Origin of the sequence: Streptomyces sp. NPDC059247, from assembly GCF_042754005.1 — a bacterium.
GTDB lineage: Bacteria > Actinomycetota > Actinomycetes > Streptomycetales > Streptomycetaceae > Streptomyces.
Genome location: NZ_JBHYZW010000004.1, coordinates 57672 through 115342, shown reverse-complemented (window position 1 = coordinate 115342; position 57671 = coordinate 57672). Strand labels below are relative to the sequence as shown.

The 57671-nt window shown below is 73.5% G+C and carries 48 protein-coding genes and 1 riboswitch (2 of these 49 cut by a window edge); of the genes, 34 read left to right on the top strand and 14 right to left on the bottom strand.

Annotated features, from left to right (window positions below):
* From ACFXGN_RS10470 to ACFXGN_RS10460, 3 genes are all read left to right on the top strand, one after another.
* On the top strand, positions 1-329 hold the 3' end of the coding sequence (locus tag ACFXGN_RS10470) for an ABC transporter permease (protein WP_384856155.1). 436 nt of this gene lie to the left of the window's left edge; only the last 329 of its 765 coding nucleotides appear in the window; its start codon lies beyond the left edge, outside the window; the stop codon is at positions 327-329.
* 98 nt (positions 330-427) lie between these two features.
* Entirely contained in the window at positions 428-1726 is a 1299-nt protein-coding gene (locus tag ACFXGN_RS10465) for a sensor histidine kinase (protein ID WP_384856153.1), read from the top strand.
* Entirely contained in the window at positions 1723-2367 is a 645-nt protein-coding gene (locus tag ACFXGN_RS10460) for a response regulator (protein ID WP_384856150.1), read from the top strand. Before ACFXGN_RS10465 ends, ACFXGN_RS10460 begins: the two co-directional genes overlap by 4 nt.
* A gap of 325 nt (positions 2368-2692) precedes the next feature.
* Here ACFXGN_RS10460 and glgX read toward each other — a convergent pair whose 3' ends face one another.
* Positions 2693-4894, bottom strand: a complete 2202-nt coding sequence (gene glgX, locus ACFXGN_RS10455) for a glycogen debranching protein GlgX (protein ID WP_384856148.1) — start codon at positions 4892-4894, stop codon at positions 2693-2695.
* A gap of 143 nt (positions 4895-5037) precedes the next feature.
* On the opposite strand from glgX, the gene ACFXGN_RS10450 reads away from it, so the two are divergent.
* The 9 genes from ACFXGN_RS10450 (at position 5038) to ACFXGN_RS10410 (ending at position 13735) form a co-directional block, all read left to right on the top strand.
* Complete coding sequence (locus ACFXGN_RS10450; RefSeq protein WP_384856145.1) at positions 5038-6276, top strand: Ig-like domain-containing protein; 1239 nt, start codon at positions 5038-5040, stop codon at positions 6274-6276.
* Between the two features lie 195 nt (positions 6277-6471).
* Complete coding sequence (locus ACFXGN_RS10445; RefSeq protein ID WP_384856142.1) at positions 6472-7716, top strand: Ig-like domain-containing protein; 1245 nt, start codon at positions 6472-6474, stop codon at positions 7714-7716.
* A gap of 120 nt (positions 7717-7836) precedes the next feature.
* Complete coding sequence (locus tag ACFXGN_RS10440; protein WP_384856139.1) at positions 7837-8604, top strand: enoyl-CoA hydratase/isomerase family protein; 768 nt, start codon at positions 7837-7839, stop codon at positions 8602-8604.
* Between the two features lie 71 nt (positions 8605-8675).
* Positions 8676-9182 (top strand): ATP-binding protein, encoded by a 507-nt coding sequence (locus tag ACFXGN_RS10435; RefSeq protein ID WP_366442220.1) that lies wholly within the window; start codon positions 8676-8678, stop codon positions 9180-9182.
* 640 nt (positions 9183-9822) lie between these two features.
* Positions 9823-10596 carry a polysaccharide deacetylase family protein gene (locus ACFXGN_RS10430; RefSeq protein ID WP_384856136.1) on the top strand — a complete coding sequence of 258 codons (774 nt, stop codon included), beginning with the start codon at positions 9823-9825 and terminating at the stop codon, positions 10594-10596.
* Positions 10596-11792, top strand: a complete 1197-nt coding sequence (locus ACFXGN_RS10425; protein ID WP_384856133.1) for a YncE family protein — start codon at positions 10596-10598, stop codon at positions 11790-11792. The genes ACFXGN_RS10430 and ACFXGN_RS10425 overlap by 1 nt, the downstream gene beginning before the upstream one ends.
* Positions 11793-11941: 149 nt before the next feature.
* Complete coding sequence (locus ACFXGN_RS10420) at positions 11942-12157, top strand: EF-hand domain-containing protein (RefSeq protein ID WP_366442217.1); 216 nt, start codon at positions 11942-11944, stop codon at positions 12155-12157.
* A 68-nt stretch (positions 12158-12225) separates the two neighbouring features.
* On the top strand, positions 12226-13131 hold the full coding sequence (locus ACFXGN_RS10415) for a copper resistance D family protein (RefSeq protein ID WP_384856130.1): 906 nt from the start codon (positions 12226-12228) through the stop codon (positions 13129-13131).
* A 352-nt stretch (positions 13132-13483) separates the two neighbouring features.
* Positions 13484-13735 carry a hypothetical protein gene (locus ACFXGN_RS10410; protein ID WP_384856129.1) on the top strand — a complete coding sequence of 84 codons (252 nt, stop codon included), beginning with the start codon at positions 13484-13486 and terminating at the stop codon, positions 13733-13735.
* A 43-nt stretch (positions 13736-13778) separates the two neighbouring features.
* Here the strand turns inward: ACFXGN_RS10410 and ACFXGN_RS10405 are convergent, their stop codons facing one another.
* Positions 13779-14762, bottom strand: coding sequence for a LuxR C-terminal-related transcriptional regulator (locus ACFXGN_RS10405; RefSeq protein WP_384856126.1), 984 nt, complete (start codon positions 14760-14762; stop codon positions 13779-13781).
* 154 nt (positions 14763-14916) lie between these two features.
* Here ACFXGN_RS10405 and ACFXGN_RS10400 point away from each other — a divergent pair, with 154 nt between their 5' ends.
* On the top strand, positions 14917-15558 hold the full coding sequence (locus ACFXGN_RS10400) for a hypothetical protein (RefSeq protein WP_384856123.1): 642 nt from the start codon (positions 14917-14919) through the stop codon (positions 15556-15558).
* Complete coding sequence (locus tag ACFXGN_RS10395) at positions 15492-16100, top strand: LuxR C-terminal-related transcriptional regulator (protein ID WP_384856121.1); 609 nt, start codon at positions 15492-15494, stop codon at positions 16098-16100. The genes ACFXGN_RS10400 and ACFXGN_RS10395 overlap by 67 nt, the downstream gene beginning before the upstream one ends.
* Before the next feature lie 104 nt (positions 16101-16204).
* On the opposite strand, the gene ACFXGN_RS10390 is transcribed toward ACFXGN_RS10395, so the two are convergent.
* From ACFXGN_RS10390 to ACFXGN_RS10375, 4 genes are all read right to left on the bottom strand, one after another.
* Positions 16205-17320 (bottom strand): 3-dehydroquinate synthase II family protein, encoded by a 1116-nt coding sequence (locus ACFXGN_RS10390; RefSeq protein WP_384856118.1) that lies wholly within the window; start codon positions 17318-17320, stop codon positions 16205-16207.
* Positions 17292-18251, bottom strand: a complete 960-nt coding sequence (locus ACFXGN_RS10385; RefSeq protein ID WP_384856115.1) for a 2-amino-3,7-dideoxy-D-threo-hept-6-ulosonate synthase — start codon at positions 18249-18251, stop codon at positions 17292-17294. The genes ACFXGN_RS10390 and ACFXGN_RS10385 overlap by 29 nt, the downstream gene beginning before the upstream one ends.
* A complete protein-coding gene (locus ACFXGN_RS10380; protein WP_384856113.1) occupies positions 18248-19903 on the bottom strand; it encodes a class I adenylate-forming enzyme family protein in 1656 nt (551 codons plus the stop codon). The genes ACFXGN_RS10385 and ACFXGN_RS10380 overlap by 4 nt, the downstream gene beginning before the upstream one ends.
* A gap of 94 nt (positions 19904-19997) precedes the next feature.
* On the bottom strand, positions 19998-21458 hold the full coding sequence (locus tag ACFXGN_RS10375) for a multicopper oxidase family protein (RefSeq protein WP_384856111.1): 1461 nt from the start codon (positions 21456-21458) through the stop codon (positions 19998-20000).
* A gap of 798 nt (positions 21459-22256) precedes the next feature.
* Here ACFXGN_RS10375 and ACFXGN_RS10370 point away from each other — a divergent pair.
* From ACFXGN_RS10370 to ACFXGN_RS10360, 3 genes are all read left to right on the top strand, one after another.
* Complete coding sequence (locus ACFXGN_RS10370) at positions 22257-23729, top strand: SagB family peptide dehydrogenase (protein WP_384856108.1); 1473 nt, start codon at positions 22257-22259, stop codon at positions 23727-23729.
* Between the two features lie 141 nt (positions 23730-23870).
* Complete coding sequence (locus ACFXGN_RS10365; protein WP_073912617.1) at positions 23871-24047, top strand: thiazolylpeptide-type bacteriocin; 177 nt, start codon at positions 23871-23873, stop codon at positions 24045-24047.
* A gap of 37 nt (positions 24048-24084) precedes the next feature.
* On the top strand, positions 24085-24255 hold the full coding sequence (locus tag ACFXGN_RS10360; protein ID WP_015036315.1) for a thiazolylpeptide-type bacteriocin: 171 nt from the start codon (positions 24085-24087) through the stop codon (positions 24253-24255).
* 173 nt (positions 24256-24428) lie between these two features.
* Here ACFXGN_RS10360 and ACFXGN_RS10355 read toward each other — a convergent pair whose 3' ends face one another.
* Positions 24429-24992, bottom strand: coding sequence for a hypothetical protein (locus ACFXGN_RS10355; RefSeq protein ID WP_384856105.1), 564 nt, complete (start codon positions 24990-24992; stop codon positions 24429-24431).
* 250 nt (positions 24993-25242) lie between these two features.
* Here ACFXGN_RS10355 and ACFXGN_RS10350 point away from each other — a divergent pair, with 250 nt between their 5' ends.
* The 6 genes from ACFXGN_RS10350 to ACFXGN_RS10325 all read left to right on the top strand — a co-directional run bounded on the left by ACFXGN_RS10350 (position 25243) and on the right by ACFXGN_RS10325 (position 36501).
* Positions 25243-26505: a hypothetical protein gene (locus ACFXGN_RS10350; RefSeq protein WP_384856102.1), complete on the top strand. Its 1263-nt coding sequence runs from the start codon at positions 25243-25245 to the stop codon at positions 26503-26505.
* Positions 26502-29219, top strand: a complete 2718-nt coding sequence (locus ACFXGN_RS10345) for a lantibiotic dehydratase (RefSeq protein ID WP_384856099.1) — start codon at positions 26502-26504, stop codon at positions 29217-29219. Before ACFXGN_RS10350 ends, ACFXGN_RS10345 begins: the two co-directional genes overlap by 4 nt.
* 2 nt (positions 29220-29221) lie before the next feature.
* On the top strand, positions 29222-31297 hold the full coding sequence (locus tag ACFXGN_RS10340; protein WP_384856096.1) for a hypothetical protein: 2076 nt from the start codon (positions 29222-29224) through the stop codon (positions 31295-31297).
* Positions 31287-33230, top strand: coding sequence for a TOMM precursor leader peptide-binding protein (locus ACFXGN_RS10335; RefSeq protein ID WP_384856093.1), 1944 nt, complete (start codon positions 31287-31289; stop codon positions 33228-33230). Before ACFXGN_RS10340 ends, ACFXGN_RS10335 begins: the two co-directional genes overlap by 11 nt.
* A gap of 524 nt (positions 33231-33754) precedes the next feature.
* Positions 33755-35515, top strand: a complete 1761-nt coding sequence (locus ACFXGN_RS10330) for a hypothetical protein (protein WP_384856091.1) — start codon at positions 33755-33757, stop codon at positions 35513-35515.
* An 11-nt stretch (positions 35516-35526) separates the two neighbouring features.
* Positions 35527-36501, top strand: coding sequence for a thiopeptide-type bacteriocin biosynthesis protein (locus ACFXGN_RS10325; protein ID WP_384856088.1), 975 nt, complete (start codon positions 35527-35529; stop codon positions 36499-36501).
* Positions 36502-36582: 81 nt separating this feature from the next.
* On the opposite strand, the gene ACFXGN_RS10320 is transcribed toward ACFXGN_RS10325, so the two are convergent.
* Both ACFXGN_RS10320 and ACFXGN_RS10315 read right to left on the bottom strand, forming a co-directional pair.
* Positions 36583-37413, bottom strand: a complete 831-nt coding sequence (locus tag ACFXGN_RS10320; RefSeq protein ID WP_384856085.1) for an ABC transporter permease — start codon at positions 37411-37413, stop codon at positions 36583-36585.
* Positions 37410-38399, bottom strand: a complete 990-nt coding sequence (locus tag ACFXGN_RS10315; protein WP_384856082.1) for an ABC transporter ATP-binding protein — start codon at positions 38397-38399, stop codon at positions 37410-37412. Before ACFXGN_RS10315 ends, ACFXGN_RS10320 begins: the two co-directional genes overlap by 4 nt.
* Positions 38400-38618: 219 nt before the next feature.
* Here ACFXGN_RS10315 and ACFXGN_RS10310 point away from each other — a divergent pair, with 219 nt between their 5' ends.
* Both ACFXGN_RS10310 and ACFXGN_RS10305 read left to right on the top strand, forming a co-directional pair.
* Positions 38619-39941 carry an FAD-dependent monooxygenase gene (locus ACFXGN_RS10310; protein ID WP_384856079.1) on the top strand — a complete coding sequence of 441 codons (1323 nt, stop codon included), beginning with the start codon at positions 38619-38621 and terminating at the stop codon, positions 39939-39941.
* 276 nt (positions 39942-40217) lie between these two features.
* The gene (locus ACFXGN_RS10305; protein WP_384856077.1) at positions 40218-40457 is read left to right on the top strand and encodes a hypothetical protein; all 240 of its coding nucleotides are present in this window, start codon (positions 40218-40220) and stop codon (positions 40455-40457) included.
* 152 nt (positions 40458-40609) lie between these two features.
* On the opposite strand, the gene ACFXGN_RS10300 is transcribed toward ACFXGN_RS10305, so the two are convergent.
* The 5 genes from ACFXGN_RS10300 to gcvT all read right to left on the bottom strand — a co-directional run bounded on the left by ACFXGN_RS10300 (position 40610) and on the right by gcvT (position 46764).
* The gene (locus ACFXGN_RS10300) at positions 40610-42025 is read right to left on the bottom strand and encodes a beta-propeller fold lactonase family protein (RefSeq protein ID WP_384856074.1); all 1416 of its coding nucleotides are present in this window, start codon (positions 42023-42025) and stop codon (positions 40610-40612) included.
* Positions 42026-42344: 319 nt separating this feature from the next.
* Positions 42345-43715 (bottom strand): L-serine ammonia-lyase, encoded by a 1371-nt coding sequence (locus tag ACFXGN_RS10295; protein ID WP_384856072.1) that lies wholly within the window; start codon positions 43713-43715, stop codon positions 42345-42347.
* A gap of 156 nt (positions 43716-43871) precedes the next feature.
* Positions 43872-45140 (bottom strand): serine hydroxymethyltransferase, encoded by a 1269-nt coding sequence (gene glyA, locus ACFXGN_RS10290; RefSeq protein WP_384856069.1) that lies wholly within the window; start codon positions 45138-45140, stop codon positions 43872-43874.
* Between the two features lie 32 nt (positions 45141-45172).
* The gene (gcvH, locus tag ACFXGN_RS10285; protein WP_351788512.1) at positions 45173-45553 is read right to left on the bottom strand and encodes a glycine cleavage system protein GcvH; all 381 of its coding nucleotides are present in this window, start codon (positions 45551-45553) and stop codon (positions 45173-45175) included.
* Between the two features lie 77 nt (positions 45554-45630).
* Positions 45631-46764, bottom strand: coding sequence for a glycine cleavage system aminomethyltransferase GcvT (gene gcvT, locus ACFXGN_RS10280; protein ID WP_384856066.1), 1134 nt, complete (start codon positions 46762-46764; stop codon positions 45631-45633).
* A 172-nt stretch (positions 46765-46936) separates the two neighbouring features.
* Positions 46937-47034, bottom strand: a riboswitch (glycine riboswitch).
* Positions 47035-47204: 170 nt separating this feature from the next.
* Here gcvT and ACFXGN_RS10275 point away from each other — a divergent pair.
* From ACFXGN_RS10275 to ACFXGN_RS10235, 9 genes are all read left to right on the top strand, one after another.
* Complete coding sequence (locus tag ACFXGN_RS10275; protein ID WP_384856064.1) at positions 47205-47864, top strand: AAA family ATPase; 660 nt, start codon at positions 47205-47207, stop codon at positions 47862-47864.
* A 437-nt stretch (positions 47865-48301) separates the two neighbouring features.
* Positions 48302-49042 carry an enhanced serine sensitivity protein SseB gene (locus tag ACFXGN_RS10270; protein WP_384856061.1) on the top strand — a complete coding sequence of 247 codons (741 nt, stop codon included), beginning with the start codon at positions 48302-48304 and terminating at the stop codon, positions 49040-49042.
* Between the two features lie 139 nt (positions 49043-49181).
* Positions 49182-49973 carry an enhanced serine sensitivity protein SseB C-terminal domain-containing protein gene (locus tag ACFXGN_RS10265; protein ID WP_384856060.1) on the top strand — a complete coding sequence of 264 codons (792 nt, stop codon included), beginning with the start codon at positions 49182-49184 and terminating at the stop codon, positions 49971-49973.
* Positions 49974-50337: 364 nt separating this feature from the next.
* Positions 50338-51333 (top strand): ABC transporter permease, encoded by a 996-nt coding sequence (locus tag ACFXGN_RS10260; RefSeq protein WP_384856057.1) that lies wholly within the window; start codon positions 50338-50340, stop codon positions 51331-51333.
* A gap of 110 nt (positions 51334-51443) precedes the next feature.
* Entirely contained in the window at positions 51444-53216 is a 1773-nt protein-coding gene (locus tag ACFXGN_RS10255; RefSeq protein ID WP_384856054.1) for an ABC transporter substrate-binding protein, read from the top strand.
* A gap of 113 nt (positions 53217-53329) precedes the next feature.
* Positions 53330-54328, top strand: a complete 999-nt coding sequence (locus ACFXGN_RS10250) for an ABC transporter permease (protein ID WP_384856052.1) — start codon at positions 53330-53332, stop codon at positions 54326-54328.
* Positions 54325-55428, top strand: coding sequence for an ABC transporter ATP-binding protein (locus ACFXGN_RS10245; protein ID WP_384856050.1), 1104 nt, complete (start codon positions 54325-54327; stop codon positions 55426-55428). The genes ACFXGN_RS10250 and ACFXGN_RS10245 overlap by 4 nt, the downstream gene beginning before the upstream one ends.
* Positions 55429-55436: 8 nt before the next feature.
* Positions 55437-56648: an ABC transporter ATP-binding protein gene (locus tag ACFXGN_RS10240; RefSeq protein WP_384856824.1), complete on the top strand. Its 1212-nt coding sequence runs from the start codon at positions 55437-55439 to the stop codon at positions 56646-56648.
* A gap of 821 nt (positions 56649-57469) precedes the next feature.
* On the top strand, positions 57470-57671 hold the 5' end (the start) of the coding sequence (locus ACFXGN_RS10235) for a trimeric intracellular cation channel family protein (protein WP_384856047.1). It continues 473 nt past the right edge of the window; the window shows 202 of its 675 coding nt (coding positions 1-202); its start codon is at positions 57470-57472; its stop codon lies beyond the right edge, outside the window.

The window sequence follows — 57671 nt, the reverse complement described above, 5'->3', positions numbered from 1 at the left end:
GCTACGCCCTCGCCCTGCTCCTCGCGGTCGCGGTCGGACTGGCCCTCGGCTCCGCCGTGTGCGCGGTCTCCCGCACCCAGAAGACCGCCACCGCCGTCGGCACGCTCGTCTTCTTCCCCACCATGTTCACGGCCGGAGTGTGGGTGCCGGTCCAGGCCATGCCCGATACCCTCCAGCAGATCGTCCGGTTCAGCCCGTACGGCGCCGCGTCCGAGGCCCTGGACGCCGCCGCGTCGGGCGGCTGGCCCGGCCTCGCGGCGCTCGCCGTGATGCTGGTGTGGACGGCGGTGCTGACCGGCGCCTCGGTGCGCTGGTTCCGCTGGCAGTGACCGCGTGCGCGGCGCGCGCGGAAGGAACGGCGGCGCGCCCCGCGGGTCCCGCCGGGACCGCGCGGCGGACACCGCCCGGGACGAGGGGGACCGCCACCGTGCCGACCGACACCGTGGGCCTCTGGCTGCGGTTCTTCCGCTGGGGGCCGTACGCGCTCCTCGCCGTCGCCGCCGCCATCGCCACGGCGACCGCGCCGCTCCTCGGCGGCGGCCCGGGACCCGCCCTGACCGGACCGCTGGTCGCGGTGGCCGTCCTGCTCCAACTGCTCTGGGGCCTGCACACGCGCCGGACGGCCGCCCGGCGCGGGGCCGGGACCCCGGGCGACCGGGTCAGACTGCCCGCCGCCGCGCCCGGCGCCACCGGCTACTTCCTGCTGCGGACCGCCCTCGCCTTCGTCCTCACCTGGTGCAACCCGTTCTTCGCGATCTACGCCTGCCTCGGCTACTTCGACGCCATGCACCTGCTGCCCCGGCGGCTCGGCCACGCCGGGCTCCTGGTCACCGCCGTCACCATGGCCGGTTCGCAGTCCGGCGGGCTGCCGCCCGGCTCCCCGGTCCAATGGGTCGCCTTCGGCGGCCTGTTCGGGCTGAACGCCTGCCTCGTCGTGGTCTTCGCCCACCTCAGCGAGAAGGAGGACGAGAAGGCGGCCGAGCGGATCGCGACCATCGACGCCCTCGCCCTCGCCAACGGGCGGCTCGAACAGGCCCTCGCCGAGAACGCGGCCCTCCAGGCCCAGCTCCTCCTCCAGGCCCGGGAGGCCGGGATCGCCGACGAGCGGCGCAGGCTCGCCGCCGAGATCCACGACACCCTCGCCCAGGGCCTCACCGGGATCGTCACCCAGCTCCAGGCCGCCCAGGCCACCTCGGGGCCGGAGGCCGCCGAGGTCCACCTCCGGCGGGCCGCCGACCTCGCCCGGCACAGCCTGGGGGAGGCCCGCCGCTCCGTGCAGAACCTGAGCCCGGCCGCCCTGGAACACGACACCCTGCCCGACGCGCTGCGCAAGACGGTCGCCGACTGGTCCGAACGGACCGGTGTCCGGACCCGGTTCACCGTCACCGGCACCGAACTCCCGCTGCACGAGGAGGTCGCCGCCACCCTGCTGCGGATCGCGCAGGAAGCCCTGTCCAACGCGGCCCGGCACTCCGGCGCCGCCCGCGCCGGAGTCACCCTCTCCTACATGGACGACGAGATCACCCTCGACGTACGGGACGACGGCCGGGGCTTCGACCCCGACGCCGGACCCGGACGCACCGGCCCCGGCGGCCGGTGCGGCGGCGGCTTCGGGCTCGACGGCATGAGGGCCAGGGCCCTGCGGCTCGCGGGCTCCGTCACCGTCGAGGCCGCCCCCGGCGAGGGCACCGCGATCTCCGCCCGCGTACCGTTGGCCCTGCCATGACGGACATCACCCTGCTGATCGTCGACGACCACCCCGTCGTACGGGACGGGCTGCGCGGCATGTTCGCCGCGCCCGGCTCCGGCTTCCGGGTCCTCGGCGAGGCCGCCGACGGCGTCGAGGGCGTCGCGCTCGCCCTGGCCCTCGACCCGGACGTGGTCCTCATGGACCTGCGGATGCCGGGCGGCGGCGGTGTCGACGCCATCGCCGAACTGGGCCGCCGGGGCGCCAGATCCCGGGTCCTCGTCCTCACCACGTACGACACGGACACCGACACGCTCCCGGCGATCGAGGCGGGCGCCACCGGCTACCTCCTCAAGGACGCCCCGCGCGAGGAGCTGTTCGGGGCCGTACGCGCCGCCGCCGAAGGCCGTACCGTCCTCTCCCCGGCCGTCGCCTCCCGGCTGGTGACCGCCGTCCGGACGCCCGCCGCCCCGAAGGGCACCGCGCTCTCCGCCCGCGAGCGCGAGATCCTCGCCCTCGTCGCCCGGGGCACCGCCAACCGGGCCATCGCCGCCGAGCTGTTCATCAGCGAGGCCACCGTGAAGACCCATCTCACCCACATCTACGGCAAGTTGGGAGTGAAGGACCGGGCCGCCGCGGTGGCCGCCGGATACGACCGGGGCATCCTGGGAGGCTCCTGACCCCCGGCCGCCACCCGCTTCCCCGGCCGCCACCCGCTTCCCCGGCCGCCACCCGCTTCCCCCGGCCGCCACCCGCTCCCCCGGCCCGCCCCCGCGCTCCCCGCCCGTCCGCCGTGACCCCGCACGGAGAGTCAAGGAGTCGTGCGCCGTGGGTCAAGGACAGGGCCGGGGGCGCGGACCGACACTGTTCGCACACGCGGGACCGCCGCACGGGGGTGTCAGGGCGGCCCGCGGCACGGGTGCCCGTGCGGACCGCGCCCCGGCCCGCAGGGGACGACACCCGCCCCGTCCGGCCACCGCCGTCGCGCCGCGGTGGCCGGACGGGCTAGTCCTCGACCCGCAGCAGCACCACCGACCGCGCCCCCACCGCCAGGACCGAGCCGCCCGCGTGACGGGTGCCCGGCTCCCCGGACTGGTCCTCCCGCCCGGTGTCCACGACCAGCGCGTACGTCCGCGCCCACGGCGCTCCCGGCAGCCGGAAGTCCAGCGGGCCGGGGCCCGCGTGGAGGACGGCGAGGAAACTGTCGTCGATCACCTGCTCGCCCCGCTCGTCCCGGCCCGGTATGTCCCGGCCCGACAGGTACAGGCCGAGCGTCGCGGTGGGCGCGTACCAGTCGGCGTCGGTCATCTCGGTGCCCCCGGCGGTGAACCAGGCCAGGTCCCGCAGCCCGTCCGCGCCCTGCCGACGGCCGGAGAAGAAGGCCCGGCGGCGCAGCACCGGATGCCGGTGGCGCAGGGCGAGGAGCCGCCGCGCGAGGGCCAGGAGCTGGGCCCGCCCGGGGTCCCCGGGGAGGGTCCAGTCGACCCAGCCGGTCTCGTTGTCCTGGCAGTACGCGTTGTTGTTGCCGCCCTGGGTGCGGCCCATCTCGTCCCCGGCGACCAGCATCGGGACCCCGGTGGAGAGCAGCAGGGTGGTGAGCAGGTTGCGCTGCTGCCGCAGCCGCAGCGCGTTGATCCCGGGATCGTCGGTCTCGCCCTCCGTGCCGCAGTTCCAGGACCGGTTGTCGTGGGTGCCGTCCCGGTTGCCCTCGCCGTTGGCCTCGTTGTGCTTGCGCTCGTACGTGACGAGGTCCCGCAGCGTGAAGCCGTCGTGCGCGGTGACGAAGTTGACGGAGGCGTACGGGCGCCGCCCGCCCCAGGCGTACAGGTCGCTGGAGCCGGAGAGCCGGTAGCCGAGGTCCCGCACATCGGGCAGCGCACCCCGCCAGAAGTCCCGTACGGCGTCCCGGTAGCGGTCGTTCCACTCAGTCCACAGCGGGGGGAAGGCCCCGACCTGGTAGCCGCCGCTGCCGACGTCCCACGGCTCGGCGATCAGCTTGACCCGGCGGAGCACCGGGTCCTGCGCGACGACCGCGAGGAACGGGGAGAGCATGTCCACGTCGTGCATGGAGCGGGCGAGCGCCGCCGCCAGGTCGAAGCGGAAGCCGTCGACGCCCATCTCGGTCACCCAGTACCGCAGGGAGTCGGTGATGAGCCGGAGCACCTGCGGGCGCACCACGTGCAGGGTGTTCCCGCAGCCGGTGTAGTCGGCGTACCGGCGGGCGTCGTCCTGGAGCCGGTAGTAGCCCCGGTTGTCGACGCCCTTGAGGGAGAGGGTGGGGCCCAGCTCGCCCGCCTCCGCCGTGTGGTTGTAGACGACGTCGAGGATCACCTCGATCCCGGCGGCGTGCAGCGCCCGCACCATCCGCTTGAACTCGCCGACCTGCTGCCCGCCGGTCCCGGACGACGAGTAGCCCGCGTGCGGGGCGAAGTAGCCGATCGAGTTGTAGCCCCAGTGGTTGCGCAGCCCGCGCCGCAGCAGATGGTCCTCGTGGGCGAACTGGTGCACCGGGAGCAGTTCCACCGCCGTCACCCCGAGCCGGACGAGGTGCTCGACCGCCGCCGGGTGGGCCAGCCCCGCGTAGCTGCCCCGCAGATGCTCGGGGACGCCGGGGTGGAGCCGGGTGAAGCCCTTGACGTGCAGTTCGTAGATGACGGAGTCCTGCCAGGGCGTCTTGGGCCTGCGGTCGTCGGACCAGTCGTCGTCGTCATGGACGACGATCCCCTTGGGGACGTACGGCGCCGAGTCCCGCTCGTCGCGGACGGTGTCGGCGACGTGCTGCTGCGGCCAGTCCCTGACGTGCCCGTACACCTCGGGCGGCAGCGCGAAGTCGCCGTCGACGGCCCGCGCGTACGGGTCGAGGAGCAGTTTCGCCGGGTTCCAGCGGGCGCCGGTCCACGGGTCCCAGCGGCCGTGCACCCGGTAGCCGTACCGCTGCCCGGCACCGGCCCCCGGCACGAAGCCGTGCCAGATCTCATGGGTCAGTTCGGTCAGCGGCAGCCGCCGCTCGGTGCCGTCCGGGTCGAACAGACACAGCTCGACGGCCTCCGCGCCGCCCGCCCACAGGGCGAAGTTGGTGCCGGGGACGCCGTCGGGTCCGGTCCGGCAGCGGGCCCCGAGCGGGGTCGGCGCCCCCGGCCACACCGGTGGCGCGGGCCGCTCCCCGGCCCGCCCCCGTACCGCTTCCTGCTCGGCTGCGCTCGCCACCGTCCGGCCTCCCGCGGCTCGTCGGGCCCGCGTCCGGGGGAGCGGCGGCGTCCCGGCCGCCGCCCCCCTCGGGCGGTCCTCCCCCTGTTCTGCCCGCAGGGCCGTCCTCCCAACATGACCCGTACGGACGTTTCCCCCGGAGGGTGGCGGTCGTTGGGCCGCACGTGACATGTCTATGGAAGCGGGCGGGGCGCGCCCTCGCGGTGGCGGGACTGGTGGCGGGCCTCGCGGGCTGTACGGGGGCGGACGGCGGCGGCGGCTTCGGCATCGGTCTGCCGGGCGCCCAGCGGGACCCCGGCGACGTCATCCGGGTGAGCCCGGACGACGGCGGGCGGGGGGTGCCGGCCGAGGGCCCGGTGGAGGTGCGGATCGACAGCGGGCGGCTCGAACGGGTGAAGGTCGCGCAGGTCGAGGACGGGCTGCGGGCCGAGGTCGCCGGGGAGATCTCCGCCGACGGGCTGCGCTGGCGGCCCCGGCCGGACACCCGGCTCGCGCTGGCCGCCAAGTACAGCGTGGACGCGGTCGCGCTGGACGCGCACGGACGGCGCTCCGCCCGCCACACCACCTTCACGACGGTGGTGCCCGAGAGCCGTTTCATCGGCTACTTCAAGCCGGAGAACCGGTCCACGGTGGGCACCGGCATGATCGTCTCCTTCGGTTTCAGCCTGCCGATCGTGAACCGGGCCGAGGTCGAGCGGGCCGTCCGGATCACCTCGGACCCGCCGGTGGAGGTCGTCGGCCACTGGTTCGGCAAGGAGCGGCTGGACTTCCGGCCCGCCACGTACTGGCGGCCCGGCACCCGGGTCACCGTCGAGCTGGGACTCCGGGACGTCGAGGGGGCGCCCGGGGTGTACGGCATCCAGCGCAAGACGGTCGGCTTCACCGTCGGCCGCTCCCAGGTGTCCCTGGTGGACGCCGCCGCGCACACCATGGAGGTCCGGCGGGACGGCGAGGTCCTGGCGACCCTGCCGATCACGGCGGGCGCCCCGAAGACCACCACGTACAACGGGAAGATGGTGGTCACCGAGCTGTACGACGTGACGCGGATGGACGGGCGGACGGTCGGTTTCGGCGGCGAGTACGACATCAAGGACGTGCCGCACGCGATGCGGCTCACCGATTCGGGGACCTTCCTGCACGGCAACTACTGGGCCTCGGCGGACACCTTCGGCTCGGCCAACGTCAGCCACGGCTGTGTGGGGCTGCGCGACGAGAAGGGCGGCAGCCCGGACGCCCCCGGGGGCTGGTTCTTCGACCGGACGCTCATCGGGGACGTGGTGGAGGTGGTCAACTCGCGGGACCGGACGGTCGCCGCGGACAACGGCCTCGGCGGCTGGAACATGGAGTGGAAGGCCTGGCGGGCGGGGTCCGCGCTGCGCTGACCACGCCTCCCCCTCGCACCGCCCGCACCCCCCGGCACGGGCGGCCCTCCGTACCGGTCGATCGGGACGGAACGGTGACATTCACGAGGATCTTTCGTGTCCTGCGGTGTGATTGTCTAGCGCCGGGTGCGCGGGTCGAGCGCACCGGGGGTGGGCCCGTGACGTGACCGGGCCCTGCGAGGGGAGACAACCACAGTGAACGGGCAGCCGATATCGGGGGCATCGGTGGGGGCGGGACGACGCGGGGGCGTCCGTCTGCGGGCCCTGACGGCGGGGGCGCTGCTGGTGCTGCTCACCGCCTGCGGCGGCGGGGGGACGGCCGGCGGCGACGGCGGCAAGGCCCCGGCGGCGAGCGGCGGGCAGCAGGAGAACACGGCCTCGGAGGCGGTGGTGACGATCCTGCCGAAGGACGGCGCCGACTCGGTCGCCACCAGCGGGGTCCTGAAGGTCACCGCGGCCCAGGGCAAGCTGAGCACGGTCACGGTCGCCGACTCCAAGGGCACCGAGATCGAGGGCAGGATCGCCGCGGACGGCGCGAGCTGGTCGCCGGTCGCGCATCTGTCGGGCGGCACCCAGTACAAGGTCCACGCCGTGGCGAAGGACACCGCGGGCCGTGAGTCCGCGAAGGACACCACCTTCACCACCCTGGTCCCGAAGAACACCTTCATCGGCCACTACACGCCGGAGGACGGTTCGACCGTCGGCGTCGGGATGCCGGTCTCCATCAACTTCACCCGGGGCATCACCGACCCGGAGGCCGTGGAGAAGGCCATCAAGGTGACGGCCGTCCCCTCGGTGCCGATCGAGGGCCACTGGTTCGGCAACGACCGGCTCGACTTCCGCCCCGAGCAGTACTGGGCCGCGGGCACCAAGGTGACCGTGCACCTGAACCTGGACGGTGTCGAGGGCCGCCCCGGCGTCTACGGCAAGCAGAAGAAGACGGTCACCTTCACCGTCGGCCGCCGTCAGGTCTCCACGGTCGACGCGAGCGCCAAGACGATGAAGGTCGAGCGCGACGGCAAGGTGATCAGGACGATCCCGATCACCGCGGGCGCCCCGTCCACGACCACGTACAACGGTCAGATGGTCATCAGCGAGAAGTACAAGGTGACCCGGATGAACGGCGCCACGGTCGGTTTCGGCGGCGAGTACGACATCAAGGACGTGCCGCACGCGATGCGCCTGTCCACCTCGGGCACCTTCGTGCACGGCAACTACTGGGCCCCGGCGGGCACCTTCGGCTCCTCCAACGTGAGCCACGGCTGCGTCGGCCTCCGGGACGCCCGGGGCGCGGGCGACGGGTCGATGCCCGCCGCCTGGTTCTACGACCGCTCGCTCATCGGTGACGTGATCGTCGTGAAGAACTCCAAGGACAAGCAGATCCAGCCGGACAACGGCCTCAACGGCTGGAACATGCCGTGGTCGGAGTGGATCGCGTAGCGCCGTCGCGCGAAGCGGTCCCGCGAGGCGATTCGCGCGGGGCGCGCGCCCGACGGGGGCCCGGTGCTGTGAGCAACAGCACCGGGCCCCCGGCCGTTAACGGCCACTAACCTTCCTCCCATGACTGTGAACCTCGAAGTCGCCGAAGGCGTCGGCACGATCCGGCTCGCCCGCCCCCCGATGAACGCCCTGGACGTCGCCACCCAGGACCGGCTGCGCGAGCTGGCCCAGGAGGCGACCGACCGCGACGACGTGCGCGCGGTGGTCCTGTACGGCGGGGAGAAGGTGTTCGCGGCGGGCGCGGACATCAAGGAGATGCAGGTCATGGACCATGTGGCCATGGTCAAGCGGTCCCGCGCCCTCCAGGACGCGTTCACCGCCGTCGCCCGCATCCCCAAGCCGGTCGTCGCCGCCGTCACCGGCTACGCCCTGGGCGGCGGCTGCGAGCTGGCGCTCTGCGCGGACTACCGGATCGCCGCCGACGACGCCAAGCTGGGCCAGCCGGAGATCCTGCTCGGCCTGATCCCGGGCGCGGGCGGCACCCAGCGGCTCTCCCGGCTGATCGGCCCCTCCCGGGCGAAGGACCTCATCTTCACCGGCCGGATGGTCAGGGCGGACGAGGCGCTGACGCTCGGTCTGGTCGACCGGGTCGTCCCGGCGGCCGAGGTGTACGAGCAGGCGCACGCGTGGGCCGCCCGGCTCGCCCGGGGTCCCGCGGTCGCGCTGCGCGCCGCGAAGGAGGCGGTCGACCAGGGTCTGGAGGCCGACATCGACACCGGTCTCGCCATCGAGCGGACCTGGTTCGCCGCGCTGTTCGCGACCGAGGACCGGGAGCGCGGGATGCGCAGCTTCGTCGAGGAGGGCCCGGGGAAGGCGAAGTTCGTCTGACAGGCCGGTTCGGGGGGCCGATTCCACGGGAACGGCCCCCGCGGACGCGCCGGTACGGCCATGATGGGGGCATGGCGGGCCTGGAGGGCAGGGAACAACCGTGGCAGCGCGCGAGCGCCGCCGCAGCGCGGTGGTCATCGGCCGCGGACGACGAACAGGCCGCTCACGTAGTGGAGTTGTACGGTAACCCGGCCGACGAGGACGTGCGTCTCCCGTCCCGTCCGGAGTCCGCGTGGGTGGCCCGGCGGCTCACCCGGCACGTGGTGCTGCGGGAGTGGTCGCTGGGTCCGCAGATCGCGGAGCACGCGGTGCTGCTCGTCTCCGAGCTGGTGGGGAACGCGGTGCGGCACACCGGCGCCCGGGTCTTCGCGTTACGGCTCCAGCGGCGGCGCGGCTGGATCAGGGTGGAGGTGCGCGACCCCTCGCGCGGACTGCCCTGTCTGATGCCGGTGCACGAACTGGACACCAGCGGGCGGGGTCTCTTCCTGGTGGACAAGCTCTCGGACCGCTGGGGCGTGGACCTGGCGCCCCGGGGCAAGACGACCTGGTTCGAGATGAGGGTCGCCGACCGGCCCTGAGCGGGCATCCCTGACCGGCATCCCTGAGCGCCCCCCTGAGTGGCATCTCTGAGCGGCAACCTTGAGCGGCCCCCTGAGTGGGCATCCCTGACTGGCCCCGCTTGAGCGGGCATCCCTTCCTTGAGCGGGCATCCCTGACCGGCCGCCCTTGAACGGCCGACCTTGGGCCGACGGGTCACCCTTCCGAGGCGGGTCACCCCTCCGAGGCGGGCCACTCCCCTGGGACAGCTGGGGCAGGTCACGTTCCTGGACGGACCCGACCGCCCCCGCACGCACGGAAGCCCCCGTGCGCCATGGTGAGGCAGTAGGGGGCTTCCGTGTGATGCGCCGTGGACGGGGGGGTGTATCCACGGCCGCTCTGTCGACCTGGCCCGGGTCAAGGGGGTCGTTGCTCCGACTATGACAGACAAGGGGTCACCTCGCCAAAAGTCTTTAGTGGGGCAAAATGGGCAAAACCGGGATAGTTAGACGGTGAATCGTTGGTGACGTGCGGCACCTGCCTTGCAAACAATGAATGACTATGCGGTTCATCGATTGTTTCCCGGTCTTGTCCGCATAGTGGACGCCTCTTCTGGACTCGTAAACGTCCTTAATTGGCCTAATCTTCACCAAACGGTCGCTCCCGCCTTTAAATGGTCGAGTGAAGCCGACCGACCGCCGAGGAGTCCTCAGGGCGGGAGTGGCCGCCGCCCTCGCGGGAGCCCTCGCCACCGCCTGCGGCACGGACCCCCGCCCCGCCGCGCCCGCCGCCGTCCGGCGCCCCGCTCCCGAAGCCGTCCGCCCCGCCGCCCCCGCGCCCCGGCGCCTCCCCGGACAGCCCGTCGAGATCGCCCACGGCCCCCGCGACCGGCCCCGCGTCGCCCTCACCTTCCACGGCCAGGGCGACCCCGCCCTCGCCCGCACCCTCCTCGCCCAGGCCGAGAAGGCCGGAGCCCGCGTCACCGTCCTCGCCGTCGGCGGCTGGCTCGACGACCACCCCGAACTGGCCCGCCGCGTCCTCGACGGCGGCCACGACCTCGGCAACCACACCCAGCACCACATCGACATCAACGACATGACCGAGGACCAGGCCCATGCCGAGATCGCCGCCTGCGCCGACCGGCTGCGCCGCCTCACCGGCTCCGTCGGCACCTGGTTCCGGCCCTCCCGCACCCAGCACGCCGCCCCCGCCGTGGTGCGCGCCGCCCGCCGGGCCGGATACCCGCACGTCCTCTCGTACGACGTCGACTCGCTCGACTTCACCTCGCCCGGCGCCGCCGCCGTCGTCCGCAACGTCACCGGGACGGTCCGCGCCGGGTCCGTCGTCAGCCTGCACTTCGGCTATCCCGACACCGCCGCCGCGCTGCCCCTCCTCCTCGCCGACCTCGACCGCCGCGGACTGCGCGCGGTCACCACCACGGAGCTGCTGACCTGATGGCACACCCCACGCGGAGACACCTCGCACGGCGGACCGGGACCCTCCTCACCGCCGTCCTCCTCACCGCCCTCGCGGGCTGCGGCGGCGGCGACACCGGCAACGGCGCCGCCCCCGTCAAGCGGGCCGAAGCGCCCACCGCGCGGCGGCCCGCCGTCACCCCGCCGGGACTGCCGGGGATGCCCCCGCTCCTGGACCCCGAGGACGTCTACGCCGCCGACCGGCCCGACCGGCTCTCCCCGGTCGTCAAGGGCTTCCCCTCCCGGGTGTACGTCCCCAACACCAACTCCAACACCGTCTCCGTCATCGACCCGGCCACCTACCAGGTCGTCGAGACCATCCCCGTCGGCAGACAGCCCCAGCACGTCGTGCCCTCCTGGGACATGAAGACCCTCTGGGTCAACAACAACCGGGGCCACACCCTCACCCCCATCGACCCCGCCACCGGCAAGGCGGGCAAGCCCGTCGAGGTCCACGACCCGTACAACCTCTACTTCACGCCCAACGGGCGGTACGCGATCGTGATGGCCAGCATGGACCGCGAACTCGTCTTCCGCGACCCGCACACCATGGAACGGAAGAAGACCGTCCCGGTCAGCTGCTACGGCGTCAACCACGCCGACTTCTCCGCCGACGGCCGCTACTTCATCGTCTCCTGCGAGTTCTCCGGCGAACTCCTCAAGGTCGACACCGAGAAGATGGAGGTCGTCGGCCAGCAGAAGCTGCCCTTCCAGGGCGCCATGCCGCAGGACGTGAAGATCTCCCCGGACGGCAGGACCTTCTACGTCGCCGACATGATGGCCAACGGCATGTGGGTCCTCGACGGCGAGAAGTTCACCACCCCCGCCCTGCTGCCCACCGGCAAGGGCTGCCACGGCCTCTACGTCGGCCGGGACTCCCGCGAGATGTACGTCTCCAACCGGGGCGAGGGCTCCGTCTCCGTCTTCGACTTCACCAGGAACAAGCTCACCAAGAAGTGGCGGCTGCCCGACGGCGGCTCCCCCGACATGGGCGGCGTCTCCGCCGACGGCAAGGTCCTGTGGCTCTCCGGCCGCTACGACTCCGAGGTGTACGCCATCGACACCACCAGCGGCAGGCAACTGGCCCGCATCCCCGTCGGGAGCGGCCCCCACGGACTCGCCGTCTACCCGCAGCCGGGCCGCTACTCGCTCGGCCACACCGGGATCTTCCGCTGACCGGACCCGACCGGCGCGGGCGAGCGGGCGAGTGAGCGGGCGGGCGAGCGGGCGGGGGTGGGTCCGCAGCGGCCCCACCCCCCTCATCCGGCCCCGACCGGCCCGTTAATCTGACCCCGTCAGAGAAGCACCAAGAAGGGGCGGAAGCAGTGGCGGACATCGAGTCGGCACGCACGGCATTCAACCGGTACGACGTGGACGGGGACGGCTACATCACCGCCGCGGAGTACAAGAGCGTCATGGCGCAGCTGGGCGACTTCCACGTCACCGAGACGGTCGCCGAGGCCCTCATCAAGCAGCGTGACGGCAACGGCGACGGCAGGCTCTCCTGGGACGAGTTCTGGGGCAGCCTCGACAAGGCCTGACCCCACCGCCCCGGCGGGCGGCGCGGCGCTGAGTTGCCGCCCGTCCGGGGCTCGGTGACGATCGTCCGGTGACGCTTCCCGGACCCCTCGGCACCCCGAGCCGGCTGACCGCAGCGGCGCTCGCCGCAGCCGCCGTCCTGGCCGTCGCCCTGCTGGGCGCCGGACTCGCCCAGTACGGCACCGGCGAACTCGGCACCCCGGCGGCCGGCACCACCACCCTGCTGCGGCTCCTGCTGCTCACCGGTCTGGCCGTGCCCGTCGGAGAGATCACCGGACGCCGCTTCGCGGGCGAGGGCGCCCGGCCCAGGGCCCTGGCCGTCCCCGCCGCCCTCCTCGCCGCCGCCGCCTCCGCCGGACTCCTGCTGCTCTTCGTCGCCGTCAGCGGCCTCAGCCCGAGCGTCGTGTACGGACTCCGGGAGGGCCGCCTCCTGCTCGTCACGGCCAACGGCTGCGTCCTCGCCGCCCTCTGCGCCTCCTCCCGGCGCCCCGGACTCGCCGCCCTGCCGCTCGCCGTCGCCATCGGCGCCGAGGCGCTGCGCGCCCACCCCGAGGGCGCCCCCTTCCTCGGCACCTGCCTCACCCTCGTGCACCTCACCGCCGCCTGCCTCTGGACCGGCACGCTGTTCTACGTCCTGCGCGTGATGCGGCTGCGCGGCGGCGGCCGGGAGGTCCTCGCCCGGTACGCCCGGATGGCCGCCTGGGTGTACACGGCCCTCGCCGTCACCGGCACCGTCTCCACCCTGCGCAAGCTGCCCCTCGACGCCGTCCTGAGCACCGCCTACGGGCGTGTCCTGCTGGTGAAACTGGCCCTGTTCGGCGGTGCGAGCCTGCTGGCGCTCGCCGCCCGGAGCCGTATGACCTCGGGCGCGAACGCGCAGGGGCCCGCCCGGGCGGAGGTCTCCGTCCTGGTGGCGATCCTGGTCGTCTCGGCGCTGCTGACGGTGGTCCCCGACCCGCCCGGGACCACCCCCTGAGCGTCCCCCGGCCGCAGTCCGACGTCCGCCGGGCCGTCACCCTGCCGCCGTAGCCCCGCCGATGGCCGGATCGACCCCCGGCGCACGGCAGATCGTCGCGCGCCCCTCACCTGGGCTTTTGGCCGGAACCTGAGGGTCCGATCGGACTAGACCAATGCTTTTTCCGCAGGTCGTGAGGCAGCTCTTTGCCAGGCAGCTTCCTGGCATGTCCGGAAGCGGACACCGGGGCCCCCACAGTGATTTCCTCTGGGTGTGCGGCCGGGACGGCTGAAAAGCCACCGGCCGCCGAGGAAGTCACGACACGCGAGTACGTCGCACCCGTACCGCACCCGGACCTGGAACGGAGATCCACATGTTCTGTCGCTCCCGTCGCTCCCGCATCGTCCTCGCCGCCGTCGCCACCGCCGTCCTCGGAGGGTTCCTCACCGCCGCCCCGGCCCAGGCGGCGCCCACCGCGCCGACGAAGGTGACGCTCGGCGGGGACGACTTCGTCTGGCCCGTGCCGCCCAAGCCCGTACTGCCCTGCCTGCCGGGCGTCGGCCTGCCGTGCCGCGTCGTCGACCTCCCGGACGACTTCGTCTGGCCGATCGCCCCGAGGAACTGACCGCCATGCGCGCCACGACCGCCGCCACCGCCGCAGCCCCGCTTCAGAGCCACTCCCTGCGGGTCGCCTGCACCCCCGCCTCGAACCGGCTGGACGCCCCGAGCCGCTCCATGAGGTCCGCCACGATCCGCCGCTCCGTCCGCACCCCGATGCCCAGCGCACGCGCCACGGCATCGTCGGTCAGACCGCTCGCCAGGAGCTGGAGCAGCTTGCGCTCCTGGGGCGTGAGCCCACCCGGGAGGGCGTCACCGGGGCCGTCCAGCAGGCAGGCGTGCTCCCAGTAGGCCTCGAACAGGGCCCGCATGGCCAGGACCACCGGCTGACTGCTGAAGAGCAGCGCGGACGGCTGGGCCTGGCCGGGCAGCCCGGCGACCACCGCCGCCGAGGTGTCCACGATGAGCAGCCGCATCGGCAGCGTCGGCGAGGTGCGGATCTCACTGCCCCGCTCCGCCATCCACTGGGCGTGCGCCCGGGTGACCCGGTCGCCCGCGACGCTGTCCAGATAGATCGTGCGGAACCGCACGCCCCGCTCCATCGCCCGCTCGTTCAGCGGGCGGCCCGCCTCGACGGACTCCTGGGTCAGCGCCTTGCCGGGATGGAAGGCCAGCGACTCGTACGTACAGGACTCGGCCAGGGCCTCCAGCCGGGTGCGGATGTCGTCGACGTTGTCGAGGTGCTCCGCGCCGTCCAGACCGCCCGACCGGCCCGAGGCCGTGTACTCGGCCGCGAGGGCGGCCAGCGCCGCCCGGTTCTGCTCGATCCGCTGCTGCCGGGAGGCCAGCTCGCGCTCCTCCCGCTGGAGCAGCACCTTCAGACCGAGCGAGGGGTTCACCGCGCGCATCCGGCCCGGGGCGTCCCGGGAGGGCGCGAGCAGGGAGAGGCGCGTCAGCAGTTCGAGCGCTTCCTCCACCTTCTCGTACGTGCAGTCGAGGAGTTCCGCCAGGCGTCGCGGATCGAGCTCCTTGTGGAACAGGATCGCGCGGTACACCCCCAGGGTGTGCTGATCGAGCGACGAGACCTCGTCCACGTGCTGCCCCCAACAGTGATGCGGCCTCCGGCCCGTGGCGGGACGGAGGCTCCGAACCGGGGCCCTCCCGCCCCATTGCCGAAGCTGACCCGATTCAGCCATTCGTTCGAAGATCACGCTACCCGCTCGACGATCTCCTCGAAAGGGAGTTCACGTGCTTAAGACCGGTTCCGTCCCGCCGCGACTCGACGGTCTCGTCGTCCTCGTCGTCGACGCCACCACGGGCGTCGGCCGGGAACTCACGACCCGCCTGTGCGCGGCGGGGGCCGTCGTCGCCGTCGTCGGCGCCGGTCATCCGGACCGTGTCGACGACGCCGCCACCAACGCGGCCTTCCTCTGCAAGGCCCTCACCGACGCCGGACTCGTGGCCCTGCCGTACCGGATCGACATCGGCGACCCCGCCGAGGCCGCCCGGCTGCCCGGCCAGATCGCCGCCGACGTCGGCCCGCTGGACGCCGCCGTCGTCCTCCTGCCGCCGCCGGGCACCGGCGCGGGACCGCACGGCGCCTTCCGCGCCTTCTCGGCCGCCCTCGCCGCCGCCCTGCCGGCCGCCGCCCGCCATGTCGAGGGCACCTCGTCCGGCGCCACCGGACCGGACACGACGACGGCCGGGGACCGCATCTGGGTCCGCTCCGTCGTCGACGGCCTGGCCGCCGACGCGGCACGGCGAACAGTCGCTGACCGGCGGCCCCCGAGGGCCGCCGCCACAGAAGTACCACGGGGAGAGACATGTCCATCCGAGTCGTCGTGGCAGGGGACCACCAACTGGTCCTGGAGGCCTTCGCCGAGACCCTGAACGGCACCAACGGCCTGGACGTCGTGGGACTCGCCACGACCTTCGAAGCCGTACTGCCCGCCGTACAGCGGCACCGTCCCACCGTCCTGCTGCTCGGCGAGAGCACCATGGGGGGCAAGGCGCTGCACGCGGCGACCGAGGTCCGCTCGCACCATCCGACCTGCGGGGTCGCCCTGATGGTCGGCGCGGCCACCCCGTCCGTCGTCGACCGGGCGGTGGCCGCCGGGGCCCTCGGCGTCGTCCCCAAGACGGCCCGGCTGCCCCAGCTGATCACCACCCTCGTCGGGGTGGCCGGGGGCTGTCTCACCGTCGATCCCGGACTGCTGCGGCCCCCGGCGGCCGGGGACGCGCTGCTGCTCAGCGTCCGCGAGACGGACGTGCTGCGGCTCACGGCGGGCGGCGCGACGGTGAAGGAGATCGCGGGCGAGCTGTACCTCGCGGCCGGGACGGTACGGAACCTGACCTCGGCGGCGATCAAGAAACTGGGGGGCCGCAACCGCTTCGACGCGGCCCGCATCGCGACCGAGTGCGGACTGCTGTGAGGACCCCGCCGGGCGGGGGACGGCCCGGACGCGCGCCGGCCCCGGCACGAGGCGTGCCGGGGCGGGGCTTCACGACGTGGTGGAGCGGGGCGCTCCGGACGTACCTACTTCTCCAGGCAGAACTCGTTGATCGGGTAGCCCACGTGACGGTCCGCCGTCGGCAGGTGCCCCAGGATGCGGTCGCCCGGCTTCAGCTCGGTGCTGTTGAGCACCGCGGCGCCGGGACCCAGGACCCGCACGTGCCAGTCGTCCTGGAGGATCAGGTTGACGGTCTGCCCGCTGGGCGCGACCGCGTCGATCGAGATCAGCGGACGGGTCTCGATCTTCACCCGGCCGACGCTGACCGGGCGGGTGCGCCCGTCGACGTCGACCGCCAGGACCGAACTGCCGGCGTGCAGCTCGCTCAGGTAGTGGGTGCGGCCGTTCTGCCCCACGGTGTACGAGTGGAGGGCGCCCGCGTTCACCCGGAACGGACGGGTCGGCATGTACGGCAGCGGGTGGGTCTCGCTGACGCACAGGACCATGCCCTTGGAGTGGGAGCCCACCAGGATGCCCTCGTCCTTGCGGAAGTGGGTCGTGGTGTCGACGCAGGCGCGCTCGCCCATGCCGATGTGGGTGGTCGCCGTGACCGTCAGTTCGACCAGGGAGATCTCCCCGCCCTGCGCGGTGGCCGCCGTCCGCAGCGCCGTCGCGTCGCCGACCTTGCGGCCCCGCATCAGGACCCCGTCCGAACCGTGCTCCAGGACGCCGTACAGGATCTCGGCCTCCTCGGTGTCGGCGGCGGTCGTCACGATCGAGCCGGACGCCCCCGAAGCGGCGGCGATGACGATCTCCAGCGGGATCTTCGTCGGGTCGCGGAAGTCGAGGACGCTCCAGGCCTCCAGCCGCGCCGCCAGGCAGGCGTCCTCCAGGCTGTCGGCGTCGACGATCTCCACGTACCGGCCGAAACTCACGTCCGGGTGGGCGGCCTCCAGCGCGGCGCGGGCGTCGCGCGGGCCGGGGACGACCACGAGGTCGACCCCGCCGAGGTCGGCCGGGAGCTCCGGGGCGCCGCCCTCGAAGAGCAGGACCTTGCGGACGGTCGGCGGGAGACCGGCGAAGACCGCCGGGTCGGCGGCCACGATGCCGTCGATCTTCTGGTGCAGGGCCTCTTCGAGGACGGCGGCGGTGGCGTCGCCGGCCTCGCGGATGTCAAGCCAGCACAGTTTGGCGTCCGTCATGGTGCGGACCTCCTGTCAGTTCGTCGAGGTGGGAGTGGTCGAGCGGTGGGTCGTCGAGCGGCGTTCCGTCGAGGTGGTCGGGGGTGAGGCGTTCGCTGGAAAGCCGCTCCCGGCCGCCCGACTCGCTGAACGGGCCCGTGGTGAAGTGCTGTTCGGGGAAGTGGTGCACGATCCGGGCGACCTTGGCCGCCAGCGCGCGCGGGTCCTTGGCCTGGAAGATGTTGCGGCCCATGGCCACCCCGCCCGCCCCTCCGGCGATGGCGTCCCTGACATAGGCCAGGACGTCCTCCTCCTTCTCCAGGGCGGGTCCGCCGGCGACGAGCACCGGCACCGGGCAGGCGGCGGTCAGGTCGAGCATCTCCGCGGTGGATCCGAGGAAGACGGTCTTGACCAGGTCCGCGCCGAGGTCGGCGGCGATCGTCACGGCGTGCGCGACGACCGCCGGGTCCCGGGGGTCGTCGATCCTCGGCCCGCGCGGGTACACCATGGCGAGCAGCGGCAGGTTCCAGCGGTCGCAGGCGTCGGCGATCCGTCCGAGGTCCCCGATCTGCTGCCGCTCGTCGTCGGAGCCGAGGTTGACGTGGACGCTGACCGCGTCCGCGCCGAGGCGCAGGGCCTCCTCGACGCCCGCGACGACGTACTTGGCGTGCGGGTCGAGCGCCTGGCTGGTGCTCGCGTTGAGATGGATGATCAGCGACATCGCGGCGAACCGCTCCGGGCTGATGTGCCGGACGCTGCCCTTGTGCACGACGACGGCGTCGGCGCCGCCCGCCGCGATCCGGGCCGCGAGCTGGTCGAGCGTGGTGCCCTTCGGCACCACGGGACCGTCGTGGATCGAGTGGTCGAGAGGGGTGATCATCAAGCCGGCCGTGCTGTGGCGGTAGAGCCGCCGTAGCCGCAGCGACCGGGCGAAGTGGCCGAATCCGGTCATGGGACGCCCTTTCTGGTTCGCGAGGAGGCGTGATCGGGCTGGTGACCCGGGCCGCGCGCGCGGACGGGGTCGGCCCGCGCGGTGGCTCCGCGCGGGGAGCTGAGGGCCGGGCCGTCCGTGCCGGAGGCGTCCGGGGCGTCGGGGTCCGGTGGCGACACGGAGCGCAGATAGGCGCGGTCCGGTTTGCCCGAGGGGGTGAGCGGGAGCTTCGGCCAGACCGAGACCCGGACCGGGGTGTGTTCCGGGGTCAGCGTCGAGGCCACGTATCCGCGCAGGTCGCAGGAGGTGCTCCCGGCCCCCGAGTACAGCTCGACGGCCGCGTGCACCTGCTCCACCCAGTCGCGGTCGCGGACCCCGAACACGGTGGCCTGGCGCACCTGCGGATGGCGCATCAGCACCTCCTCGATGGCCGCCGGGTCCAGCTTCAGACCGCCGTGCTTGATCACGTCGCCCACCCGGCCGTCGAGCCGGAGGTAGCCGTACCGGTCCCGGTGTCCCAGGTCGCCGGTGCACAGCCAGCCGTCGCGGAACACCGTGTGGGTGCGCTCCTCGTCGCCGAGGTACCCGGCGGTGACCGTGGGCGAGCTGATCCAGATCTCGCCCGTCACCCCCCGCTCCACCTGCGGACCGCCGCCGGGGCCCCGGATCTCCACCCGTACCCAGGGGAACGGGCGGCCCGCCGAGCCGAGCAGTTCCGGCTCGCGGTGGTCCAGCGGGTTGAGGCTGCTGATGCCGCCCGCCTCCGTCGTCCCGTACACCTGGATGAGGACGTCGCCGAAGAGCTCGACGGCCCGTGCCACCCGCGCCGGGGCCGCCGGGGTGCCGCTGTACGTGATGCGGCGCAGCGACGACAGGTCGGTGAGCGGGGCGGCGGGGTGGTCCAGGAGCCGGTAGAGGTGCGGGACGGCCAGGTAGACGTCGGTCACCCGGTGCCGTTCGAAGGCGTCCAGGACGTCGCCCGCGTCGAACTCGTCGTGCAGGACGACCCGTCCGCCGCTCGCGAGGACCGCGTCGGCCATCGGCGCGGTGGTGTGGCTGATCGGTGTGACGGACAGCAGCGTCGCGGGTCCCCGGGGATCGAGGCCATGGGCGAGCCGCCTGACGAGTTCCTCGCGCGTGTCGTACCGCTGGGCCACCATCTTCGGGCGGCCGGTGCTGCCGCTGGTGAACTCGACGGTCGCCAGGTCCCCGGGTCGGGGTTCGGGCAGCCGGTCGGGCAGGTCCCGGGGGGCCGCGTCCCGCCAGGGGAGGGGCAGCACGGTCACGGCGGGGACGCGGCGGGCGAGCCAGGCGCCGCGCTCGGCGCTCTCGTCGTCGACGAGCAGCACCGACGCCCCCAGGTCCGCCAGGAGCCGGGCCTGGGTGGCGACCGAGAAGGTCTCCGTGTCGGTGCGCGGGTTCATCGACCGGACGTACACGGAGGTGGCGCCCAGGAGGTGGACGGCGTACCGGGCGCCGAGCATCGAAGGCCGGTTGGGGCCGGTCAGCACGGCGACGGTGTCTCCGGGGCGGACGCCGCGGGAGTGCAGCAGGGCGGTGAGGGCCCGTACCGAACCGGCGAGCCGCCCCGCGGTGACGGCCTCGGCGGCGTGGTGGACGACGACGCGCCCGGGGTCCTTCCCCAGTGCGTCGAGAATGCGGCGTACGTACATGGTTCCTCCTTTCCGGAAAGAGGGATTGGTGGTGTGCGGGCCCCGTGGCTTTCTTGTGCGGGAACGGGGTTGCGTGAAAGGGGATCTCCCGTGGTCAGGAGACGCGCAGTTGCGCCATCATTCCCATCGCGCTGTGGTCGATCATGTGGCAGTGGTAGGGGAACACGCCTCGGTGCGTGTCGAAGGTCAACTGGAGTTTCGCGGTCTGGCCGGGAAAGAGGAGGACGGTGTCCTTGAGGCCCGCCTCGGCCGGATAGACCGGCATTCCGTCCCGTTCGAGGATGCGGAACTGGACCAGGTGCGTATGGAAGTTGTGCGGGACGGTCGTGCTGGTGTTCTTGACCGTCCACACCTCGGTGGTGCCCCAGGCGACCTCGGTGTCGATCCGGTCGTGGTCGAAGGTCTTCTCGTTGATGTACGCCTGGTGGCCGGTGCCCGGCTCGTCCATCCGCAGCTCGAAGGTGCGCTCCACGGTGGGCGCGGGCAGCGCGGGCAGGGTGGTGAGGACGTCCGGCACCCGGCTGGTGTCGGGCACCTTCTCCTCCACGTCGAACCGCATGATCTGCCCGACGAGTTCGGTCGGTCCCGGGCCCAGCATGTTCGCCAGCGTGACCTGGGTGCCCGGCGCGTACCGCGAGAAGTCGATGACGAAGTCGGCCCGTTCGCCGGGGGAGAGGACGATCACCGGCGACGGCGCGGGCGCCGGGAGCAGCCCGCCGTCCGAGCCGACGTGGATGATGGGGCTCCCGTCGGAGAGCGCCATCACGAAGATCCGCAGGTTGCAGGAGTTGACCATCCGGAAGCGGTACTTGCGGGCCTTCACCTTCAGGTGCGGCCACGGGGCGCCGTTGACCAGGATGGTGGTGCGGTTGAGGGCGTCGTCCATCGTGTAGACCATCCGCCCCGCCGCGTCGAAGTGCGCGTCCCGCAGGATCAGCGGCACCTCGTACGGCCCCGACGGCAGTCCGAGCGCGTCCTCGGCGTCGTCGCCGAGGAGGTAGAGCCCGGACAGGCCCCGGTAGACGTGCTCGGACTCCATGTGGTGGGCGTGGTCGTGCGTCCACAGGGTGGCGCCCACCTGCCGGTTGGCGTACACGTACGTCTTCGACGCGCCCGGCTGGATGAGGTCCATCATCCCGCCGTCGTACTCCTGCGGGTTGTTCCCGCCGTGCAGATGGACCGAGGTCGGCATCGACAGGCCGTTGATCTGCCGCACCACGGCGGTGCGTCCGCTGCGGGCGCGGATCGTCGGGCCGGGGAAGGTGCCGTCGTACGTCAGGACCTCGGTCCGGAGGCCCGGCAGGATCTCCACCCGCGCCTTGCGCATGGTGACCGCGTAGTAGTCGGCCGACCGGGTCCGCCGGTAGGGAGCGAGGACGCGCGGCCGGGGCAGCGGGACGGAGAACGGGGTGACCTGCGGCGGGCCCGCCGGGGGTTCGGCGGCCACCGCCGGAGTGCCGGAGGTGAGGCTCTGGAACACCCCGCCGGCCGCGCCGACGGCACCGACGGCACCGGCGGTGAGTCCGAGTCGTACCGCATGGCGGCGAGAGAACACGGCGGATTCCTAACGTGACGGTTTTCCGGGAACGGTGGTGAATTCGTTCTCCGAGCATGTGGGCGACCGGCCCGAACGCCGAGGGAGTTCGCGTCGGCGCTTGCATGTGTCACGCGATCGATGACCTCGGTCATTCCGGCCGGTCGGCGCGGGAACGGGGGCCTCCGGAAATGACGGCCGTCACGGGGGAATGGCGGGTGTCACGGCGGGGAATGGCGCGCGTCACGGTCGGGAATGGCGTGCGTCACGGTGAGGAGGGGTGTGGGTCACGGCGGGGAATGGCGTGCGTCACGGTGAGGGGCGCGGTCCGTCACGTACCGCCCGGGAAATGTCACCGGTTCCGGCGGGGACCGGCCTGGGCCGGGTTCCGCGCACGAGAGTGTTTTCCGGCGTCTGCCCCGCCTGCGGCGCCTTTCCGTCCGCCGGCCACCGGGCCGTACGGCCCCGGCGCCGGACCGTCATCCACGCGCACCCGGAGGCACCGTGCCGACCACGCAGACCCCACAGTCCCGCCCCGCTCCTGCCGGGACCGGCCGTACCGCCGGGACCGGCCGTACCGCAGGCCCGGCCGATGGCACGGGCCCTTCCGGCTCCACGGGTCCCACTGGCCCGACCGGCTCCACGGACCCGACCGGCCCCACTGGCCCGACCAGCGCCACGGGCACGACCGGCATGGTCAGTCCCACGGGCACGACTGGTCCGACCGACCCCACCAGTCCTACGGGCGTGACCGGCCCCACCAGTCCCACAGGCACGGCCGCCCCAGCCGATCCCGCGCGGCCCCCGGCCGCTCCCGTCGTGCCCGCGTTCATCGGTGGTACGCGGGTCCTCTTCTCCGACGGGGACGTCGCCACCCTCGCCGGGCCCGTCACCTCCCTCGCCCTCCGGCCCGTCCGAGGCGGCGTCCGTACCGCCCTGGAGCGTCTCGCCGCCGGGCCCGTACCCGCCGAGGAGCTGTACGAGGGCCTCCGGCCCGCCGAGCGCGCCCAGTTCGGGAAGGTCCTCGACCGGGCCCGGCACCTGTTGGCCCACGCCGTCCTCGCCCCGGACGACGGCCGCGAGCTGCTGCGCCTCGAACCGGTCGCCCGGGACTCCGCGTACCGCCCGGCCGTCGTGCCCGCCGACGCGACCGTCCGTCTCTCCCGCTTCGCCTTCTGCCGGACCCGCGCGGGCGCCCTCGTCCTGGAGTCGCCGCTCGTCAAGTTCCGCGCGGTCCTCGCCGACCCCGCCGTCCGCGCCCTCGCCGCCGCCCTCGGCGAGCCCGGCACCCCCGCCCGGCTCGGCGCGGACGCCGGTCTCGACGGGCCCGCCACCACCGGCCTCCTGGGCCACCTCGTCGGCGCCGGATTCGCCGAACTCGCCGACGGGAACGGCTCCTTCGGCTCCGACGACGAGCCCGTGCTGCGGCAGTGGGACTTCCACGACCTCCTCTTCCACTCGCGCGTCCGCTCCGGCCGGTACGACGACGTCTTCGGCGCCGTCTACCCGCACCGGGGGGCCGTCGAGCCCCGGCCGGCCGTCCGCCCGGTCCCCGAAGGGCCCGCCGTCGCCCTCCACCGGCCGACCCGCGAGGAGATCGCGGCGCACGACCCCTCCCTCACCACCGCCATCGAGACCCGCCGCTCCATCCGGGGCTACGGCGACCAGGAGATGACCGCCCGCCAGCTCGGCGAGTTCCTCTACCGGGTGGCCCGGGTCCGCGCCCACTACACGCCGGAACCCGGCGGCGACCGCGACGAGGTGGTCTCCCGCCCCTACCCGAGCGGCGGCCAGGGGTACGAGCTGGAGCTGTACGTCACCGTGCGCCGCTGCGCGGGACTGGCCCCCGGCGTCTACTACTACGACCCCGTCGGCCACCGCCTGGTGCTGCGCAACGGGGACGAGGCGGCCAGGGAGTCCCTCTTCCACGTCGCCTCCCGCGCCACCGGGATGGAGGCGCGCCCCGACGTCCTCGTCACGGTCACCGCCCGCTTCCAGCGCATGTCGTGGAAGTACCGGGCCATCGCCTACGCGACCACGCTCCGGCACACCGGCGTGCTCTACCAGACGATGTACCTGGTGGCGACGGCCCTCGGGCTCGCCCCCTGCGCCCTCGGCAACGGCGACGCGGACATGTCCGCCGAGCTGCTGGGCCTGGACTACCTCCAGGAGTCCTCCGTGGGCGACTTCCTGCTCGGCAGCAGGCGCCCGGACGACTCCGTCGCAGGTGAGCCGGGGGAGGGCTGGCAGATGCTCAACAGCCCCGAGTGGTCCCTTCCCGGGAATCCCTGAGCACTCCGCAGTGACGCCGGTTATTCCGGGCGTGATAAACGTCAGGTGGTACCGGGAAAGGCTGGTGCGGGAGAGGGCGGGTCAGCATTATTGGTGTTGCAGCCGAACGGTTGCGGAGAAGAATTCGGAAAGGAATTCAGAATGAGCATCGACGACATCAAGCAGGGCCAGGACGCGGACAAGGCGTTCGAGAACTTCGACGTCGACGAGCTGGAGACCCTCGAGGTCGCCCAGGGCGTGGCCCTCCCGGAGATGGGTGCCTCCAGCGGCTCGATCGGTACCTCCTCCTCCTCGTCCTCCACCTGCTCCGCCTGCTGAACCTCCCCCTCACCGAAACGCCGAAAGGAAACACACCATGAGCATCGACGACATCAAGAACGGCGACGACGCGGCCTTCGACAACTTCGACGTCGCCGAGCTGGAGACCCTTGAGGTCGCCCAGGGCGTGGCCCTCCCGGAGATGGGTGCCTCCAGCGGCTCGATCGGCACCTCGTCGTCGTCCTCCTCCACCTGCTCGGCCTGCTGACCGAGCGACAGAGGCTGAACGCACGACGCACGAAGGATGCGACCGCCCGGCTCCGGCCGGGTGGCGCATCCTCGCGTGCGTTTCTCCGTATGACGAATGACGTGTGACGGCGAATGCCGTGCGGCGACGTGGGACGGGTGATCGGCGGGCGGACCCCGCCGAGGGGAACGGTTTCAGCCGCGCAGGGCCACATGGAACGACGAGGCCCACAGCACGGCCGCCGCGCCGAGGCCCACCACCGCGCGGATCGTCTCCGCGCTGGTGCCGGCCGCCAGGACGACCAGGCCCACCACGGCGACCGCTGTCAGGAGGACCGCCGTCCACCGGTACTGCCCCTGGTCGAAGAGCCGGGCCAGCGGGAAGAAGTGCACCCCCACGACCAGGCAGATCCCGACCGGGATGAACTCCGGGTGCCCCGAGGCGTTCGACGCCGCGATCACCGCGAAGATCGCCACCACCTCGGCCGCGTTGACCATGCCGACGCCCCGGTTCCACTTCTCCGGCAGCCGCACCAGACGGGTCACCGGGCCCGCGGTGCCCCGGAAGGCCAGTACGACCGCCGCCACGGTGACGGCCGCCGCGACGATCCCGACGGCCACCGACACGGGCGCCGCCGCTATCCCCGAACCGCCCGCGAAGGCCCATACGAGGGCGAAGACGGCGAGGACGATCGCGCCGCGACGGCGCAGATCACGCGTGAGCGCCAGGCACTCGGCGTCGGTGGATTCCGTAGTCATGGCGCGGACACTACAACGATCATCAGAGCGGCTTGTCTGTTTTCAGCCAGTCCGACCGGCGGGTAGCCGGCCCGGCCCCGGCCCGCGCGTCACGGATGAGATGACACATGTAAGGGCGGTCCCTTTTCCGCTACCGCCCCGCAATTCCATCGCCCCATGATGGGGTCCGGCCCGCTGAGACGCGAGGACCGGAAAAGAAAAGCGAAGAGGCACAGGACGTTGTTCTCGAATTCTCGGAAGGTGCGAAATCATGGGGGTTGATGCGCTGGAGCGCACTGCCGTGAAGCCGGATTCCGACGGCCTGACGGGAGTGCGGCTGCACACACGGATGCCGGTCACACCGGTCTGGCTGGCCCGGTACGTCGTACCGGTCGCCCGCGCGCTGAACGAGGCGGGCGCCCCCGCCGTCCAGCTGCGCCGGGGGTGGCTCCACGGGCCGCACGTCGACATCCTCGCCCGGGACGCCGCCGGTGTCCCCGGCGGCGGCCCCGACTGGGACCGCGTCGCCCGCGACCTGACCGCCGGACCGCTCGACCCGCCCCGCGCCCTCACCGAGGAGACCTACCTCGACCAGGCCCGCGAGTTCGGGCGCCTGGAGGCCGTCCAGCCCCCGTACCTGCCGCTCCGCGAGCACGGCGCCGTCGAACGGATCACCTCCACCGACAGGGCCGCCTCCACAGACCGGACCGTCTCCGCCGAGCGGCCCGGCGGCACCGTCCGCGACCCGCGCCTCGACCGCTTCCGCACCGTCGTCCACGGCGCCCTCACGCCCGCCCTGCTCCGTACCGTCGACGACCTGGCGGGCGCCCCCGGCTCCGGCACGCTCCGCCTCGCCGAAGCCTTCGTCGCCCTCGCCGACACCCACACCCTCGGCCTCGGCTACGGCGTCTTCTCGCCCCGCTCCCACGTCGAGGCCTTCCTCGCCTGGGCCGCACCCACCAAGGACGTCCGGCCCGTCTTCCGGGACCGCCTCGCCAAGGACGCGCCCGCGCTCCGCCGGGTCGTCGAGCAGCGGCTGAGCGGCGAGGTCTCCGCGACCGCCGCCGCCTGGCGCACCGGACTCGCCTACGGAGCCGGGGCGCTGGAGAGCGCGGTCGCCGCCGGGACCCTCACCCTCGACCTCCTCGACGGCGCCACCGCGGGCCTCGACCGCTCCGAGATGGGCCCGCCCGGGGCCACCACCACCGTCCCGAGGGGCGAGCAGCCGGACAGCGACTTCCACCGGACCGTCGGCGCGGCCGGAGTGACCTCCTCGCCCTCCCCGTGGTTCGCCTCCTTCCGCCTCCTGACGAACCTCTTCTACGAGCAGCTCCCGCTGCTCACCGTCTCCCCGATGCAGCGCTACTACACCTGCTTCGCCGTCGCCGAGACGGTCGACGAGGTCCTCGGCGTCTCCTGGCGCGAGCGCCTCGCCGCCCGTGCGCCGGGCGCCCCCGCCGGGGGACCGAGCCCCGCCGCCCCCGCCCCGAGCGCCACCGCGCCGGGCACCGCCCCCGAGGGAGCCCTCCGATGACCGCCCCCGTGATCGGCACCCCGACGGACCTCCTCGGAGCCCCGGCGCCGGTGGCCGTACCCGTACGAGCGCCCGCCCCCGCGCGAAGGACGGCCCCCGCGCGAGAGACGGCCCCCGCCCCCGTACCGGCGTCGGCCCCCGCCCCCGAGCCTCTCTGGTTCCTGCGGGTCAACCCGCTGCGCCGGGCCCGGCTCGCCGATGCCGAGCTGCGCCGTCTGCTCGCCCTGGTCACCGCCTCCGAGCAGGCCCTCGCCACCGCCGCAGCGACCGCCTCTGACGAGCTGTACGAGCGGATCGGCGCCGCCGCCGACGACGCCGCACGACGCGAACTCATCGCCCTGCGCCGGTCCGTGCACAACGACAAGGCGCCGAAGGGGACCCCGGAGACCGCCGGCCCCGCGACCGGGGCGTGGCTCGCCTCCCGCCGGGACCGCGACCGCGCCCGCGCGGAGCTCGTCGCCCGCTACCCCGACGCCGCCGAACGCGAACGGGGCGTCCTCGCCGGACTCCTCGGCGACCCCGACCTGCTGCGCTCCCTCGCGCTCGTCGCCCCCGAGGTCCACCAGGAGGCGGAGCGCTACCGCGCCGCCGTCCACGCCCCCGGCAAGGTCCCCGCCAAGTCCCGCAAGTCCGAGCGCGGACTCATCCAGTACGTCACCCGCGCCATGGTCCGCACCAGCCCCCTCGCCCGCTTCACCGCCGTCGGCATCGCCGAGCCCGATCCGGGCGCGGCGGGGCCCGACGAGACCGGGTTCCCCGGCGCCACCGCCTTCCCCGGGCTCGACCGCGTGATGCTCAACTACGTCGTCGGCGGCCTGCCCGACCCCTCGGGTCTGCCCCTCGAACAGCTCTGGATCGGCCTCCCGCCCACCTCGGCACCCGACCCGGCCGCCGGGAAGCTCTTCTTCCTGAAGTCCGGACCCGAGGGGACGCGCCGCGCCGCCGTCTCCCTCAGCGGCCCCGCCGGAGACCTCCTCGACGCCGTCGGCATGGGCCCGCGCCCCTTCCCGTCCGTCGTCGCCCATGTCGCCCGGCGCTCCGGCCGCACCCCCGACGAAGCCGCCCAGGCCGTCCGGGGCGCCGTCGCCCAGGGCCTCCTCTGCACCTTCCACGAGGCCGAGGACGGCTCCGCCGACTACACGGCGCTCCTCTCCCCGGACGACCCGCGCCCGGCCACCCGGGAACTCACCGACCGCGTCAAGGCCGGACTGCCCGCCTTCACCGACGCGCCCGCCGCCGCCCGAGGCGCCGCCCTCGCCGAACTCCGCGGCGCCCTCGGCGAACTCAGCCACGCCGCCGGCCGCCCCGCGCACGTCACCGTCGAGGAGGACTACGTGATGCCGCCGCTCAAGGTGGCCACGGAACCCTGGAAGGAATCCCTCAAGGACCTCGGCCCGGCCGTCGAACTCCTCACCGTCTTCGACTGGCTGCACGACGTCCGGGTCCTCATGACCGCCGCGTTCGTCGAACGGTTCGGCCCCGGCGCCAACGTCCCCCTCGCCGAACACGCCCCGTTCGTCGTCGGCGAGGTCTCCCGCCGCGCCGCCGCCATGGCCGCCGTCTACGGCCCCGACGGGCCCGGCGACCCCGCCGCGCTCAAGGGCATCGGCCCCGCCGACGGCTCCCTCGAACGCGTCTACGAGATCCGCCGCGAGGTCACCGAAGCCGTCCACGCCCTCATCGGACAGGCCGTCGCACGCGGCGACGACACCCTCCGCATCAGCCCCGCCGAGGTCGCCGGACTCACCGCCGCCCTCCCCGAACGCTTCCGCCGCGACCCGCTGATCTACGGCGTCCTGCTCCAGCGCGGCGACGGCCACCTCGTCCTCAACGACGGCCTCCCCGGCCACGGGATGCTCTACGCCCGCTTCCTCGACGCCGACCGGCGCCTCGGCGGCCGGGCGCTGCCCCGCCTCGCCGAGCACGTGCGCCGGGTGTACGGCCACGACGGCGCCCGCGTCACCGAGGACCTGGGCCTGCACCGGCTCAACGTCAACGCCCACGCCCCCGTCCTGCCCGGTGGCCTCACCCCCGACGACTGGTTCGGACTGCGGCTCGCCCACGACCCGGAGACCGACTCCCTGCGCGTCGAGGACGCCGACGGCACCCCGCTGCGGGTCCTCCCGCTCGGCACCGGCCACCCCGGCCTCTTCCCGCCGCCGCTCTCCGTCGCCTCCGGCCTCGCCATCAGCGGCCGGCTCTTCAACGCCCTCCCCAACAGCTGGCACGCCGCCACCCCCTGGGACCGGTCCGGCACCCGCACCGCGCCCCGCATGGCCGTCGGCGACGTCCTCATCGGCCGCCGCCGCTGGTACGGCGGAGAGGAACTGGGCACCGCCCTGGCCGCCGGACCCGAGGAGCACGACCGGCTCCTCGCCCTCACCGCCTGGCGCGCCAGACACGGCGTCCCCGAGGAGGTCGTCGTCAAGACCGTCCCCGAGGACGAGGGCCCGCTCTCCGTCGGAGCCCCCGACATCCAGTCCAAGCGGCTCCAGCAGAAGCCCCAGTACGTGGACCTGAGCAGCGCGCTCGGTGTCCGCGTCCTGCCCCGGATGCTGGAACGGCGCGGCGCCGACACCGGCGGCAGCTACCTGGAGGAGGCGCTGCCCGGCGTCGTCGACGGCACCCACGCCACCGAATGGGTCGTCGAGGTCGGCCGGGCCCCCGGCGGCCGTTTCACCTACCACCCCACGACCGAGGCAGAGGAGCGGTGACGATGCTCAGGACACGCCCCGACCTGCACTACGCGCCCGTACCCGGCGGCGTCTACTTCAGCGGCGCCCGCGCCCAGTTCGTCCTGCGCGGCTCCGAGGTGCTGCACGCCGTCGCCCAGGGCTGCGTCCCGCTCCTGGAGAACGGCACCGACGAGGACGCCCTCGTCGCCGGGATCGGCACCGAACGCGCCCGCCCCGCCGTCCGCCTCCTCGTCGACAGGCTCCGCGAGAACGGACTGCTCCTCGACCCGGCCGCGCACACCGCGCCCGAGCCGTCCCCCGAGGTGCGGCGGGCCCACGCCGAGTCCCTGGCCCGGCTCGAAGGACTCCTCGACGACCCGTACGGGGCCTTCGCCCGGCTGCGCGCCGCGACCGTCCTCGTCACCGGCCCCGGGACCGCCACCGGTCCCGCCGCCCGAGGACTGCGCAGGGCCGGGATCGGCACGGTCCTCACCGCCCCCGACCCGGACCGCGTCCCGGACGCGGTCCTCGACATCCGGGAGGACGACCGGGACCCCGGAGCCCCGGACACCCGGACGGGCCCGGACACCCGGACGGGCCGGGAGGACCGCGCGGGCGGGGCGCCCGCCGCCCTCGTCGTCCCGGTGCGGCTCGGCGGCTCCGGCGTCACCCTCGTCGGACCCGCCGTCACCGCCACCGGACCGGACGCGGGCCCGGCCTTCCGCGACCGGGCCCGCGCCTGGGCCGCCGCCGACGGCACCGCGCCCGCGCCCCGCCCGGTGGCGGACGCGCTCGCCGGAGCCCTCGGCGCCCAGCTCCTCGTCGACGTCCTCACCGGTACGGCGGCCCCGGGCGAGGCCCATGTGGTGCACGGGACGGACCTGGTCTCCGACCGGGTCACCGTCGAGGGAGCCCATCAGGCGGCCGCGCCCGGCCGACCCGGCTCCCCCTCCGACGCCCCGCGCCCGACCGGCGACGGGACGGCCGGGACCGTGACCGGCGACGGCACGTCCGTACGGCCGACCGGCTCCGTCCGGCCGACCGGCGCCGACGCCTCCGTACGGCAGACGAGCGGCGAGCCGGTCGAGCCGGTCGAGCCGGTCGGGCCCGCCGGGCCCGTCCGCCCGTCCGCCTTCGCCCGGCCGACGGGTGACGGCACCACCGTCCCCGTACCGCCGACCGGCGACGCCCTCCCCGCACCCACACCCGCTCACGGCGACGGTCCCGGACCCCACACCCTCGCCGCCGCGCCCGCCGACCCCCGGCCCGAGCCGGACGGGGCGCGGGAGGCCGCCGCTCCGCTCGGCGCCCGCTGGACCGGGCCCGTCGCCCTCGGCGAGGGCGCCGACCTGCCCCAGATGCCGCTCGCCCTGCGCGCCGCCACCCCCCGCACCACCACCGGCGGCACCACGACCACGGTCCTCGCCTGGGCCGCCCACCAGGAGACCGCCACCGTCGCGGCCTGCCTGGCGGCCCTGCGGACCCTCATCCCCGGGGCTCCCACCCCGGCGGCCGGTCCGCACGCCCACATCCCCGGGGCCCCCACCCCGGCGGCAGGGCTCACCAGGGAACACTGGCTCCTCGACGGCGCGCTGCGCCTGCTCGCCCAGGAGGCGGAACCCCTCGCGACGACCGTCACCCCGCACGTGCCGCCCGCGGCCCTCCCGGCGGGCGCTCCCGCCGGGGCCGCGGGCGGCGGGGCGTGCGCCGCGCTCGACCCCGAGGGGCTGCGCGTCCTCGCGGGCCTGCGGACCCTCCTCGCCGACGAACCCGCCGTACGGCTGCTCGCCGTGCCCGGTCTGGACTGGCGGCTCGCCGAGGTGACCGCCGACGGCGCCGTCCTCGGGCGCGGCTGGGGCGCCGACGCGGCGGAAGCCGCCCGCACCGCCCTGTGCACCGCGCTCGCCCGCACCCAGACCACCGGCGCCGACGGAACCGTCGACCCGCTCTCCACCGACGCCCTGCTCTTCGCCGACCGCGCCGCCCTGGACGCACTCCGCGCCCGGCTGGCCGCCCGCTCCGGCACCGGCTACCGGGGCGAGGCGACGCGGTACGACCCCGTCCTCGGCGAACTCCCCTTCTGGTACGGCCCCGTGGAGGCCCACGATGCCCACTGACACGCTCACCCGCGCCCCCGCCCTCGCGCTCGGTCCCGGCTTCGCCGCGCACCCCGCCGACGAGGACTGGAAGTCCGTACTCGCCGCGCTCGCGGACCTGGCCGCCGCCCTCCCCGGGGTCACCGTCGCCGTCGACCGGGGCTGGCACCTCGACTGGGAGCGGGACCGCCTCGCCGGGGCCACAGCCGAGGGCCTGGCCCACCTCTCCGTGCGGCTGCGCGCCGACGAGGTCCTCGTCGGACCGCTCAGGACGCCCGGCACGGACGCGGGCTGCGCGGGCTGCGCCGAGGTCCGCGACCGGACCGTCCCCGACCACCCGCTGGCCGGTGACCTCCGGTACGCGACCGCCGCCCCCGGCCCCGGCGCGCCGCTCCTGCCCGAACTGCTCCGGGCGGCCCTGGAGCACCTGGCGGGACGGCCGCTCGGCCCCGGCGAACTGTTCGCGGTCTCGCCCGGCGGTCTGCGCCGCCACCGGATCGCCCGCAGCTTCCACTGCCCGCTGTGCGGCCCCGCCCACGACCGCCTGGACGGCACCACCACCCCGGCGCCGCTGGCCCTGACCGGCCGGCCCGCCTTCCCCGACGACCCGACCCGCACCGCCGCCAGCCGCCTCGTCGAACGCGGAGTGCTCCAGGACCGCCTGGTCGACGACCGCTTCGGACCGGTCCGCGCGCTCCTCCGCGAGTCCCGCGCCCCCTTCGCGATGAGCATGGCCGTGGTGCCCGACGCCCCGGCGATGGGCCACGGGCGGGCCCGGACCTTCGCGGAGACCGGCCCGGTGGCGATCCTGGAGGCGTACGAGCGGCTCGCGGGCTTCCCGTACGACGTGCCCGTCCTCACCGGCCGCTCCTACGCGCGGGTCGCGGACCACGCCGTGGACCCCGCCGGGCTCGGGCAGTACACCGCCGAGCAGCTCGCCCACCCCACCAGCCGGGCCACCCCCTTCGACGCGGACACCCCGATGGACTGGGTGTGGGGCCACGACCTCGCCGACGGGCGCCCGCTGCTCGTCCCCGCCGACCACGCCTTCTACCAGTACGAGTACAACCACCGCAGGGACCGCAGGGCCGCCCGGCTGGCCGGGACGCCCGGCCGCAAGCACTACTTCTACGAGTCGTCCAGCGGCTGCGCCGTCGGCGCCAACCTCGAAGAGGCCGCCCTGCACTCGCTGTTCGAACTGGCGGAGCGGGACGCGTTCCTGCTGTCCTGGCACCGGGCCGCGCCCCTGCCGGTCATTCCGAACGACCGCCTCACCGACCCGACCAGCCGGGCCATGATCGAGCTGATGGAGTCGCGGGGCTTCGACGTGCACCTGCTCGTCGCCACCCAGGACATCGGCCTGCCGGTCGTCTGGGTCCTCGCGGTGAACCGGCTCAACCCCTTCCCCGCCACCTTCTCCTCGGCCGGTTCCGGCGCCGACCCGCAGTCCGCGATCCGGGGCGCCCTGCGCGAGGTCGCCCAGCTCGTCACCAACCCCGTCGACTGGACCCGGGAGACCGTCGAGCCGATGGTCGCGGACCCGTGGCTGGTGCGGGAGCTGGAGGACCACGTCCGCTTCTCGTCGCTGCCCGAGACCGCCGTCCGCGCCACCGCCGCCCTCGGCGGACCCCGGGTCACCCTCGAAGAGGCGTTCCCCGGCTGGCCCGGCCGGATGGACCGGGGCTCCGGCGGGGACGTGCGGGGCGCCCTCGACTTCGTGCGCGGACTCTTCGCCGACGCCGGTCTCGACCGGATCGTCCTCGTCGACCAGACGAGCCGCGAGCACGCCGACGCGGGCATCCACGTGGCCCGCGCGGTCGTCCCCGGCATCGTCCCGATGTGCTTCGGCCACGCCCAGCAGCGGCTCGCCGGTCTGCCCCGGCTCACCGCCGCGCTGCGCGGCACCGACCAGGAACACCGGGCGTTCCCCCTCGACCCCCACCCGTTCCCATGACGACCTCCCCACCGAGGGCACAGGACCGCACGGCCCCGGACCAGGACAGCGGGGCCCCGGCCCAGGACCGTGGCCTTCGGGTCTCGGCTCCGGTCCCGGGCCACGGCCTTCGGGTCCCGGCTCCGGCCCCGGTCGTCCGGGTCCCGGTCCCAGCTCCTCCGGTTCCGGGTCCGTCCCTCCCGGCCGCAGACTCACTCCGGGCCCTTCCGGCCTCGGCCCAGGTCTACGCTTCTCCGGCTCCGGACCAGGCTCCGGACCAGGCTCCGGACCAGGCTCCGGACCAGGCTCCGGACCAGGCTCCGGACCAGGCTCCGGACCACGCTCCGGACCAGGCCCTTCGGATCCCGGACCCGGACCACGGCCTTCAGACCCCGGCCCTTCGGGTCCTGGTCCCGGGCCACGGCCTTCAGGCCCCGGCCCTGGCCCCGACTCCGGCTTCGACCCCGGCCCAAGCTCCTTCGGCTTCGGCCCTCCCCCCGACGCCGCCGTCCGCCCCCCGCGCGGTGGCGCCCCGGCGCGCCCCGGTGGACCTGCCGGGTCCCGACGGGGACAACAGCATCGCCCGCGAACCCCTCTGGTACGCGTACGGGGCCGGGGACGACGCCCCCGAGGCGCCCCCGTGGACCTGGGTGCCGCAGCCCCCGCCCGACACCCACGTCCCGCCCCCGTCCCCGCGCGGGGACGGCCCGCGCACCACCCTGCCGCTGGGCACCCACGACCGCCTCGCGGCCCTGCCGTACCCGGGCACGCGCCCCGGCGACGCGGCCGGACCGCCCGGTGGCGTGACCGCTCACGGCCCCGGTGACGCGGCCGGACCACTCGGCCCCGCGACCGCTCACCGCCCCGGCGACACCGCCGGATCTCCCGTCGGCGCCACAGCCCACCGCCCCGGCGCCCCGACCCCCGGGCCCCTCGCCGGGACCCCCGGCGCCCCGGCCCCCGGCCCCTCCGCCGAGCCCCTCGGAATCCGCCTCGGCCGCGCCCTCGTGACCGCCTTCGGGCCGCAGCGCAGGGAGCCCGAGAACCCCTACAACGACCACCGGCCGTACGCCTCGCCGCGCTGCCTCTTCCCCGTCCACGCCTTCGTGGACGGAGGCGCGGGCCAGCCCTGGCGGCTCCTGGAACCGGACCGGCACTCCCTCACCGGCACCCCGGAAGGGCCCGCCGGGAACATCGTCCTCACCGGCCGCTACACCAGCGTCCCGGCCGCGTACCAGTGGTTCCGGGGCTCCCTCGTCGCCCTCGAACTCGGCTTCACCCTGCGGGCGTTGAGCCTGGGCCTCGAACTCTTCGACGTGCCCGCGCGGCTGCGGCTGCCCGGCCCGGACGCCCACGCGCTGCTGCCCGCCCTGGGTCTCGACGACCCCTGGGCCTGGTCCCTGCCCCTCGTCGTGGAAGCGGAAGCGGAAGCGGAAGCGGCAACGGCAACGGCAGCGGACGACGCCGGTGGCGGGGCCGATACGCCGCTCCCGCCGTGCGCCCCGCTCTCACCGCGCGCCCCGCTCCCGCCGCGCGCCCCGTCCCTCCCCACCGACCCGCCCGAGCGCCTCACCCGCGCCGACCCCGCGCTCGCGGAACTCATCCGCGTCAACCGGGGGCAGACGTACGGGAGTCCGCCGGTCCCGCTGACCACCGCCGTCCCCCCGGGGCTCGGCCCCTCCGCGACCGTGCCCGACTGGGCCGAACTGCTCTGGCGCCGCCACTCCGGACGGATGCCGCGCGCCCTCCACGGCATGACGGGACGCCGCCGCGCGGTCCCCGCCGAAGCCCTCGACAGCGCCGCCCGCTGGCTCTCCGTACCCCCGCCGGGTCCCGAACTGGCTGCCGCCTTCGACCTGTTGAAGGTCACGGCGGCCGTCCGGGGCGTCGAAGGGAGCACGGACGGCGTGCACCGGCTCCAGGGCGGCACCGCGCACCTCCTGCGCGCCGCCCCGGACGTCCCCGGTCTCCTGGAGGAGCGGTACGGATACGGCGTCTCGCCCGTCAACGGCTGCGGCATCCGCCACGCCCCGCTCACCGTCTTCCTGTCGGTGCGCGTCCGGGAACTGTTCGAACGCCTCGGCACCCCGGGCTGGGGCGCGGTCCAGCACGCCGCCGGATGGGCCGCGCACGGGCTCTGCCTGTCGGCCGCCGCCTCCGGCCTCTTCGCCCGCCCCGTGCGGGCCTTCCAGGAGATCCCCACCCAGCGCGTCCTCGGCCTGGACCCCGACGAGATGATCGTCCTGTCCGTGGTGGTGGGAGTGCCGCAGGACACCGGCGGCGCGCTGCTCGACCTCAGACTCTGAAGGAGCGACCCGTGACCCCGCCCCACCCCCCGAGCGCGACCCTCGCCCCGGCCCCGGCCACCCCCGAGCCCGCCCCGGAACCGCCGACCGGATGGACCGCCTGGCACCTGCACCTCGGCACCGCGGCCCGGTCGGCCCACGACCGGGCCGTCACCGATGTCATCGGGCCCACCGTCCGCGAACTCGCCCCCGGCACCCCGTGGTTCTTCATCCGCTACTGGCAGGCGGGCCCCCATCTGCGGCTGCGCGTCGGCGGGCTCGACGACCCGGCGAAGGCCCGCGTCGAGGCCGCCCTCACCGCCCGTCTCGCGGTGGCCGGGGCTCCGGCGTCCGGCGAGGAGCCGCTCGACCCCGCCGCCTACCGTGGTGCCGCCGAGCGGCTCGCCGCCGCGGGCGAGACCGGCGAGAACACTTCGGTGAAGACCCTGCTGCCGCCCGGCGTCCACCGGGCCGCCTACGAGCCGGAGCACGACCGCTACGGCGGTACGGCCCTGATGCCCGCCGCCGAGTCCCTCTTCACCCTCTCCAGCTCCCTCGTCCTCGCCGCCCTGCCCCGGATCACCGGCGAGCGGCAGCGGGCCGGTCTCGCGCTGCGCGGCACCGTCGCGGTCGCCGCCGCCCTGGGGAACCCGGCCGAAGCCGCCTTCTACTACGCCCACGGGCTCGGCGCCTGGCGCGCCTGGGCCGCCGACGCCGGACACCCGGCCGCCCTCCTCGACGCGGTCACCCGGGTCGAGGGCGGGGTCGCGGTCGATCCGGCCGCCCACGGCCCCTTCACCGGCTGGCACGACCGGATCGCCGCCCACGCGGACGAGATCCGGGCGCACTCCCCGGCCCACCCCGGCATGGTCCTCTTCTCGCACGCGCACATGCTCCACAACCGGCTCGGTCTGAGCCTCCTGGAGGAGCTGCGCACCTACGCGGTCCTGGCCCACGCCTTCCCCGTACCGCACGGCACCGCCGCCCCCGTGGTGCCCGTCCCCTGACCCCCGCCCCCACGGGGAGTCACGAAAGGCCCGGCCGGTTCCCCGGCCGGGCCTTTTCGTGGTGCTCGTGACGCGCCCGTCCTACTCGGGGCGCGGGTCCCAGCGGAAGCTGCGGACGGCGATCAGGGCGCCGACGACACCCCAGGCGGCGAGGACCGCGAGGTCCTTCCACTGGAAGCCGGAGCCCTCGACGAACAGCGCCAGCATGGCGTCGTTGAACGGCTTCACGGGCAGCAGGCCCGCGAGGGTGTTGAGGAACTCCGCGTGGATCGGGAAGTAGCTGCCGGAGATGAAGACCAGCGGGAACTGGATGAACTGCACGACGGCCGGGGCCGCTTCGGAGTTCTTGATCAGCGAGGCCACGCCGACGCCGAGCGCGCAGAAGCTGGCCGCGCCGAGCACCAGGGTGAGCAGCACCGCGCCCCAGTTGGTGGGCAGCTCCACGCCGTACAGCGCGCCGATGCCGAAGACGAGGGCGACGTCCACGACGCTGACGACGACGCAGTGCACCAGCAGGCCCGCGAAGTACACCCAGGCGGGCAGCGGAGTGGCGTGCAGCCGCTTGAGGATCCCGGTCTGGCGGCGCATCGCGAGCACGATCGCCAGCTGGCCGTAACAGGCGCCGAGGACGGACACGGCGGCGATCACCGGCGTGTAGTACTGCATCCCGGTCAGGCCGAAGAAGAAGTCCTCGCCCTGGCCGCCGCTGAACACGGCCCCGAAGATGCCGATGATGACGATCGGCAGCACGAAGGTGAACACCATCGACTGCGGATTGCGCCAGAACGACAGCTGCTCGTAACGGATCTGATGGCCCAGCAGGGCCAGCGCGCTCCGTTCGCGCGGTGTTTCGGCGGGGCGCGCGGCGGTCGCCGGGGCGGTGTCGGTGGTCGGGGGGATCAGGGTGGTCATGAGCGGCTCCGTCCGGGTCGGCGGCCTCGTCCCGCGGGCGCCCGGTGCTCCCGCTCGGACGACGGCGAGGAGGCTTCCTGCTGTACGTACTCGCTGGTCAGGCTCAGATAGACGTCTTCGAGGGTGGGCTGTTCGACGGTCAGCCGCTCCAGCGGGGTGCCCCGGTCGAGCGCCCAGCCGGTCAGCCGGTGCAGCGCCGCCGTCGGCTCGGTCGTCTCGGCTGTGACCAGGCCGTCCTCGACGTCGCTCACGGCCAGCGGTACGTCGGTGAGCGCGGCGCCCGGCGGCAGCGCGAACCGGACGCGGGTCTTGGCGCTGTCCCGCCCGCCGAGGGTGTCCGGCGTGCCCGAGGCCACGATCCGGCCCTCGGCGATGACCACGACCGAGTCGGCGAGGGCCTGTGCCTCGTCCATGTAGTGGGTGGTGAGGACGATGGTCGTGCCGTCGTCGCGCAGGTTGCGCACGACGTCCCAGGCGCCGCGCCGGGCGTTCGGGTCGAAGCCGGTGGTCGGCTCGTCCAGGAACAGCAGCCTGGGCCGGCCGACGACGCCGAGCGCCAGGTCGAGACGGCGCTTCTGGCCGCCGGACAGGTCCTTGACCTTGGCGCCCTTCTTCTCGTGCAGACCGACGAGGTCGAGGAGTTCGTCGACGTTCCGCGGGTCCGGGTAGTACCCGGCGTTGCGGGCCACGGTCTCGCGCACCGACAGGTACGGCTCGACGGCGATGTCCTGGAGGACCAGCCCGACCTGGCCGCGCAGCCACTGCCCGTCGGCCTTGACGCCGGGGTCGCGCCCGAGGACCTCGACGCGTCCGCCGTCGCGGTCGCGGAAGCCCTCCAGGATCTCCAGGGTGGTGGTCTTGCCCGCGCCGTTCGGCCCGAGCAGGGCGAAGATCTCGCCCTCGGCGACGGTGAAGTCGATGCCGCGCACGGCCTCGTGGTCGCCGTACCGCTTCTGCAGGCCTTCCACGGCCACCGCGGCGGTCACCGCGGTCCCTCGGCTCGTGTCACTGTGTGCTCCCGGTGTGGTGGTGGGACGTGGTGGGGTCGCGGCCCGCGGACGGACTCCGGGGCGCGGCCTCGACGTTAGGCGCGGGGCGGGGCCCCGGACGGGCGCGCGGGGGCGGCGGTGACGGACGTCATGGAAGCCGCGACAGTTGTCAGCGCGGGCCGTGACCCGCGTTGCCGGGGGCCCCGGGGCCGCTCCATGCTCGGGTTGCGGCGGACGGCCGGGCGGCGGGGCACCGCGCCCGGCGACGCCGGAGGTGCCGACACGGCAGCGACGCGGAAGGCGGTCTCAAAGGTGCGGTTCGGGGATCTGGACGAGTGGGGGACGGAGGAGCGGCCGCACGTCTCGGTGGTCGGCGCCGGCATCGGCGGCCTGACGCTGGCCGGTGCGCTCTCCTCCCTGGGCGTTCCGTACACGGTGTACGAGCAGACGCGGCGGCTCGCGGAGGTGGGCGCGGGCGTCCAGCTCTCGCCCAACGCGGTACGGCCGCTGCTGCGGCTCGGTCTCGGGCGGCTGCTGCGCGAGCGGGCCGTGGCGATCGACGCCATGGAGGTGCGGGGCTGGAGCGGACGGCCGATCGCCCGGACGCCGCTGGGCGCGGAGTGCGAGCGGATGTTCGGGGCCCCGTACTACACGGTGCACCGGGCGCACCTCCACGACGCCCTGCTTTCGCTGGTCGACGCGGGCAGCCTCAGGCTCGGCGAGCGGCTGAGCGAGGCGCGGGAGACCCCGGAGGGCCCCGACGGCGTCCGGCTGACCTTCGAGGACGGCACGGTCCGGGGGGCGGACCTGGTGGTCGGCGCCGACGGCATCCACTCCACGGTCCGCGAGGCGTTCCGGCGCGACGCGCCGGAGTTCGCCGGGCTCGGCATCTACCGGGGCCTGGTCCCGGTGGACCGGCTGCCGGACGCGGCCCGCGCGCCTCTGGTGCGCCTCTGGCTCGGTCCGGGCGGGCACTTCGTGTGCTATCCGGTCGCGGCGGGGGAGTACCTGAGCTTCGCGGCGACCGTGCCGATGGCCGCTTCGCCGGGCGAGTCCTGGTCGGTGCCGGGCGACCCGGAGGAGCTGCGGCGGGTGTTCGGCGGCTGGACGGGCCTGGTCGCGGACGTCGTCGGCGCGGTGGAGTCGACCCTCCAGTGGGCGCTGCACGACCGTCCGCCGCTGGACGTGTGGTCCTCCCGGCGGATGACGCTGCTCGGCGACGCGGCGCACCCGATGCTGCCGTTCATGGCGCAGGGCGCGAACCAGGCGGTGGAGGACGCGATGGACCTGGCGGCGTGTCTGGCCGGTCCCGCGGCGGCGACGACCGGGGCGCGGCTGGACCGCTACCAGGCGCTGCGGATCCCGCGCACGGCGGAGATCCAGCGCGGTTCGCGGGGCAACGCGGGCATCCTGCACCTGCCGGACGGTCCGGCGCAGCGGCGCAGGGACGCCGGGATGGCGGTGCACGCGGCGCTGCGCGACCGGGCGACGCTGTACGCGCACGAGACGGGCCGGAGCGTGGTGCCGCTCCCGGTGTGACGTCCGCCTCCCGGCAGGGCGCCGTTCCTGGTGTGGCGTCCCCTTCCGGCAGGGCGCCGTTCCTGGTGCGGCGTCCGCCTTCCGGAGGTTGGCCTAGACCTATTGTGTGTCCCTGTCCGTGACGGTACGTTCGTCCCGGCCGCGCAGCCGAACACCCGTCGCGACGCACCACGACGCAACGCACCACGACGCAACGCACCACATCGCAACGCAACGCACCACATCGCATCGTCACGCATCCCGCCGGGGCATCCCGGCGTTTCAGGAGGACATGCCATGTACCGTCGCATCGCGGCCGCGCTCGCCACCGCGGCCACCGCCGGAGCCCTCTCGCTCGGCACCGTGGGCACCGCCGAGGCCGCGGGCCCCGGCTTCTACGCCCGCAGCCACCACGCGTCCTACGCCGACTGCCAGGCGGCGGGCGTCGCGGGCAAGCCCATCTGGGGCGCGCTCTTCCTCTGCGAGTCCTTCGGGCCGCCCCGCCCGGACGTCTACGTCCTCTGGGTCCGCCCCTGACGAGGGCGCCCGGCCCCGGATCGCTCCGGGGCCGGGCGCCGCACGGGGGCACGGGGCCCTCGCCGCTCGATCGACGTCCACCGGGAGACCGCCTCGCGCGGTCTCCTTCGTCGTGCCCGGCCCCGGGGCCGGTGTCGTCGAGGCGGTTCCGCTCAGGCGCAGCTGATGATCAGGCTGGTGACCGCGGTGCAGATGCGGGACGCGGAGTCGTTGGCCGGGGCGGGGTCGGCGGGGCTGCTGGTGACGCGGGTCGCGGTGACCTTGTAGGGGGTGGCGAGGCTGAGGAGGGCGACGGGGACGGAGAAGTGACGGGTGGTACTGGCCCCGGGGGCCAGTTCGCCGACGGTGCAGACGGCCCGGCCCGAGGCGAGCGCGCAGTCGGGGCCGGTGGTGCCGGTGTGGACGGGCAGGGTGGCCGCGACGGTGGCGGAGGTGAGGGTGCCGGGGCCGTTGTTGGTCAGGGTGAGGGTGTAGTCGATGCGGCCGTTGAGGAGGCCGGGTACGGGGGTGGCGGCCAGCCGCACCCGCAGGTCGGCGCCCGACGGCCCGGTGACGACGACACCGCTGGGGCCCGCGCCCACGGGGACGCCGGTGGCGGTACCGGTGGCGGTGTCGATCGCGGACGCGGTGGCGGAGCCGCTGTCGGCGGTGTGGGCGAGGGTGCCGTCGGGGGACACCGCCACGTCGACGGGGTTGCTCCCCACGGTGGTGGTGGAGGTGAGGGCGCCGGTGGCGGTGTCGATGGTGGAGACGGCCCCGGTCTGGCTCCGGGTCACATAGGCGCGGGTGCCGTCGGGGGAGACGGCGACGCCGTAGGGGAGACCGGGGACGGTGAGGGAGGCGGTGACGGTGCCGGTGGCCGTACCGATCACCACGACGGAGTCCGAGTACGGGCGGGTGACGTAGGCGCGGGTGCCGTCGGGGGTGACGGCGATGTCCTGGGGGAAGCCGCTGAGGCCGATGGTCGCGGTCACCGTGCCGGTCGCGGTGTCGAGGACCGAGACGGACTGGGAGGCGTAGTTGGTGACGTAGGCGCCGGTGCCGTCGGGGGTGACGGCGACGCTCTGCGGGTCGCTGCCGACGCCGACGGTCGCGGTCACCGTGTCCGTCGCGGTGTCGATCACCGAGACGGTGCCGGAGCCGCTGTTGACGGCGTAGGCGCGGGCGCCGTCCGGCGAGACGGCGATGCCCTTGGGGCTGTCCCCGACGCCGATCGTGGCGGTGACCGACAGGGTGGCGGCGCTGATGACCGAGACGGAGTCGGCGTTCGCGTTCGTCACGTAGACGCGGGAGCCGTCCGGGGACGCGGCCACGTTGCGGGGACCGTCCCCGACGGCGACCGTCGCCGTGACGGTCCCGGTCCCGGTGTCGATCACGGAGACCGTGTCGTCGCCGTGGTTCGCGACGTACGCGAGTGCCCCGCCGGACAGCGCGGCGGCCGGGCTCCCGGCGGCGCGGGCGGGCGAGGCACCGGCGGTGAGCGTGGTCACGAGCAGGGCGCAGGCACCGGCCGCGGGAACCCCGCGACCGAGGGCTCTTCGGACGCCGGAGGTGATCGACGAGCGCATGAGGGGTTCCTCCCCATCGGGCCACGCGCGGACGGCGCGGGCGGATCGACATCGGCCCGCCCACGACCACGGGGAACGTCCCCGGACGCGCACGGACACCGGACGACGTCCGTGGGACCCCGGAGGCGGGCGTCCGGTACACCTGGGACAGGATGCGAGGGACCCCAGCCCCGGACAAGCACGCGAACCAGCCACCCACCCCCTGGCCGGAACCCGCCCCGCGAAACGGCGAAGGCCCCGCCCGGCGCCGGAAGAACCGGAAACGCCGACCGGGGCCCGAAGGGGAAGCCCCCTGACCGGGGCCGCCCGAGGGGAGACCTCAGCACTCGATGATGTTCACCGCGAGCCCGCCCCGCGCCGTCTCCTTGTACTTGACGCTCATGTCCGCGCCCGTCTCCTTCATGGTCTTGATGACCTTGTCGAGGGAGACCAGGTGGCTGCCGTCGCCGCGCATCGACATCTTCGCCGCCGTGACCGCCTTGACCGCCGCCATGCCGTTGCGCTCGATGCACGGGATCTGCACCAGGCCGCCGACCGGGTCGCAGGTCAGGCCCAGGTTGTGCTCCATGCCGATCTCGGCCGCGTTCTCCACCTGCTCGGGGGAGCCGCCGAGGACCTCCGCGAGGGCGCCCGCCGCCATCGAGCAGGCCGAGCCGACCTCGCCCTGGCAGCCGACCTCGGCGCCGGAGATGGAGGCGTTCTCCTTGAAGAGCATCCCGACCGCGCCCGCCGCGAGCAGGAAGCGGACGATGCCGTCGTCGTCGGCGCCGGGCACGAAGTTCGTGTAGTAGTGCAGGACGGAGGGGATGATCCCGGCCGCGCCGTTCGTCGGGGCGGTGACCACCCGGCCGCCCGCCGCGTTCTCCTCGTTCACGGCCATCGCGTAGAGGGTGATCCACTCCATCGCGTGCGCCGCCGGGTTCCCCTCGGTGCGCAGCTTGCGGGCCGAGTTCGCGGCGCGCCTGCGGACCTTCAGACCGCCGGGCAGGATGCCCTCGCGGGACATGCCGCGCGAGACGCAGGACTGCATGACCCGCCAGATCTCCAGGAGGCCCGCGCGGATCTCGTCCTCGGTGCGCCAGGCCTTCTCGTTCTCCAGCATCAGGGAGGAGATCGACAGGCCCGTCTCCCTGGCGAGCCGGAGCAGCTCGTCGCCGGTGCGGAAGGGGTACTTCAGATGGGTGTCGTCGGGGATGATCGGGTTCTCGCCCGCGACCGCGTCCTCGTCGACGACGAACCCGCCGCCGACCGAGTAGTACGTCTTCTCCAGGACGAGGCCGCCCTCGGAGTCGTACGCGAAGACCGTCATCCCGTTGGCGTGGTACGGCAGGGCCTTGCGCCGGTGCAGGATCAGGTCGGCGTCGAAGTCGAAGGGGACCTCGTGCGCGCCGAGCAGGTTGATCCGGCCGCTCTTCTTGATCCGCTCGAACTCCTCGTCGGCGCGCTCGACGTCGACGGTGCGCGGCGAGTTGCCCTCCAGGCCGAGGAGGACGGCCTTGGGGGTGCCGTGGCCGTGGCCGGTCGCGCCGAGGGAGCCGTACAGCTCGGCCCGTACGGAGGCGGTGTGGGAGAGCAGGCCCTCGTTCTTCAGACGGCGGGCGAACATCCGGGCCGCGCGCATCGGCCCCACCGTGTGGGAGCTGGACGGGCCGATGCCGATCGAGAACAGGTCGAAGACCGAGATGGCCACGGAAGGACTCCTTGGGGGGCTAGACGCCGTTGTCTGCCGGGGTGGAGCAGAGAAGCGCGGGAAAAGGGGGCGTACGGGGACATGGAGTGGGGCACCGCGCTCACGGTCCAGTGTGCGCGGTGCCCCGAAGATTCGTACGAACGGAAGGGTACGAAACTACTTCAGGCCGGGGTACAGCGGGTGCTTGTCCGCCAGGGCGGTCACCCGGGCCTTGAGGGCTTCGGCCTTCTCGCTGTCGAAGCCGGGCTTCAGGGACTCCGCGATGATGTCGGCGACCTCGGTGAAGTCCTCGGCGCCGAAGCCCCGGGTGGCGAGCGCGGGCGTGCCGATGCGCAGACCGGAGGTGACCATCGGCGGGCGGGGGTCGTTCGGGACGGCGTTCCGGTTGACCGTGATGCCGACCTCGTGGAGCCGGTCCTCGGCCTGCTGGCCGTCGAGCTCGGAGTCGCGCAGGTCCACCAGGACCAGGTGCACGTCCGTGCCGCCGGACAGCACGGAGACGCCGTGCTCGGTGACGTCGTCCCGGACCAGGCGCTCGGCCAGGGCGCGGGCGCCGTCCACGGTGCGCTGCTGGCGCTCCTTGAACTCCTCCGAGGCCGCGACCTTGAAGGAGACGGCCTTGGCCGCGATGACGTGCTCCAGCGGGCCGCCCTGGAAACCGGGGAAGACCGAGGAGTTCAGCTTCTTGGCGAACGCCTTCTTCGCCAGGATGATGCCGCCGCGCGGGCCGCCGAGCGTCTTGTGCGTGGTGGAGGTCACCACGTCCGCGTACGGCACCGGGTTCGGGTGCAGACCGGCGGCGACCAGGCCCGCGAAGTGGGCCATGTCGACCCACAGGTAGGCCTCGACCTCGTCGGCGATCCGGCGGAACTCGGCGAAGTCCAGCTGGCGCGGGTAGGCGGACCAGCCCGCGATGATCACCTTCGGGCGGTGCTCCTTGGCGAGGCGCTCGACCTCGGCCATGTCGACCAGACCGGCCTCGTCGACGTGGTACGCGACCACGTCGAACTGCTTGCCGGAGAAGTTCAGGCGCATACCGTGGGTCAGGTGACCGCCGTGCGCCAGGTCCAGGCCGAGGATCGTGTCGCCGGGCTGGGCGATGGCGAAGAGGGCGGCCTGGTTCGCGGAGGCGCCGGAGTGCGGCTGCACATTGGCGTACTCGGCACCGAACAGGTCCTTGACCCGGTCGATCGCGATCTGCTCGGCGACGTCGACGTGCTCGCAGCCACCGTAGTAACGGCGGCCCGGGTAGCCCTCGGCGTACTTGTTGGTGAGGACGGAGCCCTGCGCCTCCATGACGGCGACCGGAGCGAAGTTCTCCGAGGCGATCATTTCGAGGGTGGACTGCTGACGGCGGAGCTCGGCGTCGACGGCTGCGGCGACGTCCGGGTCCAGCTCGTGGAGGGGAGTGTTCAGAAGCGACATGAATCGATCCCTAAGGGTCTCGGGCCCGGTCTTCAGTTCCCGGCGGAGAACGCGGCGTACGCGTCGGCGGTGAGCAGTTCGTCCGGCTCGCCCTCGACACGCACCTTGAACAGCCAGCCACCCTCGAACGGAGCCGTGTTCACCAGGGACGGGTCGTCCACCACGTCCTGGTTGGACTCGACGATCTCGCCCGTCACGGGGGAGTACAGGTCGCTGACCGACTTCGTCGACTCCAGCTCGCCGCAGGTCTCGCCCGCGGTGACGGTGTCGCCGACGGCGGGAAGCTGGGCGTAGACGACGTCACCGAGCGCGTTGGCGGCGAACTCGGTGATGCCGACGGTCGCGACGCCGTCCACGGCGTCCGACAGCCACTCGTGCTCCTTGGTGTAACGCAGCTGCTGGGGGTTGCTCATGGCCTGATTCTCCTGGATCGGGGGAGTGCTGATGAACGTGGGTCTTGCGGGATGAGACGAGAAGTGAGACGGCCGCGTCACTTCTGGCGCTTGTAGAAAGGCAGGGCCACGACCTCGTACGGCTCGTGGGCGCCGCGGACGTCCACGCCGACGCCCTCGGTCCCGGGCGTGGCGTGCGCCGCGTCGACGTACGCCATCGCGATCGGCTTGCCGAGCGTCGGGGACGGGGCGCCGGAGGTGACCTCGCCGATGACCACGCCGTCCTTGACGACGGAGAAACCGGCGCGCGGGACCCGGCGGCCCTCGGCGATCAGACCGACGAGCTTGCGCGGCGGGGTGGTCCCGGCGCGCTCGGCGGCCTTCTCCAGCGCCTCACGGCCGACGAACCGGCCCTCGTTGCTGGTCTTCTCGAACTTCACGACCCGGCCGAGCCCCGCGTCGAAGGGGGTCAGGGAGGTGGTCAGCTCGTGGCCGTACAGCGGCATACCCGCCTCCAGGCGGAGCGTGTCGCGGCAGGACAGACCGCAGGGGATCAGCCCGACCGGGGCGCCCGCCTCGGTCAGCGCCCGCCACACGCCCTCGGCGTGCTCCGGCTTCAGGAACAGCTCGAAGCCGTCCTCGCCGGTGTAGCCGGTACGGGCGATCAGCGCGGGCACGCCCGCGACCGTGCCGGGCAGCCCCGCGTAGTACTTCAGCCCGTCCAGGTCGGCGTCGGTGAGCGACTTCAGGATGCCGGGGGACTCCGGGCCCTGGACCGCCAGCAGGGCGTACGCGTCGCGGTCGTCGCGCACCTCGGCGTCGAAGCCCGCCGAGCGCTCCACCAGCGCGTCGAGCACGATCTGGGCGTTGGAGGCGTTGGCGACGACCATGTACTCGGGGGTCTCGGCCGAGCCCAGACGGTAGACGATCAGGTCGTCGAGGATGCCGCCGTCCTCCTGGCAGATCATCGTGTACCGGGCGCGCCCGACGCCCACCGTGGAGATGTTCCCGACCAGGGCGTGGTCGAGGAGCTCCACGGCCTGCGGACCCGTGACGGTGATCTCGCCCATGTGGGAGAGGTCGAACAGACCGGCCCTGGTGCGGACCGCGAGGTGCTCCTCGCGCTCACTGCCGTAACGCAGCGGCATGTCCCAGCCCGCGAAGTCGGTCATGGTCGCGCCCAGCGAACGATGCAGGGCATCGAGGGCGGTCAGGCGGGGGGCAGAGGTCATGGGGTGGCTCCCGGGTCCCAAGGGCGTGATAGGTGACGAAACACATGACGGCGAGGACGTCCTCCCCATCTGTCATGGAACCTGAGAGGTTCACCGAGAGCATCTCGTCACCGAGAGATCGGCTTGCACCTTGGGTGGGGACACGGCAGGGTGTCCCGCTTTTCAGATCTGCCTCATCCACGCGGTACGGGGCCTGAGAGATTCAAGGGAGGGTCTTGCTCCTTCGGCGCCCGGACGCCTGAGCGTCCGGAACTCTCCCGCGCGGATTCGAACGGCCGGTATGCGGTTGTAAGGGCGGCGGTGCGCTGTGGGGCGACGGCCCGCCCGGCGGGCACATCATTGCACGCGGGCCCGTCCCGGCAAATCGCTTGTGTCTCATTACCAGTTCTTTACACTTCTTGGGCAAGGGTCTCCTTGAGACCCGGCAGGGGGGAGAAGCGATGAGGTTCCAGCACACCGGCGCGTACGCTCCGAGTACGGGAATACCGTCACAGCGGGCCCGCGCCCGGACCCGGAGGGGCCGGCTCCTGCGGGACCTGCGCGAGCGCGGCGGTCGCGGCCCCCGCGCCCTCACCTTCGCGGCGGGCGACCTCGTCGTCGTCTCCGGGCTGCCCGGCAGCGGCAAGTCCACCCTCATGAAGCGCGCCGCGGAGGGCAGCGGCATCGACTCCCAGGACACCCGCGAGCGCTGGGAGGCCCGGATGCCCCGCCTGCTGCCGTACGCCGTCTACCGCCCGCTGGTCCGCCTCGCGCACTACGCGGGACTCCGCGCCGCCCTGCGCTCCGGCGGCGGCGTGGTCGTCCACGACTGCGGCACCCAGTCCTGGGTGCGCGGCTGGCTCGCCCGCGAGGCCCGCCGCCGGGGCCGCGCCCTCCATCTGGTCCTCCTCGACGTCACCCCCGACACCGCCCGCGCCGGACAGCGCGACCGGGGCCGGGGCGTCTCCTCGTACGCCTTCGCCCGGCACCGGCGGGCCGTCACCCGGCTCGTCACCTCCGCCGAGTCCGGCCGCCTCCCGCACGGCTGCGCCTCGGTGACCCTGCTCGACCGGGACGCCGCCGACGCGCTCCGCAGGATCGGCTTCGGGGAGGCCGTCTGACGGCTGCCCGCGTTTTCCCCTCCGGGGCGTTTCCAGGGCGTCTCCGGGATGTCTCCGGGGCGCCTCCTGGGGGTCCGTGCCGGTGCCGGACCGCCCGTGCCCGGGGTGCGGCTCGGCTTCCGCGTCCGCCCGGCTCCGGCCCGCGTCCGCCCGGCTCCGGCCTCCGCCCGGCTCCGGCCCGGGGCCGCGCCGCGTCCCGCCCGCGTCCGCCCCGGCTCCGGCCTGTGCCCCCGGCCCGCCGTCCGCCCGCCACGCGTCCGTCGTCCGTGTCCCGGCGGCCCGCCCCCAGGCCCCCTCCCCAACCCCCTCCGTCCGTCGTCCGTGTCCCGTCCTCCCCACGTTCCGTACCCTTTGGGCCACGGCGCCGCGAGGGCGGCGTTAGGGTGCTGGCGGGCCCGCCGGCACGGCGGAGCCGGGCGAGAAGGGGAAACGGGACCGTGGACGTGACGTGGCCGGGCAACGAGCTGGAAGAGGTCCTCGCCGCCTCACTCGGCGATCCCGGGGCCGGAGCCCGCCTGGTCGAGGTCCTCGGCCGCAGCCCCGTCTGGGTGCCGCTGCCCAACGGCGGCGGCCCGGAGAACGCCGACCTCGACCTGCCCACCCTGGAGATCGACGGCGCGGCCTACGTCCCCGTCTTCAGCTCCGAACAGCAGTTCCTCTCCTGTGTCGGCGGCCACATGTCCTTCACCGTCGCCCCCGCCCGCGAGTTCGCCCGGGGCCTGCCCCCGCAGCTCGGCATAGCGGTGAACCCCGGCGGCACCGTCGGCGTCCCGCTGCCCCCGCCCGCCGTCGCCGAACTCTGCCGGACGGGCCGCACCCCGCTCGACGGCCCCGCCGCGGGCGGTCGCGTCCGCCTCTTCGAGCCCGACTGGCAGGACGACCCCGTCGACTTCCTCTCCGCCGCCTCCGCCGAGTTCGAGGCCACCGGGGTCGTCGTCTCCGCCCGCCGCGCCCTCGCCAGCGTCGAGGGCACCGAACCCGCCCTCTTCGTGGGCGTCCAGCTCGCCGGCTGGGACGGCGTCGACCGCAACGCGCCCCTGGACGCCCTCGGCCGCGCCCTCGGCCGGGTCGAGGTGGCCTGGCCGGTCAACCTCATCCTGCTCGACATGGCGCAGGACCCGGTCGGCGACTGGATGCTGGAGCGGGTCCGCCCCTTCTACCAGCGCGCCGCCGTGTGACGGACGGGCTGTTTAAGCTGAACTTCTCACGGCCGGACTTCGCGCGGCCGGACTTCGCACAGCAGTCCTCCGCGCGCCGGGGACGGCCGCAGGACATACGCACGACCGACGTGGTGACGGAAGAGGGGCGGGAACCAGGGTGAGCGCGTCAGGCACCGCCTCGGCCGAACAGATCGAGCACATGCTGCGCCAGGTGGCACCCGGACGCTACGACGCGTACGAGCAGCTGCTGCACGCCCTCGCCGACGGCGAGCTGCGGATACTGCTCTGGCACGGCACGCCGGGATCGGCCGACGCCCAGTACGGGAACATGGAGGTGGACGGCCACGGCTACGCGCCCTGCGTCACCTCCGACCGGGAGCTGGCCGCCTCCGGCTGGCACCGCGCCCACGAGCTCGTCACCGGCCGGGAGATCGCCCGCGCCCTCTACCCCGACCGCTGGGGAGTCTGGCTGAATCCGCACGCCCCCGGCGGCGGCGTCGGCATCCCCTGGGCCGATCTGCGCCGGATCGCCACCGGGCTCGACCGGATGCCCGCCGGGCCGCTCCGGATCACCGAACCCACCCTGGAAATGCCGCAGTTCTACGCCCAGCTCACCCAGAACGCCCACCGCACCCCGGCCGTCCGGGCCCTGCGCCGGGGCTGGGTGCAGCCCGCGCTCGGCTCCCCGTACCTCGTCATCGGGCTCGACCTCTACGACGGTTCGGCCGCCGCCGTCGACACGGTCCGCGCGATGATGCGCCAGTCGATCGGCACCGTGCCCGAGGGGCTGCCCGTCTCCACGGTCGCGCTCTCCGACGCGTACGACCCGGTGGCGCTCTGGCTGCGGGCGAACGGACGCCCCTTCTACGACCGCGAGGCCCACGCGGGCCAGGGTCCCGCCCCCGTCCACGGCTACGGCTATCCGCCCCCGGCGCCGTCCGGATACTGAGACGCACCACGCGACGCGTCCCGCCCCACCGGCCTCCGGAGTTCGCTCCGGAGGCCTTCTTTCGCCCCAATTACGCCAGCGGAAAGCGCACTTGGGTCCACATGTCCGATTGGGGGGAAGAGGCCCCGAGATGGTCCGCTCACATGACCCTGACGTCCGGATAACGGAAGTCGCAGCACCGCATCACGTTTGAGCAAACATTGCTCGTCAGGGCTGGCGGGTGATCCCGAGCGCGTTGAAGACTCCCCGGAACACCGGGTGTTCGGCTCCCTTCCGAGCCCATGCCCAGCAGGTTGTTCCACCGAGCCGCCACCCGCGGCGGGCAAGGGCCGGCTACCGGCGGCCGAGAGGGGTCCTCACCACGATGACGGCACCACTGCGCGAGACGAGTGCGGGCGAGCCGGCCGCCGCCGTCGACGCCCCGCCCGAAGCCAGGGCCATCGAGGGCCGTTCGCCCTGGAAGATCGCCTGGACCCGTCTCAAGCGCGACAAGCTCGCCCTCGCGGGCGCCTTCGTCGTCGTCTTCCTCGTCCTGGTGGCGGTCTTCGCCCCGGTCATCGTCGGCCTCCTCGGTCATCCGCCCGACGAGTTCCACGAGGACCAGATCGACCCGCTCTTCGGCACCCCGACCGGAGCCTGGGGCGGCATCAGCTCCGACTTCCTCCTCGGGGTCGAGCCGGTCAACGGCCGCGACGTCTTCAGCCGCATCGTCTACGGCGCCCGGATCTCGCTGCTCGTCGCCTTCCTCGCCGCGGTCTTCGCGGTGGCCCTCGGCACCGTCCTCGGCATCGTCGCCGGTTACTTCGGCGGCTGGGTCGACGCCGTCCTCAGCCGCGTCATGGACGTGATGCTCGCCTTCCCGCAGCTGCTCTTCACGATCGCCCTGGTCTCGGTCCTCCCCAACGAACTGCTCGGCATCGAGGGTTCGGGCGTGCGGATCGGCGCCCTCGTCGTCGTCATCGGCTTCTTCGGCTGGCCGTACGTCGGCCGCATCGTCCGCGGCCAGACCCTCTCGCTGCGCGAACGCGAGTACGTGGAGGCCGCCCGCAGCCTGGGGGCGGGCCGCCTCTACATCCTCCGCAAGGAGCTGCTGCCCAACCTGGTCGCCCCGATCACGGTCTACGCGACCCTCATGATCCCCACCAACATCCTCACCGAAGCCGCGCTCAGCTTCCTCGGCGCCGGGGTCAAGCCCCCCACCGCCTCCTGGGGGCAGATGCTCTCCAAGGCCGTCAACACCTATGAATCGGACCCCCTGTTCATGGTGATCCCCGGCCTCGCGATCTTCATCACCGTCCTGGCGTTCAACCTCTTCGGCGACGGCGTGCGCGACGCGCTCGACCCGAAGGGCTCCCGCTGACCGTTCGCCGACGACCCGCACCACCGCCCCTGCCGCTGGCGTCAGGAGGCAGATCCACCCTCGGCGGACCGCCGTTGTCGGCCGCCACTACCCCGGAGGTTGCGAGACCCATGACCCTGCTGAGTTCTCAGAGGCGCAGAATCGCCACGGGCGCGCTGCTCGCGGCGGCCACGATGGTCGTCACCACCGCCTGCGGTGGCGGCGGCGGCAACGGCGGCGGCGGTGACAAGGCCAAGGACGGCCTCGCCTTCAACGGCGGAGTCAACAAGGTCCTCAACCCCTCCGACAAGAAGGGCGGCGAGCTGAAGTTCATCGGCTCGCAGGAGGCCGACAGCTGGGACCCGCAGCGCGGCTACTACGGCTTCGTGTGGGACTTCGCCCGCTACTACACCCGCCAGCTCGTCACCTTCAAGGCCGCGCCCGGCGTCGCCTCCACCGAACTGGTCCCGGACCTCGCCACCGACCCCGGCAAGGTCTCGGCCGACGGCCTCACCTACACCTTCACGCTGAAGGACGGGTTGACCTGGGAGGACGGCAAGCCGATCACCTCCAAGGACATCAAGTACGGCATCGAGCGCATCTGGGCGCAGGACGTCATCTCCGGCGGCCCGATCTACCTCCAGCAGGCCCTCGACCCCAAGGGCGAGTACAAGGGTCCCTACAAGGACACCACCCCGGACAAGCTCGGCCTGAAGGCCATCGAGACCCCGGACGACAAGACCATCATCTTCAAGCTGCCGGTCGCCAACGGCGACTTCCTGCAGATGCTGGCCATGCCCGCCGCCTCGCCGGTCCGCCAGGACAAGGACACCAAGTCCAAGTACGGCCTGAAGCCCTTCTCCTCCGGCCCGTACAAGTGGGACTCGTACACCCCCAACAAGTCGATCAAGCTGGTCCGCAACGACAAGTGGGACGCCAAGACGGACGCCGTCCGCAAGGCGCTCCCGGACAAGATCAGCGTCACGTTCACCACGAACGCCGACGACATGGACAACCGTCTGATCGAGGGCGAGTACGACCTCGACATCAACGCCACCGGCGTCGGTGCCGCCGCCCGCCAGAAGGTGCTCCAGCAGAACAAGGGCAACGTCGACAACCCGCAGACGGGCTTCATCCGCTACGCGGTCTTCCCGCAGACGGTGATCCCCGACATCGAGTGCCGCAAGGCCATCATCTACGCGGCCGACTCGAAGTCCCTCCAGACCGCCCGCGGCGGCCCGCAGGCCGGTGGCGACATCGCCAGCAACATGCTGCCCCCGGCGATCAAGGGCGCGGACCCGAAGGTCGACCCGTACGGCAAGCTCGCGGGCGCCCCGGACCTGGCCAAGGCCAAGGACGCGCTCAAGAAGTGCGGCCAGCCGAACGGCTTCAAGACCACCATCGCGGTCCGCAACAACAAGCCGATCGAGATCGCCACCGCCGAGTCCCTCCAGCAGTCGCTGAAGGCCGTCGGCATCGACGCCCAGATCGACCAGTTCGACGGCGCCCAGACCTCCGGCATCATCGGTTCGCCGAAGGTGGTCAAGGAGAAGGGCTACGGCATCATCATCATGGGCTGGAGCGCCGACTTTCCGACCGGCCAGGGCTTCCTCCAGCCGCTGGTCGACGGCCGCTTCATCCTGCAGAGCGGCAACAACAACTTCTCCGAGCTGAAGGACCCGGCCATCGACGGCCTGTTCGACCAGGCTCTGAAGGAGACCGACCCGAACAAGGCCGGCGAGTTCTACAAGCAGATCAACACGAAGGTCTCGGAGGCCGCGGTCTACCTGCCCTTCACCCACGAGAAGAACATCATCTGGCGCGGCTCCCGGCTGACCAACGTCTACACGGCCGACTCCTACAGCGGCCGCTACGACTACGCGTCGCTCGGCGTCGTCAAGTAATCCGACCCGCTTCGCCGGCGCACCACCCGCCGCCAGGTCCGAAGGGCAGGTGATGGCCGAGGGCGGCGGCCGGGGGACCCGAGAGGGCCCCCGGCCGCCGACCGGCCGACCGCATGCTTGCATACATTGTCCGGCGACTCTTCGCGGTCGCCGTGATGCTGCTCGTCGTCACGCTCGTGACGCTCAGCATCTTCTTCCTCATTCCCAAGCTGACCGGCAGCGACCCTGCCGCGATGTTCGTCGGCAAGCAGGCGGACCCGGCCTCCATCGAGGGCATCCGGCAGAAGCTGGGCCTGGACGAGCCGATCCTGGTGCAGTTCTGGCACTTCGTCTCCGGCATCTTCGTCGGCCGCGACTACACGGGCGGTGGCGACACCATCCACTGCGCGGCCCCGTGCTTCGGCTACTCCTTCAAGACGGAGCAGGACGTCTGGACCATGCTGGTCGACCGCATCCCGGTCACCCTCTCCATGGTCATCGGCGCGGCCGTGCTCTGGCTCGTCATGGGCGTCTCCACCGGCATCGTCTCCGCGCTCAAGCGCGGCACCCTGATCGACCGGGCCGCGATGGTCACGGCGCTCGCCGGTGTCTCGCTGCCCATCTACTTCACCGCCATGCTGGCGCTGTTCCTCTTCCGCACCCAACTCGACTGGCTGGACGCCAAGTACGTCCCGTTCACCGAGTCCCCGGGCGCGTGGTTCGGCGGTCTGCTGCTGCCCTGGGTCACGCTCGCCTTCCTGTACGCGGCGATGTACGCGCGGCTCACCCGGGCCACCATGCTGGAGGTCCTCGGCGAGGACTACATCCGCACCGCGCGCGCCAAGGGCCTGCCGGAACCGGTCGTGCTCGGCAAGCACGCGATGCGCTCCACCATGACCCCCATCCTGACCATCTTCGGCATGGACCTCGGAGCCCTCGTCGGCGGCGCGGTCCTCACCGAGACCGCGTTCAACCTGTCGGGACTCGGGAACGCCGCCTTCAAGGCGGTCGGCGACCGCGACCTTCCGGTGATCCTCGCGGTCACCCTCATCACGGCCGCCTCCGTGGTCCTCGCCAACCTCGTGGTGGACCTCCTGTACGCGGTGATCGACCCCCGAGTGAGGCTCGCATGACGGACCAGCCGACGAAGACCGGGACGGCGCTGGGCGAACCCGTCCGCACCGGGGCCGCCCCCTCCGACGCCTTCCTCGACGTGCGCGACCTGAGGATCCACTTCCCGACCGACGACGGCGTCGTCAAATCGGTCGACGGCCTCTCCTTCCAGCTGGAGAAGGGCAAGACCCTCGGCATCGTGGGCGAGTCCGGCTCCGGCAAGTCGGTCACCTCGCTCGGCATCATGGGCCTGCACACCGTCGGTCAGTACGGCCGTCAGAAGGCCAGGATCTCCGGCGAGATCTGGCTCAACGGGCGCGAGCTGCTCTCCGCCGACCCGGAGGAGGTCCGGCGGCTGCGCGGTCGCGAGATGGCCATGATCTTCCAGGACCCGCTGTCCGCGATGCACCCGTACTACACGGTCGGCGCGCAGATCGTGGAGGCGTACCGGGTCCACCACCAGGTCGACAAGAAGACGGCGCGCAAGCGGGCCGTCGAACTCCTCGACCGGGTCGGCATCCCCGAGCCCGCCAAGCGGTTCGAGAACTACCCGCACGAGTTCTCCGGCGGGATGCGCCAGCGCGCGATGATCGCCATGGCGCTGGTCAACAACCCCGAACTCCTCATCGCCGACGAGCCGACCACGGCCCTCGACGTGACCGTGCAGGCGCAGATCCTCGACCTGATGCGGGACCTCCAGAAGGAGTTCGGCTCCGCGGTCGTCATCATCACCCACGACCTCGGCGTCGTCGCCGAACTCGCCGACGACATCCTCGTCATGTACGGCGGGCGCTGCGTCGAACGCGGTCCGGCCGAGAAGGTCTTCTACGAACCGCAGCACCCCTACACCTGGGGTCTGCTCGGTTCGATGCCGAGGATCGACCGGGACCAGACCGAGCGGCTCATCCCGGTCAAGGGCAACCCGCCCAGCCTCATCAACATCCCGAGCGGCTGCGCCTTCAACCCGCGCTGCCCGTACGCGGACGTCCCCGAGGGCGGCATCACGCGCACCCAGCGGCCCGAGCTGGCCCTCGTCGGCGAGCGCCACCACTCCGCCTGCCACATGCCGCAGGAGGAGCGCACCCGCATCTGGACCGAAGAGATTGCGCCGAAGCTGTGAGCGAGACGATGGAACCCCTGCTCAAGGTCACCGGCCTGCAGAAGCACTTCCCCATCCGGAAGGGCCTGCTCCAGCGCCAGTCCGGCGCGGTCAAGGCGGTCGACGGACTCGACTTCGAGGTCTACCCCGGGGAGACCCTCGGGGTCGTCGGCGAGTCCGGCTGCGGCAAGTCGACGATGGGGCGGCTCATCACCCGGCTCCTCGAACCGACCGGCGGCACGATCGAGTTCCAGGGCACGGACGTCTCCCACCTCGGGGTGGCGAAGATGCGTCCGCTGCGCCGGGACGTCCAGATGATCTTCCAGGACCCGTACGGCTCGCTGAACCCGCGCCACACGGTCGGCACGATCGTCTCGGCGCCCTTCCGGCTCCAGGGCGTGGAGCCCGAGGGCGGGGTGCGGAGGGAGGTCCAGCGGCTGCTCGGCCTGGTGGGCCTCAACCCGGAGCACTACAACCGCTACCCGCACGAGTTCTCCGGCGGCCAGCGCCAGCGCATCGGCATCGCCCGCGCGCTCGCCCTCAAGCCGAGACTGGTCGTCGCGGACGAGCCGGTCTCCGCGCTCGACGTCTCCATCCAGGCACAGGTGGTCAACCTCCTGGACGACCTCCAGGACGAGCTGGGCCTGACGTACGTCTTCATCGCCCACGACCTGTCGGTGGTCCGGCACGTCTCGGACCGCATCGCGGTGATGTACCTCGGCAAGATCGTCGAGCTCGCGGACCGCACGTCGCTGTACGAGAACCCGATGCACCCCTACACCCGGGCCCTGATGTCCGCGGTGCCGATCCCGGACCCGCGCCGCCGGGGCGCCAAGAGCGACCGCATCCTGCTCACCGGTGACGTCCCGTCCCCGATCTCCCCGCCGCCGGGCTGCCGCTTCCACACCCGCTGCTGGAAGGCGACGGACCTGTGCAAGACGCAGGAGCCGCCGCTCGTGGAACTGCGCCCGGGACAGCGGGTCGCCTGCCACCACCCGGAGAACACGGACGTCCTGACGGTCCCGGCGGCCCGCCAGTCGGTAGAGATCACGAAGCCCCCGGAGCCGGAGGCGGCCGAGGCGACGGAGACGGCAGAGGCCGCCGAGGCCTCTGATGCGCCCGATCCCGAGGAGGCCGCTGAGGCCGCTGAGGCCCCCGAGACCCCCGGGAACACGGGGAAGCCCGAGGGCTCGAAGGGCACCGACGCGCCCGAGAGCGCGGACGGCGGCTCCGAAGCCTGACGCCCGGCGAGGCCCCCGGCGCCACGAGGCACCGGGGGCCTTCGCGCGCCCCGGGGACCTCCGCCCCGGCCGCACCCGGACGGCCCCCCGGGGCCGACGTGACTCCGTCCCGGACCGGGGCACGCGCTGCGGCCGTACGGCCCCGAGGTCCCGCGCATCGATGTGGTCCGTCCCGGCGGAGACAGCACGAAGGCCGTGCCGCGTGCTCTCACCCGGTCCGCACCGGGCGGGAGACCTCGGCAGGACCCCGTACGTCCGCGAGGTCCCGCCCGGTCCGTACTCGGCGGGAGGTCCCGCCGGGCCCGTACGTCCGCGAGGTTCCGCCGGGCCCCGCGCCGGGTCCGAGGTCCCGCCGGGCCTCGTACGTCCGCGAGGTCCCGCCCGGTCCGTACTCGGCGGGAGGTCCCGCCGGGCCCGTACGTCCGCGAGGTTCCGCCGGGCCCCGCGCTGGGTCCGAGGCCTCACCGGTCCTCGTACGTCCGCGAAGTCCTGCCCAGTCCACGCCCGGTGGGAGGTCCCGCCGGGCCCCGCGCCGGGTCGGAGGTCCCGCCGGGCCCGTACGTCCGCGAAGTCCGCTGGCCCCGCGCCCAGCGGGAGGCCTCGCCGGGCCCCGTACGTCCGCGAGGTCCCGCCCGGTCCGCGCTCGGCGGGAGGTCCCGCCGGGTCTCGTGTGCCCGTGAGGTCCCGCCGGTCCGGGGTCCGCCGGTCCCGGATGTCCGGGGTGTCCCGTGCGGTGGCCGCGCGGGTGGTGTCGGGGTGGGGGCCCGTACGTCCGGGGCGTCCCGTGCGGCCCCCACGGGAACAAGCGGCACAATTGGCCGGTGCTCCACGACTTGTTCACCCCCTCCGTCCAACACACGCTCGATCTCGTCGGGATCTTCGTCTTCGCGATCTCCGGCGCCCTGCTCGCCGTCCGGAAGAACTTCGACGTCTTCGGCATCGCCGTCCTCGCCGAGGCCACCGCCCTGGGCGGCGGCCTCTTCCGCGACCTGGTGATCGGCGCCGTACCCCCGGCCGCCTTCA

What these genes read in the sequence shown, in the direction of transcription:
- ACFXGN_RS10460 (WP_384856150.1), top strand. Translation starts at nt 1,723, where the DNA reads ATGACGGACATCACCCTGCTGATCGTCGACGACCACCCCGTCGTACGG.
- ACFXGN_RS10440 (WP_384856139.1), top strand. Translation starts at nt 7,837, where the DNA reads ATGACTGTGAACCTCGAAGTCGCCGAAGGCGTCGGCACGATCCGGCTC.
- ACFXGN_RS10435 (WP_366442220.1), top strand. Translation starts at nt 8,676, where the DNA reads ATGGCGGGCCTGGAGGGCAGGGAACAACCGTGGCAGCGCGCGAGCGCC.
- ACFXGN_RS10425 (WP_384856133.1), top strand. Translation starts at nt 10,596, where the DNA reads ATGGCACACCCCACGCGGAGACACCTCGCACGGCGGACCGGGACCCTC.
- ACFXGN_RS10410 (WP_384856129.1), top strand. Translation starts at nt 13,484, where the DNA reads ATGTTCTGTCGCTCCCGTCGCTCCCGCATCGTCCTCGCCGCCGTCGCC.
- ACFXGN_RS10395 (WP_384856121.1), top strand. Translation starts at nt 15,492, where the DNA reads ATGTCCATCCGAGTCGTCGTGGCAGGGGACCACCAACTGGTCCTGGAG.
- ACFXGN_RS10390 (WP_384856118.1), bottom strand. Translation starts at nt 17,320, where the DNA reads ATGACGGACGCCAAACTGTGCTGGCTTGACATCCGCGAGGCCGGCGAC.
- ACFXGN_RS10385 (WP_384856115.1), bottom strand. Translation starts at nt 18,251, where the DNA reads ATGACCGGATTCGGCCACTTCGCCCGGTCGCTGCGGCTACGGCGGCTC.
- ACFXGN_RS10380 (WP_384856113.1), bottom strand. Translation starts at nt 19,903, where the DNA reads ATGTACGTACGCCGCATTCTCGACGCACTGGGGAAGGACCCCGGGCGC.
- ACFXGN_RS10365 (WP_073912617.1), top strand. Translation starts at nt 23,871, where the DNA reads ATGAGCATCGACGACATCAAGCAGGGCCAGGACGCGGACAAGGCGTTC.
- ACFXGN_RS10360 (WP_015036315.1), top strand. Translation starts at nt 24,085, where the DNA reads ATGAGCATCGACGACATCAAGAACGGCGACGACGCGGCCTTCGACAAC.
- ACFXGN_RS10355 (WP_384856105.1), bottom strand. Translation starts at nt 24,992, where the DNA reads ATGACTACGGAATCCACCGACGCCGAGTGCCTGGCGCTCACGCGTGAT.
- ACFXGN_RS10350 (WP_384856102.1), top strand. Translation starts at nt 25,243, where the DNA reads ATGGGGGTTGATGCGCTGGAGCGCACTGCCGTGAAGCCGGATTCCGAC.
- ACFXGN_RS10345 (WP_384856099.1), top strand. Translation starts at nt 26,502, where the DNA reads ATGACCGCCCCCGTGATCGGCACCCCGACGGACCTCCTCGGAGCCCCG.
- ACFXGN_RS10340 (WP_384856096.1), top strand. Translation starts at nt 29,222, where the DNA reads ATGCTCAGGACACGCCCCGACCTGCACTACGCGCCCGTACCCGGCGGC.
- ACFXGN_RS10335 (WP_384856093.1), top strand. Translation starts at nt 31,287, where the DNA reads ATGCCCACTGACACGCTCACCCGCGCCCCCGCCCTCGCGCTCGGTCCC.
- ACFXGN_RS10320 (WP_384856085.1), bottom strand. Translation starts at nt 37,413, where the DNA reads ATGACCACCCTGATCCCCCCGACCACCGACACCGCCCCGGCGACCGCC.
- ACFXGN_RS10310 (WP_384856079.1), top strand. Translation starts at nt 38,619, where the DNA reads ATGCTCGGGTTGCGGCGGACGGCCGGGCGGCGGGGCACCGCGCCCGGC.
- ACFXGN_RS10305 (WP_384856077.1), top strand. Translation starts at nt 40,218, where the DNA reads ATGTACCGTCGCATCGCGGCCGCGCTCGCCACCGCGGCCACCGCCGGA.
- ACFXGN_RS10300 (WP_384856074.1), bottom strand. Translation starts at nt 42,025, where the DNA reads ATGCGCTCGTCGATCACCTCCGGCGTCCGAAGAGCCCTCGGTCGCGGG.
- glyA (WP_384856069.1), bottom strand. Translation starts at nt 45,140, where the DNA reads ATGTCGCTTCTGAACACTCCCCTCCACGAGCTGGACCCGGACGTCGCC.
- gcvH (WP_351788512.1), bottom strand. Translation starts at nt 45,553, where the DNA reads ATGAGCAACCCCCAGCAGCTGCGTTACACCAAGGAGCACGAGTGGCTG.
- gcvT (WP_384856066.1), bottom strand. Translation starts at nt 46,764, where the DNA reads ATGACCTCTGCCCCCCGCCTGACCGCCCTCGATGCCCTGCATCGTTCG.
- ACFXGN_RS10275 (WP_384856064.1), top strand. Translation starts at nt 47,205, where the DNA reads ATGAGGTTCCAGCACACCGGCGCGTACGCTCCGAGTACGGGAATACCG.
- ACFXGN_RS10260 (WP_384856057.1), top strand. Translation starts at nt 50,338, where the DNA reads ATGACGGCACCACTGCGCGAGACGAGTGCGGGCGAGCCGGCCGCCGCC.
- ACFXGN_RS10255 (WP_384856054.1), top strand. Translation starts at nt 51,444, where the DNA reads ATGACCCTGCTGAGTTCTCAGAGGCGCAGAATCGCCACGGGCGCGCTG.
- ACFXGN_RS10250 (WP_384856052.1), top strand. Translation starts at nt 53,330, where the DNA reads ATGCTTGCATACATTGTCCGGCGACTCTTCGCGGTCGCCGTGATGCTG.
- ACFXGN_RS10245 (WP_384856050.1), top strand. Translation starts at nt 54,325, where the DNA reads ATGACGGACCAGCCGACGAAGACCGGGACGGCGCTGGGCGAACCCGTC.
- ACFXGN_RS10240 (WP_384856824.1), top strand. Translation starts at nt 55,437, where the DNA reads ATGGAACCCCTGCTCAAGGTCACCGGCCTGCAGAAGCACTTCCCCATC.